Raw genomic sequence first — 57,671 nt, 5'->3', positions numbered from 1 at the left:
CGCGGGTGTCAGTGAAGATCAGCGTGTGGGCGGCACGCAGCTCACGCTGCGCCTGACGGTGCCGCTGTTCGCTGGGGGCGCCTCCCAGTCACAAGTGCGCCAAGCCGGGTATCAGCGCGATCTCGCACGCGACGACTACGAGACCGCGCGCCGCGCCCTGGTGCGCGAGACGCAGGCTCAATACCACGCGGTGGTGTCGGGCGTCTTCCTGCTCGACAGCAGCCGCGCTGCCGTGGCGGCCGCCGACCAGGCGTTGGCCTCCACCCGGGCTGGCCAAGGCCTGGGCACCCGTTCGATGACGGATCTGTTGCTCGCCATCCAGACGCAGGCCGCCGCGCAAAACGCCCACGACGAGGCGCGTCACGGCTACGTGCTGGCCCGGCTGTTGCTGCTGCAGGCCGCCGGAGCCTTGGGCGAGCCTGAACTCGCTGCTGTCAACCAATTGCTCGGAGACCACTGATGCTGGCCTACTACTTTGATCTCGCGCTGCGCAGCTTCAAATCGGCGCGTGCCTTGAGTTTGCTGATGATCGTGGCCCTGGGCCTGGGCATCGGCGCCTGCATGACCACGCTGACCGTCTACAAGGTGCTCTCCGGCGACCCGATACCGCACAAGAGCGATCGGCTCTTCAACGTGCAGATCGATGCAGGCAACATGATCGGCTACGAGCCAGGGCAGGAGCCGATGTTTCAGCTGACCCGCTTCGACGCCGAGGCCTTGCTGCGTGCTCGGCACGCCAAACGCCAGGTGATGATGAGCGGCGCCAACGTACCAGTGCAACCCGAATCGCCGACGATCAAGCCCTTCTTTTCCGTCGCGCGGTACGCCACAACCGACTTCTTCGCCATGTTCGACGTGCCGTTCCTGTACGGCAGCGGTTGGGATGCCGATGCCGATGCCAACCGGGCCCGCGTGGCGGTGATCACCGACGACATGAACAACAAGCTGTTCGGCGGCGAGAACAGCGTCGGCCGCGAGATCCGGATCCGCAGCGAGGCCTTCCGCATCGTTGGCGTGATGAAGCCCTGGAAGCCGGTGCCGCACTTCTACGACATGACCATGGGCATGACCGAGTACGAGCAGGTCTTGCTGCCCTTCTCGACCGCGATGGGGTTGAAGTTCGGCACGTCGGGCACCCTGGACTGCTGGGGCAACAACAACGGCCAGAGCCCGCGTGATCTGAACGCGCCGTGCGCGTGGGTGCAGTACTGGGTCGAGCTGGAGTCACCCGACCAGGCGCCGGCCTTCCGCGACTACCTGATCCAGTACTCCGAAGAGCAGCGTCGTGCCGGCCGCTTCGAGCGGCCGCCCAACGTGCGGCTGCGCAACGTGGTCGACTGGCTGAGCTTCCAGAAGGCGCTGCCTAGCGATGTGCGGCTGCAGGTGTGGTTGGCATTCGGCTTCTTGCTGGTGTGCCTCACGAACACCGTGGGGCTGCTGCTGGCGAAGTGTCTGCGCCGTTCGGGCGAGATTGGCGTGAGGCGGGCGCTGGGCGCGACGCGCCGCGACGTCTTCGCACAGTTCATCGTCGAGGCCGGCACCATCGGGCTGGCCGGTGGCGCACTGGGCCTGGTGCTGGCCGTGCTGGGCTTGTGGCTGGTGCAGCACAGCCCGGCGCAGTACGCCTCGCTCGTCAGCATGGACTGGCCGATGCTTTCGCTCACGCTCGTTCTGGCCCTGGCCTCCAGCCTGATCGCCGGTCTGCTGCCGGCCTGGCATGCAGCGCACGTGACGCCGGCGCGCCAACTGAAGACGCAATAACCGCGGAGCCCGCACCCATGGACATCCTGCCTATCCTCTCGACGCTGCGCCGTCACAAGACCGCCGCGACCCTGATCGTGCTGGAGATTGCACTGACCAGTGCGATTGTCTGCAATGCCTTGCACCTGATCAGCCAACGTGTCGACACGCTGAGCCATGACAGCGGCCTGCCCGAGGCCGAGCTGGTGGTGATCGAAGTCCGCGGCACCGGCGGCAACGCCGATGCGGATGAATTGACCACGCGTGACCTGAACGCCATACGCCAGCTGCCGGGCGTGAAGAGCGCCACGCTGGTCAACCAGGTGATCTACGGCCACAACAGCAACAACACCTCGGTGCGGCGGCCGGCCGACAAGAACAGCCCGCGCCATTCGACCTCGCTGTACATCGTGAGCGATCAAGCCCTGGACACGATGGGCCTCAAGCTTGTCGCCGGGCGTGACTTCAAGACCGAGGAGTACCTGTCGGGCACCGAGTTCGACAAGCAGTCCGACCCCACCATCGGCCAGGTGCTCATCAGCCGTGAGCTGGCGGAGAAGCTCTTTCCTGGTGAAGCGGCCGTGGGCCAGTCGCTGTACGGCTTCACCGAAACGCCGTCGACAGTGATCGGCGTGGTCGAGCGCTTGACGCATCCCTATCCCAACCGAGTCGGCGCTGAGAACCGGAACTACGCCATGGTGCTGCCGATCCGGGGCACGTTTCGCGGTGGCCAGTACCTCATCCGAGCGGAGCCTGCGCAGCGCGACGCGGTGATGAAGGCCGCCGTGGCCGCCATCGAGCGCAACGACCCGTCGCGCATCGTCAACAGCGCCAAGACACTCAGCGAGATGCGCGACACCCACTATGCGCAGGACCGGGCGATGGTCTGGCTGATGGGCGGCGTGATCGCGGCGCTGATGGTGGTCACCGCGTTCGGCATCGTGGGCCTGGCGAGTTTCTGGGTGCAGCAGCGCACCCGCATGATCGGCACGCGGCGCGCGCTGGGCGCAACGAAGGGGCAGATCCAGCGCTATTTCCAGCTCGAGAACTTCTTGCTGTCCACCGTGGGCATCGCCGTCGGCATGGCGGGTGCGTTCGGCCTCAGCGTGGTGCTGATGACGAGCTACGAGATGCCCCGCTTGCCCTGGTACTACCTGCCCATCGGCGCGCTCGCGCTGTGGTGCCTCGGCCAATTGGCCGTGCTCGCGCCGGCCCGGCGGGCGGCCGCGCTGCCCCCGGTGGCGGCGCTTCGAAGCTAGGGCGTGTTCACTCTACGCAGCCCCGTGCGAACGGGTTGTCCAGGGATGCAGGGCAAGGCGCCCTGGACGGCCCGTTCCCGAAGGGTTGCCACCGGAACCAGCCGCCCGCGGCGTTGCAAAGCCTCGCCGGGGCCGCACCCCGGCTTCGTTTTACGCCTTGCGCTCGACCGGTTCTGGTGGCAACGCTTCGGGGCTCCGTGGTGTGAACACGCCCTGGTGCAGTGTTCGACGCTATGCTGCGCGCCTGATGCACACCGTCCTCATCATTGACGACAACCCCGGTGTCGGCGAGGCGCTGAGCCTGCTGCTGTCGCTGCGCGATATTCGTGCCCTGCAGGCCACCACGCCGGCCGAGGGCTTGGCCTTGGTGGCGCGAGAGTCCATCGACCTGGTGATCCAGGACATGAACTTCAGCGCCGACACCACCTCGGGCGAAGAGGGGGTGGCGCTCTTTCGCGAGCTGCGCCGCCGCAACCCCGACCTGCCAGTGATCTTGCTGACGGCGTGGACGCGCCTGGAAAGCGCGGTCGAGCTGGTGAAGGCCGGCGCGGCCGACTACCTGGCCAAGCCGTGGGACGACGCCAAGTTGCTCGCCACGGTGCAGAACCTGCTTGAGCTGGGTGAGTCGAATCGCGAGCTGCAGCGCACGCGTCACGAGCGGCAAGGCCGGCGCCAGGCGCTGGCGCAGCGAATCGATCTCGATGGGCTGGTGTTCCAAAGCGAAGCGATGCTCTCGATGCTGGAGTTGGCCGCGCAGGTGGCCCGCACCGAGCTGCCGGTGCTGGTGACCGGCCCCAACGGTTGCGGCAAAGAGCATGTGGCGACGCTGCTGCATGCCAATTCAGCGCGTCGCTCGGGCGCTTTCGTGGCGCTGAACTGCGGCGCGTTGCCAGCCGAGTTGATCGAGGCCGAGCTGTTCGGCGCGGACAGCGGGGCCTACACCGGTGCGCACAAGGCGCGTGAAGGCCGCTTCGAGGCGGCCGATGGCGGCATGCTTTTTCTCGACGAGATCGGCAACCTGCCGCTGGCCGGCCAGGTCAAGCTGCTGCGCGTGCTGGAAACGGGCCGATTCGAGCGGTTGGGGTCGAGCAAAACGCGCGAGGCCAAGGTGCGCGTGGTGAGTGCCACCAACGCCGACCTGCGGGCCATGGTGGCGGCAGGTACGTTCCGCGAAGACCTGTACTACCGGCTCAACGTCTTTGAGCTGCGCGTGCCGGCGCTGATCCACCGGCGCGACGATGTGCTGCCCTTGGCGCTGCATTTCCTCGGGCCGCAGGCGGGCCGGTTGAGCGAGGGCGCGCGGGACGCGCTGCTGGCACACACCTGGCCAGGCAACGTGCGCGAGCTGAAAAACGTGATGGCGCGCGCCGCGCTGCTGGCCGGCGGTGGGCCCATCCTGCCCGCCCACCTGCAGATCGAGGCCCCTTCCAAGGCCGGCGGGACACGCGATCTGAACGAGCCGAGTCGCGAGGCGCTGCTGGCGGCGCTGGCCGACGCGAATGGCGTGGTGAGCCGTGCGGCGCAGGCGCTGGGCCTGTCACGCCAGGCGCTGTATCGCCGCATGGAGCGCTACGGACTGGCCACGGAAGCGGCGCCGGCGCCGCCAGTCGCCCATTGAAGCGCGTGGCCGCGCGCGGCAAGGCCCATGGGCTGTACCTGCGCCTGGTGCTGCTGCTGATCGGCGTGGTGCTGTGGGCCGTGCTGTTGCACACGGCGCTGGTCGTCTGGCCGCTGCCGCCGGTGCTGGCGGTGTTGCACCAGAGGCTCGGCTGGCAGCTTGAAGCGCCGGCACCGGCCAGCCTGGCCGCCTTGGGCTGGACGCTGTTGCTGCTGTTGCCCTTTGTGGCCGCGCTGGCGGCCTGGGCGATGGCACCACTGAATCGGCTGCTGCGTGCCTTGCAGGGCGCCGTGCTCAGCTACCGCGACGGCGACTTCAGCATGTCCATCCGCGCCCAGGGCGAGGGAGAGCTGGGTGAGCTGCTGCGCCTGCACAGCGAGCTGGGCCACGCGCTTCGCGAGCAACGCCAGCAGCTGGCGCAGCGTGAGCTGTTGCTGGACACGGTCGTGCAGAACACGCCGCTGGCCTTGCTGCTGTGCGACGCGGCCGATGTCGTGGTCTACGCCAACCTTCACGCGCGTCAGCTGCTGGCCAAGGGGCGAGGCTTGGTCGGCAGCTCGCTGCAGAGCTTGCTCGCCGACGCGCCGCCCGACCTGCGCCAAGCCGTATCGAGCCGTCAGGACCAGCTGTTCTCCATCGCCGACGCCAGCGGCCAGGAAGAGCACTTCCACCTGTCGCAACGGCCTTTGCTGATGCAGGGCATACCGCACCGTCTGCTGTTGCTGCGCCGCATGACGCGGGAGCTGGCCCGCGAAGAGGTGGCGAGCTGGAAGCGGGTGATCCGCGTCATCAGCCATGAGTTGAACAACTCGCTGGCCCCCATTTCGTCGCTCGCCCACACCGGGGCCGAACTGGCCCGGCGCGGGCAGGCCGAGAAGCTGCCGCAAGTCTTCGAGAGCATCGGTGGCCGCGCAGCCCATCTTCACGGCTTTCTCTCGGGCTACGCGCAGTTCGCCAAGCTGCCGCAGCCTCGTCTTGAGCCGGTCGAATGGGCCGGCTTCCTCGCGCGCCTGGCGGGCCACAGCCGCTTCCGACTTGAGGGCGACATGCCCACCGCGCCGGCCCGCTTCGATGCGGGCCAGGTGGAGCAGGCGCTCATCAACCTGCTGAAGAATGCCCACGAATCCGGCAGCGCCGAAGAGAGCGTCTGCCTGAGCATCCGGCAACACGAGAGCGAGCTGCGCTTCTTGGTCTGCGACCGAGGCCGCGGCATGAGCGCCACCGTGTTGGCCCAAGCGCTGCTGCCTTTCTATTCGACCAAGCGCAGCGGCACCGGCCTGGGCTTGGCGCTGGCCCGCGAGATCGCCGAGGCCCATGGGGGCCGCATCGCCCTGGCCAACCGCGAGGGTGGTGGGCTGGCGGTGACGCTGGTGTTGCCCTCCGTCTTGCCGTGACGCATCAATGGGGTGGCGTCGATCTTTAACCTGATGGCGGCTGATCGCACAGCCGCAGCGCTACGGCGCCGCCACCTCGGCGAGGAGCTCGTGAGCCACCGATCGTGCCGCACGCGCGAAGTGCTCCACCATGGGTGACTGACTCAGCGAGGTGGCACATGCCACGACAAAGCGGTGCGAGATTGGCACCTGCAGGGGCCGCAGCCTCACACCGCGGTGGATGAACTGGGCGGCCAGCAGCGCCGGCAGTACCGACACGCCCAGGCCCTGTGCGACGAAGCTGCAGGCCGACGTGGCAGAGTGCGTCTCGATGCGCACCTGGGCCGCCCGCGGTGCTTTGCGCAATTGCGCGTGAAGGTCGCTGCGCCAGGTGGTTTCTCGGCCGAGCAGCACGAGTGGCTCACGGCTGAGGGCATCGATGGTCACGCTCGCTTTGCGCGCGAGCGGGTGAGACGGTGGCAGCACGCAGACGGTGCCGCACTCCACCAGCGGCAGGGCGGCGACGGCGGGGTTCGTCAGAGGCTGCTTCAGCACCGCCACATCCACGCGCCGCTCTGCCACCATCGCCGTGATGGCGTCGTAACCGGCCAGCTCCAGCTCGTAGCGGAGGCGGGGATGCTCTTGCGCCAACATCGACACCACCCGTGGCAACAAGGCCTCGCCGAAGGAGAACGGCGCTGCCATGCGCAGCACGCCCGAATCCCTTCCACGCATGCGCCGCGCCACGTTGAGCACCCGCTCGAGCCCGGCAAAGGCGTAGGTCGCTTCATCGTACAGAGCGGCTGCGTCGGCCGTCGGCTTGAGCTTGCCAGCGCCACGGACGAAAAGCTCCAGCCCCAACTCACGCTCCATCTGGCTGATCTGGCGGCTGACCGCCGGCTGTGACAGACCCAGCAGCTTGGCGGCGGCGCTGGCCGAGCCGCAGTCCATCACCGCGCGAAAGACTTCGAGTTGCCGGAACTCCATGGTTCGGATGTGGTGGGTGTATGGGGCTATGCGTCAAGTGAAAGCGCTTGGTGTCGAAAGCTGGCCCACCCAACAATGCGCGCAGCTCAACGAACCTTGCCTTGACATGTTGCCACGTCACCTTCTTGCTGTATCGATGGGGCTGTTGATCGGAACTGTGCAAGCGGCCTATCCCGACAAGCCCGTGAAGGTCATCGTGCCGTTCTCGCCAGGAGCCGCCGCCGATGCGGTGATGCGCCCGCTGGCCGCCGCGTTGTCGGCGAAGTGGGGCCAGCAGGTGCTGGTCGAGAACCGGCCCGGCCTCACGGTGGGCCCACAGGCAGCAGCCGCCGCACCGGCCGATGGCTATACCTTGCTCTTCGGTGCTGCGTCGACGATGGTGACGACACCGCTCACCACGGCGAAGTTACCTTACGACGTGCAGCGCGACTTCGTGCCGGTTGTTCGCCTCGCGACCTTGCCCACCGTGCTGGTGGCCAACCCGGCGCTCGGCACCAAGACGCTGAAGGACCTGTTGAGTCTCGTCCGCGCCAAGCCAGGCACTGTTTACTACGCCTCCAGCGGCCGGGGCGCACCCAACCATCTGGCGATGGAGTATCTGCTGTCGCTCAACGGCGGCGACATGGTCAACGTGCCCTACAAGGGCGCGGCCCCAGCGGTGGTCGACTTGGTCGGCAACCAGGTGCAGGTGGCCTTCATGGCCGTGCCGAGCATCCTGCCGCATGTGCGCAGCGGGCGACTGCTCGCCCTCGCGGTGGGCAGCTCCAAGCGCGCAGCCGTGCTGCCACAAGTGCCCACCGTGGGTGAGACGCTGCCCGGGTTCGAGTACGTGGCGTGGTACGGCCTGTTCGCGCCCGCAGGGACGCCCGCAGCCGTGATCGACAAGGTGTATGCCGACGTGGTGCAAGCGATGGAAACCCCCAAGCTGCGTGAGGTGCTGCAGGCCGAAGGCAGCGAGCCGGCGACCGCCAACGGCGCCACCTTGGGGCGGATGATCGAGCAGGAGTCTCAGCAGTGGAAGGGCATCATCCAGCAGCGCAAGCTGTCGATCGACTGAGGCCGGTGGCACCGATGAGCCTGAAGTCCGACGCACCCTTCGATGTGATCGCTGGCGAGGCGCAAGCCGATTCGCCTTTGGTGTTCGATTCGCCGCACAGCTGGCCCCACTGGCCGGCGGACGTGCCCACGATCGCGCCAACTGAGGCCCTGCGAACCAGCTGCGACGCCTGGGTCGACGAGATCTGGGCTGCGGCGCTGCAGGGGCGGGCACCCTTGCTGACGGCGAGGTTCCATCGCTCTTACATCGATGCGAATCGTGCCCGCGACGACATCGACCCGGCTCTGCTGGCACAGCCGTGGCCCGTGTCCTTGCACCCGAGCGATCGCTCCCGGCGTGGATTCGGTCTGCTGCGCAGGCTGGCGCTGCCGGGGGTGCCGGTCTACCGCGAACCGTTGGCGGTAACCGACGTGGCGCGGCGCATCGAGCGTTTCTACGACCCGTACCACCACCAATTGGCGGCGCTGATCGACGCGGCGCGCCCACACCATGATGCGGTGCTGCACATCAATTGCCACTCGATGAAGTCGGTGGGCAATGCGATGAACGAAGACTGCGGACGACCGCGGCCCGACATCGTCCTCAGTGATCGCGACGGGCAGACCGCCGGTGCGCCAGTGTTGGGGTGGATGGCCTCGGCGCTGCGCGAAAGGGGCTATCGGGTGCAGTTCAACGACCCGTATCGCGGCGAAGAGATCCTTCGCCGGCATGGCTGCCCTCGCAGGGGGCGCTACAGCGTCCAGATCGAGTTGAGGCGCGATCTGTACATGGACGAGCGGTGCTTCGAGCGCCATTCCGGCTTCGATCGCCTGGTGGGCGATCTGAAGGCTTGCGTCGGCCTGTGGCTCGAGGAGTGGCCCGACGGGCCGCGTGTCGGCCCGGCGCTGGGCTGACTTCCCCCCGCCCCGACCGCTCCACCCATTCAACTGGTTTCGACGGCCGCGCCCGCAGCCCGCGCGTCGCAGCCCTGCGCACGCCTGTGCAACCCGGCTTGACGAAGCCTGACGAGGAGAAGACCCATGCAAACGCTCTCGATGCCCCACGCGCTGAAGACTCGGTTCTTGTGGCTGGCCATGGCCCAGGTGGCACCCGCCATGGCCGTGCATGCGCAGGATGTCCAGGTCTACGGACAGCTGCGCTTGTCGGCCAACCGAATCGAGTCCGCTTCGGATCGAATCCACGAGTTGCGCGACAACGCGTCACGCCTGGGTTTCCGGGGCAGTGAGGCTCTGGGGGGCGACCTGTCGGCGCTCTTCGGGCTGGAAATGGGGCTGGAGGCAGACACGGGAGGTGTCGCCGATCCGCTCTATCGGCACAGCTACGTGGGACTTCGCCATTCGGTCGGAACGCTGGCGATCGGGCGGCTTGATTCGGCCAACCCGACTGGGTCGCCGCTGTACTCCCAGGTCACGGCGATTGTGAGCTTTGCGCCAAACGATGCGGGCGCCACGGCCATCGGCACCTCGATCCTCAATGCTCGCAACCGTGTCTCCAATGCCATCGGTTTTCGCAGCGGCCCGTGGGCCCAACTCGAATGGATGGGCCGGGCCTACTTGCGCGGTGCGGGTACCGCCGACGACCCAGAACAATCGGCCCGCTCGATTGACCTGGGGCTGCTGTATCGAAGCGGCCCGCTGACCGCCGCCGCGGGATACGGCAAGGACGATCGGGCGGGTGGTTTGCGCCCGAACGAGTTCGACGACAAGTGGCAAATCGGGGTGCGCTACGCGCTTGGCGCCGTGGTGCCGTATGCGATGGGGGGTGTCGACCGATTCCACAGCGACGGCACGCGCCGGCGATCAGTGGATTACTGGCTGGGCGGCGCAGAGTTCATCCACGGCCCCCACTCCGTGGTGTTCAACCTGATGCAAAGAGACGTCCAGTCATCGCTGACCGGGATTCGCAGGCGGCAGCAACTGGCATACATCTATCGCCTGTCCCAACGGACACAGTGGCAAGTCTTCATCGACAACGACGGCGTTGATTCAAGCCGTGACAAGGTGCGTGTTCAGGCCCTGGGGACGGGCATGCGGCACGACTTCTGAACGCTGGGCCGTGTGGAAGGTGGGGGCGTCAGAATGTGCCCAACATGGCGGTGACCCGTTGACCGGAGCACACCGACACTTTCCAACTGGACCATGAAGACTCCTGTACGCACGTTGTCCCACCGTTCACTGCACCATTCACCCCACCATTCGCCCCACCGTTCGGCGCCCGACAGCTTCAGCATCCGGCGACGCGCGCTGCTTCTGGCTGCGCTGGCGCCTTGCGCTGCCAGCGCGGCGTCAGACAAGGAAGAGCTTCGTGGCCTCGTCGATCAGACGATCCGTCCGCTCATGTCGCAGCATGGCATACCCGGCATGGCGGTGGGGCTGGTGGTGGGCGGGCATGACCACGTCTTCACCTACGGCGTGGCGTCGCGAGAGAGTGACACGCCCGTCACCGAGGCCACGATCTTCGAGATCGGCTCGATCAGCAAGACCTTCACCGCGGCGCTGGCGGCCTGGGGGCAGGTGACGGGGCAGCTGTCGTTGGCGGCCCACCCGAGCCACTACCTGGCCGCCTTGAAAGGGCGGGCGATCGACCGGGCCACGCTGCTGCACCTGGCCACCTACACCGCCGGTGGTTTGCCGCTGCAGTTTCCGGACACCGTGGCCGGCGAGGCAGGCGTGCTTCGCTACTTCCAGACCTGGAAACCCGGCGCCCAGCCGGGGGCGGTGCGCCAGTACTCCAACCCCAGCCTGGGCTTGTTGGGGTTGGCGACGGCCACGGCGATGCGAGAACGGTTCGACCGCCTGATCGAGACCCGGCTGCTGCAACCGCTGGGCCTGCGCCATACCTATCTCTCGGTGCCAGCGGCCGAGTTGGCGCACTACGCTTGGGGCTACCGCGACGGGCGCCCCGTGCGTGTGAGCCCAGGCCCCTTGGATGCGGAGACTTACGGCATCAAATCGACCGCGCCAGACATGCTGCGATGGCTGCGCGCCCACATGGATCCGACCGGGCTCGACCGTTCGCTCGGTGACGCACTGCGCCTCACCCACATCGGCCGGTTCAAGGTGGGAAGCATGGTGCAAGGCCTCGGATGGGAGCAGTTTTCGTATCCAGTCTCACGCGAGGCGTTGCTGGCCGGCAATTCGGCGCAAGTGATCTTCGATCCTCAGCCCGTGACGCCGGTGCCAGGGGTGGCGGCCCCAGGCGACGGTGCAGCACGCCTCTTCGACAAGACCGGCTCCACCGGTGGCTTCGGTGCGTATGCCGTGTTCGTGCCGGCGCGGAAGCTGGGCCTGGTGATGCTGGCCAACAAGAGCTACCCGATCCCCGCGCGCATCGAGGCGGCCTACGCCATCCTCGATCTGGTGGCCCGTAACGCTTAGGGCGTGTTCACACTACGGAGCCCCGATGCGTTGCCACCAGAACCGGTGGAGCGCAAGGCGCGTCGCCCCAGTCGATTTGATCGAACAGCCGCCTCAGTTTCTGGGCCTTGGCCGGGTTGAGCTGTTCGGCCCAGGCCAGACGGCCTTGCAGGTGGGCGCGCCAGTCGGGGAGCTGTTCGCGGTTGGCCTGGTGCGGGCCGTCGCGCACGCACTGGTGCAGCACGGCCTTGAGGAGGTCGAACGCGGGGCGGGGCAGGTTGGTGTGCTGGTTCACGACGATGCCGCACACCTGCTGGCGGTCGGCCGTGCCGACACAACGTGATTTGCGCAGGTTCAGCGCAAAGCCTTCTTCGTGAGCGATGCGAGCCACCCACGCTTCGATGCGGGCACGGGACACACGCAGTGATTCGCTGCCGGAGAGCACGATGTCGTCGGCATAGCGGGTGTATCGGGCACCCAGGGCGTGCGCGAGGCCGTCGAGCCGCAGGTCGAGCCTGAAGGCGCACAGGTTGGCCAGTGCCGGCGAGGTGGGTGAACCTTGTGGCAGGTGGGGCTCGCGCAGCCTCTGCACCTGCGTCCATTCGAGGCCGCCTTCGCTGTGCAGGCGCTGCAACACGGGTTCGGGTGTGGCGGTGGTGCACAGCGCGGTCAGTTCCCGGGCCACCTGTTCGGGGTAGCCGATCGTGGCGAACAGCGCGTGCACGCGAGACGCACGCACCGAGCTGAAGAAATCCTGCAGGTCGAACTTCAACAGCACCGCCTGCCCGGTGTGTGCGCGTGCGTGGTCCACCACTGAACGCCCCGGGGTGTAGCCGCAGGCGGCCTCATGTGCGGGCAGGTGAGCGATCAGGCCATGCAACAGGCGCCGCTGCAGCGCCATCAGGTAGGGGTGAGGCACTTCGAGCAGGCGCCAACCGACCGTGCGTTTGGGCAGCATGTGGCAGCGGTAGTGCTGCTCGGCGAGCGCCAGGTGGCGCTGCCACGGGGCAGGGCGCGTCAGGCGCCACAGCGCGCCGGTGGACAGGCGAAGCGCGTCGGCCAGGGCGCCACTGTGCCGCCATTCGGGCCAAGGCACTTGGTGCAGGCCGCATGGTGCCGGCCGTTGAAGGTGAGGCCAGTGGAGGAAGTACCGGCGCACATACAGCCCGAGCCGTTGAGCCCAGGCGCGATCGAAGCCTTCGTCCGCGTCGATGATCTGGGCGAGCGATTCCGGCGTCGTTCGAAGCCAGCGGTCGACGCTGAAGCGGCTGCACCGCTGCACCAGCACCTCTGCCCACGGGGCAGGCCCGCCGAGGCAGCTTTCAATGCGCGCACGCAAGCCCGAAGCGCGCGCCGAGCCGCTGAGCATGGCCCGGGCGAGGGACAAGGAGGTGTGTTGGCGCAGGTCGGTCATCGGTGGTGCGGCACGCTGCCCAACCTGCAGGTGATGCTGGATCAGAGGTGGCGGAACGCCACGGCCGATCAAGCCCCGGAAGCGCGATGCCCACCAACCACCGTGGGGGAGCCCCACAGTGCGCGCCGGTCTTTCGAACGACGACGCCTTACGCTTGGGCAGCGGCCGCGCGGCGGATTATCCGGGCCTGCGCCGACCGGCCCGAATCGTCATGCGCGTCAGCCGTGTGGTGTGTGCCCGGCGATGCGGGGCGCCTCGGTGGATTTGGGCATCAAGGCCACACTGGCCAAGGCGCAGGTGGCCAGCGTCCAGACGATCACGGCACCCGACGGCAGATCGAGCAGGGCCGACAGGGCCAGGCCCAGTGCGTAGCCGGCGGCGCCGATGGCGTAGCCCACGATCACGCGCTGGCGGCTGGCGAGCGCGCGTGTCGCCAGCGCCGGAATGATCAGGCTGGAGAACACCAGGTACACGCCCACCAGTTGCACCGAGGCGGTCACCGCCACCGCGAAGGCGCCGTAAAAGCCAAAGCGGCCCAAACGTTTCACCCAGCCCAGCGCCATGGCGGCACAGAGCAGCGCGGACACCGCGGCCAGCCACACCAGTTGCTCTTGGTGCACCCACAGGATCTGGCCGACGAGCAGGTCCTTCAGGTGTTCGCCGCCGTGAGGGTTGCCCGCCAGCAGCAGGATCCCGGCGCAGGCCGCCAGGATGAACAGCACACCGATCAGCGCTTCCTGCTGTTGAGGCGCGCGTCGCTCCGTCCAGGTGAGCAGCAGCGCCCCCAGCAAGGCGGCGGTGACGGCAGCGGCCTGCACCGCCATGCCGCCATCCGGCAGGCCCATCGCATCGGCGGCGATCACGCCCAGGCCCGCGATCTGGGCGATGGCCAGGTCGATGAAGACGATGCCTCGATCCAGCACCTGCGTGCCCAGCGGCACGTGGGTGGTCAGCACCAGAAGCCCGGCGATCAGGCCGGGGCCCAGGATGGTCCAGTCCAGCGCACTCCAGCTCACTTGGCGCCTCCGGCGGCCAGCAGGCGGGCCACGGTGTCGTCGAATAGGCTGAAGAGATCCTTCGCGCCCTCGCTGCCGCCCACGGTGAAAGGCAGCGTGACCTTGGGCAGGCCGGCGTTCTTGCTCAGCCAGTCGGAAGGCTTGCCGTCCTGATACGCGGCATGGATCACCATCCGCGCGGGCGCGCCTTTCAGCGTGGCCAGCACGCCTTGCAGGTGCGCGGCGCTGGGCTCGACGCCGGGCTTGGGTTCGAGCACCGCCACTTCCTTCAGGCCAACCCAGTCGTAGAGGTAGGCGAAGGCCTTGTGCTGCGACACCACGCTCACGCCCTTGAGGGGGGCGATCTGCGTGTTCCAGCGTGTCAGTGCCTGTTGCCAACGTTGCGCGAAATCGGCCTGGCGCTTCGCATAGTCGGCCGCATGGGTGGGGTCGACCTGCTGCAAGCGGGCACCGAGCGCGGTGGCCACGGCGGCGATGTTGCGCGGGTCCGTCTGGATGTGCGGGTTGCCGGCGGCATGCACATCGCCTTGCGAGCGATCGACTTGCGCAGGCAGTTCCAGCTTGCGCACGTGGTCGGCGGCGGCGAAGTGGCCGGGCTGTCCGGGTTGCACTTTGGCATTGCCCGATTGCTGCAGCAGGATCGGCAGCCAGCCGATCTCCAGCTCGGCACCGGTGCAGACGACCAGATCGGCATTGCGGGCGCGGGCGATCAGACTGGGCTTGGCCTGGATCTGGTGCGGGTCCTGCATCGCGGTGGTGGCCACCGAGACCTCCACCAGCGGGCCGCCCAATTCTTGCGCCAAGGCGCCCCACTCGGGCTCGCAGGCGAACACGCGCAGGGCGGCGTGGGCGGGCAGGGCCGGCAGGCACAGGGCCACGCCGAGGCTGAACAGGGTCTTCCAACGTGAAAGGGTCATGCTTCTTCTCCGGCGGGGTCAGAAGCCGTGGGCGCCGTGCGCGCCTAGGCTCATCTGGTATTGCAACGAGATCTGGCGGTCGGTCACACCCGCGCGCGACTTGTCTTCGCCCCACTGCAGGCGAAAGCGCGAGAACTCGCTGGGGCTGAAGTCGAGCATCAGCGTGTTCTTTCGCGGGCGGTAGTCGCTGGCGGCGAACGCCGCGGCGTTGGCGCCATAGTCGGGCGTGCCGGCGTCGAGCTGCTCGGTGCGCAGGCCCACGCGCCAGCTCGGCATGAACTGGTAGACGCCCTGCAGGTACCAGCCCGACTGGGTGGCCCGGTAGGCGCCGGTGGTTTCGGCACCGCCCAGGTCGTACACCAGATCGCCCCGGCGCTGGCTGCTCAGGTACTCGCCTTGAAGTTTGAAGTTCGTGCGCGTGGCGTTGCCGTTGGGGGCCCACTTCCACACGGCATCGGCGATCCACACGCGGGTGTTGCCGGTGAAGGCGTTGGTGACGGCCTGGCTCTGGATGTCGGTGGCAGAGAGCTCCTGGTCCCAGGCCTTGGTCTTCAACACCGAGAGGCCGGCTCGCCAGCTGTGGCTCTCACCCACGTCGCCGCCGGTGTGCGCGCTCAGCGACCACATGCCCAGGCCGTTGCCCTCGTTGCCACCGGCGGGGAAGGCGCTGCCCCGGCCGATCTCGCCGGTGAACTCCAGGTACTGGTCGGTGGGTGCCAGCCAGCTCAGGCGCAGGCCATCGTTGCCATGCTGGTTGCCGAGCAGGGCCTGATAGGCCAGCGGGTTGTCGATGAAATCCCAGCTGTGGGCGTGCTGCGGGTTCAAGTAGCCAATGGCCGAGAAGAAGCGGCCAGCCCGCGCGGTGAAACCCCCGCCGAGGGCGGTGGTCTCGATGTAGGCCTCTTCGACCTCCACGCCTTCTTCGGGCGCGAGCGCCAGTGTCACGGCGCCGCGCAGCCAGGGGTCGATGCTGGCGGACAGGCCCAGTTCGGTCTCGCCCAGGCCCAGGCCGCGCTCGCCGGGCCCCAGCTCGGCGTCGGTGGGCAGCTGGAAGCCGGTGATGCCGTAGTCGGCAGGGTCTTGCGACAGCCGCGCGTACTGGCCCGACAAGATCAGGGAGATCGCCGGGTTGAAGGCGTTCGCGCCGCCGCCGCCGCCGCGCGTGGCCACCACGGGCTCGGGCGCTGGCGCTGGAGACGCGGGGGGCGCGGGGGACGGCGCCGAGGCCGCGACCGCTGCCGCGGCCTCGGCGGCTTTCAAGCGAGTCTCCAGCGCTTGCAACCGCGCCTCATAGGCGGCGCGCATCGCCTCGATTTCTTGGCGGATGGCGCGGATGTCACCGGCCGCCGGGTTCGCCTCGGGGGTGGAGGGCGCGGCCGGGGCTGCCGCGGGCGCGGCATGGCTGGCGGTGCCGATCGTCAGCTCGATTGTCAGGCCGAGGGCGAGCGCGGCAGCCATGTGGGTGGGGCAAGAGGGGCGAGAAGAGCGAGAAGAGCGAGAAGTGCGAGAAAGACGCGAGGGGACGCAGGCGGGCAGCCCGACGGGCGCCAGACGGTTCACAGGCATGGTGCTTCATTTCCAGGCAAGACGTTCGATGCCGCACGCGGCCGGTCGCAGTGCCAGGCACCGGCGGGCTCGCGGCGACGCGAGCAACGATCAGCAGGAAATGAACGAGGGCGGTGCGCGGCTTCGGTAGGCCAGCCAGACGGCGTCGCCGGGGGTGGCCACCGCGGCGGCCATGGGGGGCGCGTAACGCGCCGTGCCCAGCACCAGCCGGGGCGGCTGGCTGGGCAGAGGGCCGTCGCCGAGGGCGGCGGCATTCAGGCAGAGGGCACAGACCGAGGCATGGAGGGCCTTGGCGTCGGCTTCACCATCACCGGCCAGGGTGGCCGACAGGTGAGACACCGCATGCCAGCTCGCCACCGATTGGGCCATCGGGAACAGCAGCGCCAAGGCCAGCAGCCACCCGAGGTGGCGACGAAGGCGGCCGGCGGTGAGGTGCGACGGGGTGGCACGCATGGCGAAGGCGGGATCTTAGTCCGCCCGGTGAACGCGCGTTCACATGATTCTTCAACGAATGTCTGCGGGCGGGCGCTTCGTGAGAGGGCTGAGCCGGAGCGGATCGGTGACACCTGCTTGCACCCCGCGCCGCAGAAGCCCCCGCTGTCTTCAGGCATCATCCGAGCAACGCAACTTCGATGGGTGTCGCCACATGACCTCGATCCGCCGCTTTCTGGCCCCGTTGGCTGCTGTGAGCCTCGCTGCCGCCATGCTCCCGGCCCAGGCCGCCAGCTCGGCCGCCAGTTCGGCATCCGACAGCCTGTCGACTTCGGTCGGCAGCGTCTCTGATTCCTTCCAGGGTTCAAGCGACAGCTCGAACCGCCCCAACCGCACCGCCGAAGGCGACTACCAGGTCATTCAGGTGGCGGCCGCCCCGGCCCGTCCGGGCAAGCTGCAGGTCACGCTGCGCCCGGCCACCGGCACTGGCGAAGCGTTTGAGTTGTTCCTGCCGACCCAGGCCGCCGATGCCGGCGGTGTGACGGTGGGCCAGGTGGTGCATGCACGCCAGCGCGACTACGGCGTGGAGTTCGCCCGCGCCGACAACCAGCAGCCCTTCTTCCTCGTGCTGGAAGACGCCTGGTACCAAGAGTTGGCGTCGAACCCCGTCGCGCTTTGATTCTGGCGGGTACCGCGTGGCAGCGCATCGCTGCCCGTGTGATGACGGCGGCCTGCGTGGCCGCCGCGTTGTTTGGGGCCTCGGCCGAGGCGGCGTCGCTGCGCTATTGCGACCGCCAGGCCAAGCTCAGCATCGATCAACAGGACACGCTGTTCCGCTTCGCGGCGGTGGTGAAGACCGAGCTGGAGGCTTCCAGGCAGCCCCTCGCACTGGTGGCGCGATCGGGGCTGGATTTGAGCTGGTTCGGCCTGCGCTACTCGCACGCTGGCGTGAGCCTGCAGGGCAGCCCCAACGGGCCGTGGTCGGTACGTCAGCTGTACTACGCCTGTGATGAACAGCGCCCGCGCATCTTCGACCAGGGCGTCTCGGGCTTTCTGCTGGGCACCGACAACCCGCAAGAGGGCTACGTGTCACTCGTCTTTCTGCCCGAGGCCGATGGCCGGCGGCTGGAGCAGGCGGCGCTGAGCAAGCCGCAGGTGTTGCAATTGCTGGCGGCCGACTACAGCGCCAATGCGTATCCCTACAGCCTGCGCTACCAGAACTGCAACCAGTGGGTAATGGAGTTGCTGGCGGCCGCCTGGGGCGGCCTGACGCTGGCCGAACCGGCCGATGGCGCAGACTCTCCCCGCGCCATGGCCCAGCAGTGGCTGCGATCACAGGGCTACGAGCCCACCACCTTCGACCTGATTCGGCCGGCGATGTGGCTGGGCGCGTTCATCCCCTGGCTGCACAGCGATGATCACCCGGCGGACGACCTGGCCCGCTCGGTGTATCGCGTCTCGATGCCGGCGTCGATCGAGTCTTTCGTGCGGGCGCAAGTGCCCGGTGCCACACGGGTGGAGCTGTGTCACGCGGGTCGGCGCGTGGTCATCCACCGCGGCTGGGAGCCGATCGCCGAGGGCTGCCAGCCGGGCGAGGGTGACGAGGTCGTGATGCTGGATTGAGCAGGCACCGCCCTCGTCAGCCGCCGTGCTGACGCAGGAGCCGTTGGGTGTGGCGCAGCACTTCGTCGGCCGTGATCGGGCCGCCGTGACCCAGGTAGAAGCGCCGCGCGCCCTCGTCTGCAAGGCGCCCGAGCGTGCGTGCGACCAGCGCCGGCTCGTCTTCGAAAGGTGGGCTCTTGGCACGAGACGTCCAGGCAATGCCGCCGAGCAAGATGCCAGAGGCGACGAGGTCTCCCACCAGCGCGTGGCCGTCGTCCAGGCACACGCTGAGCGAGCCGGCCGTGTGGCCAGGCGTGGGGCGCACCTGACCATCGATGCCGAATCGCGCGAGGTCGAGAACCTCTTCGGCATGCAGCAGGATGTCGGGCTCCAACGCGTCGTACGGGCGCTGGATGAGCCCCGATCGCAGGAACAGCCGGCCGAAGAGCCCGGTGGGGCAAAAGCTCATCGGCCGGCGTTGCAGGTAGTGGTCGAGGTCGCCCCGATGAGCGCAGACCGGCGCCCTGCTCAGCTGCCGCAAACGGGCCGCGTTGCCGGCATGGTCGATGTGCGCGTGGGTGACGACGATGAGCCGGAGGTCGCCCCATCCGAGCCCCTCCCGCTGCAAGGCGCGGTGCACCGAGGCCTCGGTGTCCGGTAGGCCGGCATCCACCAGGATCGCGCCGGCTCTACTGACCACCAGGTGAGCATTGACCATGCCCATCGGCAGGATCGGGATGCGGCGGATGCGGACCGCGCCGTGGGGCACGACGAGCGCGGTCACGCCGCGAGCCCGGCGGGTGCTGCGGGCTGATCCGAAAGCCACGCGTCGATCTCGGCCAGTGGCAGGTGGGCGTCGGCCGTCGCCGCGTAGAAGGCCCGCGACACTTGGCCGTGGGCATCGATCAGGAAGTCGGCGGGCATCCGGTCGGTCTTGCCATCGACCCGCCCAGGCAGCATGCCTTGGCCCATCGCCTGGGCCGCGTGCCGGATGACCGAGGGGGCCACCGTGCCCAGCAGGCTTCGTTCGACCCCGTAGAGGCGATAGAGGCGGCCGGTAGCGTCTGGCACGAGGGCAAACGGCGGCGCCTGGCGGCCCACGTAGCGCGCTATGTTCTCAGGTGTCGACTCGAAGACCGCCCAGTGCACCAGGCCGCGGGCGGTGAACCGCTCATGGGCCGCGATCAAGTCTCGCACCCGCAAGTTGCACATGGGGCACGAGGCATAGCGGAAGAACGACAGCAACACGGGTCGCCCTCGGCAGGCGCTCAGGCGCAGGGGGCGCCCATCCAGGGCGTGGATCTCGAAGTCGGGCGCACTCTGGCCCGGCTCAAGGCGGTTGGGGGTGGGGTGTGATTTGGACATGCGTCCAAGTATTCAGGACGATCGTCCAAATCGCAAGATCACTGGTGCACTTCACTCCACTATTTGGACGATCGTCTTGATATCATCGAGCGATGAGCGAGTCATGGCCCGAGACATTGACTGTGCGGGAGCGCCTGGTCGAGGCGGCAGCGCAGCTCTTCGCGCGGCGCGGTTTCGCTTCCACCTCGATCGGCGAAGTGGCACAAGCCGCTGGCATCCTCAAGGGCAACGTCGCGTACTACTTCAAATCGAAGGACGACCTGCTCACGGCCGTGATCCACGCGCAGCGTGATCGCCTGATGGCCGAGTTGCAACCGCCTGCCGCCGAGGCCGGCGACGACGTGCGCAGTGCGGTGATGCGCCTGCTGCGGCAGGTGCGCGGATCAGCCGCCGATCTGGCGCTGCACGGCTGCCCGGTGGGCAGCCTGGCCGGTGAAATGGGCCGCACCCATGCCGCCCGCCATGCCGATGCGGCCGGGCTGTTGCTGGGCTTGGAGACCTTCTTGCACCAGCAGTTCGAACGGGTGATGCCCGCGGGCGATGCCCGTCGTTGCGCCGAGCACCTGCTGGCATTGCTGCAAGGCGCTGCGGTGCTGGCCCAAGCCCATCGGGACGCGGGTGTGGTCGAGCGCCAGGTGGACCAAGCCGAAGTGTGGCTGGACACCGTGCTGGCCCGGTTCCCGGCGTCGGCGAAGCGCTGATCGCTGGCCGGGGGGCGTCGCGAGGGCAAGGCAGGCCGCCAGCGAGCGGGCGCCAGGGAGCTGACGCCCTGGGGGTTTCAGCGCAGTCGTGGGCTCCCGGCCCAGGTGGGCCGGGAACGTCGGGGCTCAGTTCAAGATCAGCGGCGCAACCCCATTGGCATAGGGCCAGCCCTGGGCTTCATCGCTGCCGGTCTCCCAATCGAACCCGCCGCGGATTGTGGGGTTGGCGGTCTCCACGCGCGTCCAGGCGTCGATGGCCTGGGCCTGCGTCATGTAGTTCGGTAGCGAGGTGTTGATGCCGAACCCGACCACCACATGGGTCGGGCCCAGCAGGTTGACCCATTCCTGAACGTTGGTGGCCACGTAGTTCGGGTCTGCCAGACCCGGGCCGTCGTAGTACTGCGGGGCGCAGTAGTCGAGCACGCCGGCGTTGAGCATGTCCTTGCAGAAGGTCTTGTCCACGGCGTTCCACGGGGCAGGCGGCGCGCTGATCATGAAGCCCGGGTACAGCCGCTTCAACTCCTGGCTGATCCAGGCCATTTCACCGGTGTCCGGTGTCTGGCTGCCCTCGAAGGTGTTCCAGTCCAGACCGTCGAACCCACCCAGCTGGTTGTAGATCGACACGATGCTGTTGACGAAGGTCTGCGACTTCGTGCGGTTCGGGAAGCTCATGCCGTTGCCTGCACCACCCACCGACAGCATCACCTTGCGCTTTTGCACGGTGCGGGCATAGGCGATGTCTTCGTTCAGGTGCGTGGCGGCGCCGCGGCCGTCACCCGGCGGCGAGTAGGTGACCGCGCCGGTGGTGCCCGGGGGGCCGCCCACCGGTACCGCATGGAAGAGGTAGACGAGGTTGTAGTTCAGCGGCAGGTCGCGCAGGCGCGGGGGCGAGGGCGTCCAGTTGACGTAGTAGCCGCCGCTGATCTTCGCGTTGCCGCCGCCGCCGTCGCCGCAGGTGGTGGGGGCCCAGTACCAGGTGCTGATCGTCGGGTTGGTGCCGTCGGTGCCGTTGGCGGTGACGTTGATCACCTTGTAGTACTGCCCGTTGGGCTCGTAGCGCACCACATCGCCCAGGTGGTAGTTGATGCCTTCCTGCCAGCTGACCGCGTCGCACTTCTTCACCACCTTCAGCGACGTGGTGAGGTTGTCGAAACCGGCCGCCGCGAGGTTGGCGGTGTGCACCTTCAGCACCACGGATTGGCCGGCGTACTGCTTGCCGTCGAACAGCGTGGCCTCGTAGCCAGCGGCCACTCGCACGGAAGAAGTCTTGTCGTTCCAGGTGTCTTTCAGCTTGGGGGTGTCGGCGCTCTTGCAGTTGGGCGAGCCAGCGAAGTCGGGGTTCTTGTACAGACAGACCGGCCCGTTGGCGGCGGCCTGCGCAGGGCTGGCCGGCACCATGGCCAGCGTCAAGCCAGACAGCGCGTAACAGGCGGACAAAGCGGAAAGGGCGGACAGGGCACGGCGTGCCCCGGTGAAGGTGCGTGGGGTCATGGGGTCTCCTCGGTGATGGTCCCGTGCGTGTGGCCTCGAGCGGGCCTTGCAGGGCTCCCGGCTTGATTCTGAATGACCGCGCTTTCAGAACGCCATGGCCATGCGGGCTGTCGTGGTAACGAGCTGTGTGTCGAACGGCGACAATTCGCCGCATGAAGAACAAGGGTGCTGGTGGACTGGTCTATTCCACCGAGGGCGGGCGCATGTGCCCGACGTGTCGACAGCCGGTGGGGCAATGCAGTTGCCGGTCAGTGGCCGCGCCGCGCGGCGACGGCATCGTGCGGGTCAGCCGGGAGAAGCAAGGCCGGGGCGGCAAGACGGTCACGGTGGTGCGCGGCTTGTTGCTCGACGAAGCCGCCCTCGCGGCCTATGGCCGCCAACTGCGCAGCGCCTGCGGCACCGGCGGCACCGCGAAGGACGGCGTGGTGGAAGTCCAGGGCGATCACGTCGAGCGCGTGATGGCGCTGATCCAGGCCGATGGCCACACCGTGAAGCGGGCCGGCGGATGAAACGGCGAGGGCCGGGCTGAGAACCCTCAGCCTCGGCAGGGCTCTGCGTCAGGCCCCAGGCGTCGGCACGATCAGGATCTTGCCGCTGCGCTCACCTGCCGCGGCGGCAGCGATGGCCTCTTTGATCTGCGCGACGTCGTAAGCGGCCTGGATCGGCGTGTGCAACTGGCCCGCGGCGATGCGGCCGGCCAACTCGGTGAGCAGGGCACGTTGCGCGGCCGGCGGCGTCACACGGAACCACCGGGCGAGCCAGAAGCCCTTCAGCGTCACGTCGCGGAAGATCAGCTCACGCGGCGTCACGATGCAGGGTTCGCCGCTGAGTGCGCCGTAATTGACGATCGATGTGCTCTCGGCGAGCGTGGCCGCCATCCGCATGGTGGCCTGGCCGCCCACGGCATCGATGCCCAGCTTCAGCGCGGCGCCGCCGGTGGCGGCTTGCACCCGGGCGGCGAGATCGTCGCCATCCACCAGTACCACGTCGCCGCCCTGGGCGCGCACTGACTCGACAGCCGACTCGCGGCGCACGAGATTCACTGTCTTCAAGCCCCGCAACTTGGCCAGTTGCACCACATAGCTGCCGACGCCCGAGTTGGCGCCGTTCTGGATGATCCAGTCGCCCGCCTTCAGGTCGGCGAACTCGCTCAGCAGCAACGAGGCGGTGGGCGGGTTCACCGTCAGCATCGCCAGTTGCTTTGGATCGGCGTCGTTCGGCAACGGGATGAGGCGCGAAGCCGGCACCACCACGTGGGTGGCCCAGGTGCCCGAGCCCGCGGGCAGCAGCACCGTCTGCCCCACGGCGGGGCCGGTGGTCTCGGGGCCCAACTCCACCACACGTCCGACGCCCTCGCTGCCCCCCACCGCGGGCAGGGGCGGCAATTGGCCGTACTGGCCCGTGAGCATCAGCACATCGCTGGGGTTGATGGGCGCGGCCAGCACGGCCACCAGCGCCTGGCCGGCGGCCAGCGTGGGCCGCTCGAACGGCACCGCACTGATCACGTCTTGCGGCACCGGGCCGCGTTCGCTGTACTGGGCTTTGAGCAGGGTGGTCATGGCGATGTCTCCCAAGGCAAGGGGCGGTGGCTCGAACAGTGGGCCGCACAGCCCGCCAGGCGCGCATCGTAGTCGCCAAACTCTGCGGCGGATACGGATGGCTTCAACGGGGACGAATCCCCGGCACTCAACCTTCCCGGGGGCGCGGCGATCGAGGCCGGCGGTCATGTCCAGAAAGGGTTTTCATGCCACGGTTTGATGGCCATCGAAAAATAGTCTATAGGCCTTGATTTTTGTCAATTGAGCGAAACAAACCTTCTTAGTTGAACATGCTGCAAACGATTGGAATGGCTTGGTCATCATTTATGGTGAGTATTTTGGGCTGGAACCCCACAAATGGGGTTTGGCAGGTTTTGGCTGGTTCTGGTGATACCTTCCGTGTTTGTCCAAGACGAAATCAAAGCCTGTTCAAATTGGTCGGAAATCCTCTGAAATCAATCACTTGTGACAACTCGGTGCCCGGTCGATGGGTTTCGCGCCGTGGTGCGGCGCTGAGCCATGCCTTGCGAGTTGACAAAAATCAAAAGCGGGTTTCCTCGTGATAAATATTGAAACGTCAGGGTGTCATTTAAATAAACCTCAGGGTGGTCTGGTCGATATGTAGCCACGGATCAACGAGGCCATCATGAGACTGAACCAACCTGTCACCCAGCGCGAGTTTCTTTTCGAAGACGATGCCACCCTCATGTCGACGACCGACAAGTCGAGCCGCATCACCTACGCCAATGCTGCATTTGTGAATGCGTCCGGATTCAGCGCAGAGCAGCTGACCGGGCAGCCGCACAACATCGTTCGCCATCCGGACATGCCCCGCGAGGCCTTCGCGGACATGTGGGCCACGTTGCAGCGCGGCGAATCGTGGACGGGCCTGGTGAAGAACCGGCGCGCCAACGGCGATCACTATTGGGTGCGTGCCAACGCGACCCCGGTGACCAGAGCGGGACAGATCACCGGCTATCTCTCGGTGCGCACCAAGCCCACCCGCGAAGAGGTGGCCGGGGCCGAGGCGCTGTACGCGGGGTTTCGTGAGGGCACGATGGCCAAGCGCTATCGGTTGCACAAGGGGGTGCTGCTGCGCCGAGGCTGGGCCAGCCTGTTCACCTTGAACAAGGTGCTGCCGGTGCGCTGGCGCCTGGGCCTGCCATTGGGGCTGCTGTACCTCAGCTCGGTCACCGCTGCGGCGGCGCTGGGCACCCGGGGCCTCACGCTCGCCGAGCTGGCCGGAGGAATGGCTCTGCCCGCCGCGCTGTCCATGTGGTGGCTGCATCGCCAGATCGCCGTGCCGATCGAGCAGCTGCGCGCCCATGCGCAAAAGGTGGCCAACGGATCGCATGACACGGTCCAAACCGACCGCGTCGACGAACTGGGCATGACTCAACGCGCGGTCAATCAGCTCGGCTTGATGTTGCGCTGGGTGGTGTCGGACGTGGCCAGCCAGGTGGGCAGTTTGAAGATCGCCACCGACGAGATCGCCCAAGGCAACTTCGACTTGAGTGCGCGCACCGAGCAGGCGGCCTCGAGCCTGCAGGAAACCGCCTCGTCGATGGAACAGATGAGTGCCACTGTCAAGCACAGTGCGGATACCGCCGAGCAGGCGGCGGCACTGTCCACGCAGGCGGGCGAAGCGGCCGAGCAAGGGCGCGAGTCGGTCGAGCGGGTCAATCAAACGATGGAGGGCATCATCCAGTCGAGCCGGAAGATCTCCGAGATCATCGGCGTGATCGACGGCATCGCCTTCCAGACCAACATCCTGGCGTTGAATGCGGCGGTGGAAGCAGCGAGGGCGGGCGAGCAAGGCCGCGGGTTCGCGGTGGTGGCCGGCGAAGTGCGCTCGCTGGCGCAGCGCAGCGCCCATGCCGCCAAGGAGATCAAGGGGCTGATCACCGACAGCAGCACCCGGGTGGAAGACGGTGCACGGGAGGTGGCCACCGCGAGCGACGCCATGTCAGGCATCGGCGCTCAGATCGAACGCATGCGCCAGATGATCAACGAGATCAGCACGGGCTCGCGCGAGCAGGCCAATGGCATCGGCCAGGTGAACCAGGCGGTGAGCCTGTTGGACCAGACGACTCAGCAGAACGCTGCGCTGGTCGAACAATCGGCAGCCGCAGCGCAGAGCCTGAAGTACCAGGCGGCCCAGTTGGTGGGCGCGGTGTCGGCGTTCTGCGCTGTGTGAGGGGCGGGCCCCCGCCCGCCCCGCTTCGACGCGTCAGGGCGCCAAGCCCAGCGCTGTCACCTTGCCGGAGGTATTGATGTACACCTGCCCACCCGCCACCGACAGCAGAGCGTAGTCGGACGTCAGGATCACCGGGGTGCTGGACACCAGCTTGCCGGTCTTGGCGTTCAGCGCCAGCACCGCGTTCTGGGAGAGCCGGTTCTGCGCTGCCACGAAGACCAGGCCGTTGGCCCAAACCGGGTTCGAAACGGCAGTCTGCTTGTTCGGCAGGTCGCGGTTCCACAGCACGGCGCCGGTCTTGATGTCGAGCGCGGTCACCTTCGTGGCGCGGGCGATGAAGGCGGCGCCTGAAGCGGCGGCCAAGGTGTGGCCGATGTAGCCCGCGGTGGCGTACGACCACTTCAATTGGCCCTGCGCGACATCGAAGCCTCGAACGACGCCCTGGTTGTCGTGGACGACCACGGTGCTGCCCAGCACCATGGCCGGGTATTCAATGCTTTGATTGCTCACCAGCACCGACCAAAGCAGGCCGCCCGTCTGCGCGTCGTAGGCGCGCAGCGTGCCGCGAACGGGTGAGGCGTTGGGTTCGCGCGCCGTCACGAACACCCGGCCGCTCGCCACCGCGGGGGCATTGAGGTAGACACCCGGTTCGATGGCCATGCGCCAGGCCAGTGAGCCATCCGCGGTGTTCAGTGCCAGCACCTGGCCGATGCCCCCGCTGATGTACAGCCGGGTTCCATCGGTTGTTGGCGAGCTCAGGCCGTAGGCGTCGTCGGCACCGTAGACATCCGTTTGCCAGGCGAGGGTGCCGGTGGCGGTGTTCAACGCCGTGACCCGATTCAGCCGCGGCGGGCCGAGCTTGTAGCTGGTCAGGTAGGTGCGATCGCCGAACGACGCGGGCGTGGCGCAATCACCGGCGCCAGCGTAGAAGGTCCATTGCGAGTTGCCGGTATCGGGCGCGAGCGCGGCCGCGCCGACCAGATTCGAGCAGACGGGCAGGTGCGCGTTCGATTGGGTGATCTCGCTGGCGTAGAACTGGCCCACCTGCCGCTCCCACAGCACGCCGAGGCGCGCCACGGTGTCGCGCGACAGTGTCTTTTCTTGTGCGTTGGCGTAGCTGCGGGCGGCGTTCTGCCCTTCTTGGGCCCATTGGGCCTGCGCGGCCGACACGGCCAGCGCGACAAGGCTCAGGCCGACGGTGAGCGAACGGATGCTCGGGATGCGGGACGTCATGTGGATGCTCGGAAATGCTCAAGAAGAGGGTGCCGGTGCGGCACGGAGGCTGCGTTGCCGGGAGGCGACGCCGCTCAATTGTGCATGCCGGGCTGATCCACATAACCCCTACGTTGGTTGTAACAAGATACGTCACCCCGGCGTTCGGGCGCAGGGGTCAATCGTCGTCACCATCCTCATCACCGTCGCTGTTCTCGCCGCCAACGCCAGCCTCGGCCGCGCGGTGGCCGTGCTCAACGGCCTCGGCGCCGGCTGGCCCGGTCGACGGCGCCGGCCCGGTGCCCAGAGACCAGGCCACGAAGACCACGAACACGCTGATGACGGCCATCGCCAGCAGCCCGTGGTTGGCCTTGGCGATGTCTGGCCCCGCGCCGTCGACGCGGCCCGTCCACATCGGCCGGGCCAGGTTGCGCCGCCTTTGCAGCGAGAGCACCAAGATGAGGGCCAGATGGGCCAGCACCAGGGTGAGAGCAGCGTTGGCCAGCCATTCGTGCGCTTCTTCCATCGCGTCTTCCAGCCCGAGCCAGTCCACCTCCGCCAGGTAGCCCGACAGTGCCACCGGGGCGGCCAGCGCCAGCAACAGCAGCATTGCAGCGCCCATGGCCAGCGTGCCCAATGAGGGCCAGCTCACGCGGCCTTCGCGTGCCTGGCGCCACCAACCACCGAAGCCGGACACACGGCGCCACAGCATCGAAAGCCGCGCCTGCCTCGGGCCGATGAGCCCATAGATGACCCTGAACAACAACAGTCCGCCAAAGGCGTAGCCCAGCGTGATGTGCACATCTCGCCAGCGTTCCGATTCGGCCGTCAGCCACGCGCCGGCAAAGCTCAACGCGAAGAGCCAGTGGAATGCGCGTACCGGCGCGTCGATCATCCGCCGCCCTGCCGGGCGTGGGGTGGTGCCGGCCGGTGATGGTGGCAGCGTGGCGTCGTGGGTGGGGGCAGTGGGTGAGGTCATCGTCATCTCCAAGTCGTTGGCGGGTCAGTCGTCCCAGGCGGCACGTTGGCGAATGCTCAGCCCCGCGGGCATGCGAAGAGAGCGCTCACCGAACTGACCTTGGTCCGCGGTGCTGTGGCAGGCCTGGCAGTTCGAGGGCGTGCGCACGCTGGGGAGCCGCCAGGTCGACGGCTCGATGTGGCCGTGCTCGTGGCCGAACCACGTGGTGCGGCTGATGCGGTCTTCAGGCGGGGGCACGCCGCCAGTGGTGCGGCGGCCTTCGTTGGCGAGCCAGGTGCTGAGGGCCTGGACATCGGCGGGGTCGAGTGAAGCGTCGGTGCCGAAGTGGCGGTCCAGGCCCTTCATCAGGCGCGCCCAGGAATCGGTGGGCAGCATGCGGGGCGGGTAGGGCACGTGGCAGCTGCCGCACTCCTGCACATACAGCGGCTTCAGGGGCACGCGAGCCGCGTGCCCGTGTTCGTCGGCGCGGGCGTGGATGCTGAGCGCGGCCAGGGCGATGGCCACGAACGTCGCGGTGCGGCGCGAACTCAGGTGTGTGGACATGGGCAAGTCTCCTCAGCGGATCGTGATCAACCAGGCCAGCACATCGGCCTTCTCGGCGTCGGTGCACTCGCGCTGCACGACGTCGTTGCAATTGCGCTTGAACCACTTCTCGGTGCGCCGAGGGTCGGTGAAGGCCTTCGGGTTGAATGCCGGGGCCAGTGCGTTGATGGGCTTGCCTGTGACGGCGTGCCGCCCGGTGGCCGATGGCACCTGGCCATGGCATGACGAGCACGACCATTCGCCCCCGTGCCGGCGGGTGAAGAAGGCCTGCCCGCGGTCGGCCCGGCCGGCTGCGCCTGCCACGGCTTCATAGCTGCGCAGCATCGACGCCGGCCCCGGCAGATCCGTCGGGATGCCCAACTCGGCCAGCGCGAAGGAGGCGCTTGTGGTGGCAGCCAGCGCCAGTGCGGCCCAGCGCAGCCCGCGGGCCGCTGGTGTGGGCGGAAGGGTGTTGTCGGTGTTCATGTTGTCTTTCAGGCGTGGGCGCTTGGTGGTGCGGTCGGGGCCGTCTGCCGGCGTGGGGCGCGTTGGTGGTGGCCGGTGGGGTGGTCAGTGGGGTGGTCGATGGCCGCATCCTCGTGCGGTGCCCTTGAACCGAGCCTGAACCGCTCGTTCATCTGCGGTTCAGGTGGATCGCGCGACACTCGCGCCATGGCATCCTGGTCTTGGCCCCTCCGATGGCTTGGCGCCGCCTGGTGGATTGCCGCGGGGGCCGCGGTGATCGCGGCGGCCGTGCTGGCCTGGTCGCCTGTCTGGGCGGACGAGGGGCGGGACCACGACCACGATCGGGCGCGGGCCGCGCTGCAGGCGGGCGAGGTGCTGCCGCTCGGTCAGGTGATGGACCAGGTGCGGCGGCGCTACCCCGGCGAGCTGCTGGAAGTCGAGCTTGAGCGCGAACGTGGCCGCTGGATCTACGAGCTGAAGCTGCTGCAGCCGGGCGGGGTGCTGGTGCGCCTGTATGTGGATGCGAAGACCGCCGAGGTGCTGAAGAGCCGCGCGCGCGGAGCCGACCATGATTGACCGGCCCCCGATGGAGACGACCAGGATGCCCGCCCGATGAGAGTGCTGCTGGTGGAAGACGATCCGGTGCTGCGGAGCCAGTTGCAGACGCTGCTGGAGCAGGCTGGCTACGCGGTCGATCCGGCGGCCGATGGGCAAGAGGCGCTGCACCTGGGTGCCACCGAACCCTACGATGCCGTGGTGCTCGATCTCGGCTTGCCGCTGATGGACGGTCTCACCGTGCTGCAACGCTGGCGTGCGCAGGGCCGCACGACACCGGTGCTCATCCTGACCGCGCGCGACAGTTGGCACGAGAAGGTCGCGGGCATCGATGCGGGCGCCGATGACTACCTTGCCAAGCCGTTTCACAGCGAAGAGTTGCTGGCCCGGCTGCGCGCGCTGGTCCGGCGTTCTCATGGCTTGGCCTCCGCCCTGTTGCAATGCGGCGACCTGACGCTGGACACCCGAAGCGGCACGGTGACGCGCAGCGGTGTGCACATCGCGCTCACCGCCCATGAGTACCGGCTGCTCGCCTACCTGATGCACCGGGCCGGCCAAGTGGTCTCACGCACCGACCTCATCGAGCACCTGTATGCGCAGGACTTCGATCGCGACTCGAACACCGTCGAGGTGTTCGTCGGGCGGCTGCGGCGCAAGCTGGGGCCGGCGTCGATCGAGACCGTCCGTGGCCTCGGCTACCGGTTGGTGGTCCCAGCGTGACGGGCGCCCTGAAGACAGGGGCGAGAGGGCCGAGAGGGGCGAGGGGGGCCACATGCGACTGACCTTTCTGCGTTCGCTGAGGCATCGGCTGTTGGCCGCCACGGTGGTATCTGCCGGGCTCACGCTGGCGGCGGCGTGGCTCATCCTCTCGGGCCTGTTCCGAGACCATGCGCAGCAGCAACTCTTCGACCGGATGACGGCCGACCTCGACCAGGTGATGGCCCGGCTGGAGCCCGATGCCGCCGGCGCGCCCACGCTCGACCCCGCGCGGCTGTCCGACCCGCGCTGGACGCGCCCGCGCTCAGGCGCCTACTGGCAGGTGGATGGCGCCGGGCCGGAAGGCACGCCGGGCCTGCTGCGCTCGCGATCGCTGTGGGATGAACAACTGCTGGCCCCGCGCGACATGCCGGGGCGCCGCGAAACCCATGTCCACGAGGTGACGGGCCCCGGGGGCGAACCGGTGCTGCTGATCGAGCGCACCTTGCAGATGGATGGCGCCGCGCGGCCTTGGCGGGTGATGGTGGCCGCAGAACGCCGGCCGCTGGCCGAGGCTGCAAAGCACTTCGATGCGGTGCTGGGGTGGTCACTGCTGGCGCTGATGGCCTTGTTGACTTTGGCCGCGCTGCTGCAGGTGTCGGTGGGTTTGGCCCCGTTGCGTCACTTGCGGGCGGCCCTGGCCGCTTTGCGCGAAGGGCGCACCCAGCGATTGGAGGGCGTCTACCCCGACGAACTGCAACCGCTGGTCGACGACCTCAATGGCGTGCTCGATCGGCACGCGCAGGTGCTTGAACGTGCCAGGGCTCAGGCCGGCAACCTGGCCCACGCGCTGAAGACCCCCTTGACCGCCCTGGCGCAGGCCGCCCGCCAGGCGCCCGCCTCGACCGCCGGGTTGTCTGAGCTGCCGGCGCTGGTGACCGACCAGGTGCAGGTGGCGCGCCGCCACGTCGATTGGCATCTTGCGCGGGCGCGGGCGGCGGCGGCGCATGGGGTGGTGGGCCTGCGCACGCCGCTGCGGCCCCTGATCGATGGCTTGTGCCGGGTGTTGCACAAGCTGAATGCCGATCGTGCACTCACCCTTCATGTCACGGCGGACGCGGGCCTGGCGTTCGCCGGTGAATCGCAAGACTTGCAGGAAATGCTCGGCAACCTGCTCGACAACGCCTGCAAGGCCGCTCGCGCCACGGTGCAGATCGGTGCCGTGCGCGATGGCCCTGTGTTGCGGATCGACATTGACGACGACGGCCCCGGCATTCCGCTGGCGCAGATTCCCGAGGCTCTGCGACGGGGCGGCCGGCTCGACGAATCGACCCCCGGCAGCGGCCTGGGGCTGGCCATCGTGCAGGAGCTGGCGATGCTCTATGGCGGCACCCTGGCGCTCGATCCGAGCCCGCTCGGCGGCTTGCGCGCGACGCTGACATTGCCGGCTGGCTGACTCTGCCTGCGCCGCCTGACGCCGCCGGCGCGACGGGCCCGGCCACCGCGTGCCCGCCGGCTGTTACCGACCCTTGCGTGCTCGCATGGAACCGTGCGGGCCGCCACCGCCACCCATCGACATGGCCAGCTCCATGAGCGCGACGCTGTGGTTTCGCGACGCGCGTCGTTCTTGGATGTGGTGATGCAGGCGCCAGCGCCGGGCTCTTCGCAGCCTGCGACCTGGCTTCGTGGCATTGCTGCCTGAGCGGCGGGCTGCCCACACGCTGTACCCCTCGAACCCTTGCCTGTTCAGATCGGAAGCGCCATGCCCCCCATCAGCCCCCGCGTGTCAACGCACGTCCCCGATTTGACGCGCACGCTGTCGACCGGATCGAGCCACAGCAGCGACTCGGTTCGCTCGACCACCGGCCACGCCCCCCGCAGCCCTGCACACTCGCACGCCTCGTCGACGGGCGGCGTGCCGACTGCGCTGCCGCGCGGGCCCGCGGTGGTGTTGCGGCCCCGCCCGACGGTGATTTCCGCGGGTGGGGCGGATCATGTGCCTGCGGCCTCGGTGAATACCGCTGACGCGCTGAGGGCCGCTCAGGCGGCCGAGGCTCGACTGCCTGAGCTGAAGGACCGACAGGCGATCGACGGCAAGGCGGCGATGCAAATCGATCAGGTGCATCTCAAATTGAAGCAAACCTGGGATCGCCTGAGCAAAACCGCTGACGAGGGAATCAAGGCGAGGCGCGAGACGCTGACCGCCGCCAACGACAAGCTCAACGAGGCCCAGGAAGCCCTTGCCAACCTGCAGGCGCAGCACGCTTCTGCCACCCGCTTGCTGAGCGAAACGCGCCGCCAGCAGCAAGACATACGCCGTGATCTGGGTGATGTCGAGAAGGCCATCGCCAAGCTGGAATCACGCGCGAGCTTGGGCGGGGCGTCGCCCGACCCTTCACCCTCTTCATCTGCTTCGCAGCTGGACCTCTTGAAGCAGGCGCGCACGGACTTGTTGGATGCGCAGCGGGAACTCGAAGAGAAGCTACAGGAGCAGCAGGGGGCCATCCCTGATTTGGATCATCAGGTGGCCGACGCGGGCAAGCTGGTCCAGACGGCGCAAGCCAAGCACAGCGCGGCCGATGACGCGCTGAAGCAACTGGAGGCCGCAAAGACCCAAGCCAAAGACGTGTTCGATGCTCAGGAGCCCTCGATCGCGACACATGCGGATGCCGCCAAGTCGGTGGTCAGTGCGCTGGATGGCGTGCGCGAGGCCTGCAAGTCTGGCAGCGACAACGCACTCAATGCGGCCCACCGCACGACTTTGGAGCAGGCGTTGGCAGAGCAGCGCGGCCAGATTGACACGGTCCAAGACGTGCGCCGCGATCAGCAGGCTCGCTTGGACCCGGGCGGTGATCTCCACCAAGATCTGACAGAGGCTGAGGCGAGGCTGGCTCAGCACCGTGCCGAGCTGGCGGGCGCTGAGCGCGACGTCGGAAACCTGAACCGAGGCATTGAGGAGTCGCAGCAGCGGATCGACGGTCTGAAGGTGCGCACGGGCGTGCGCCGCCTGCTGCACCGCGGTGAGCGCCTCCACGGGGATGAGCGTCGCCAGGTCGTGACGGACTTGCGCGCGGCACGCCAGACTCGCAGCGAGCAACGCGAACAGCTCAGGCACGCCCAGCGCGCGGCGGCGAATGCGCGGCAACAAATCGGCGAGGCTGAACCTTTGGTGGCCCAGGCCCAAGCAGCGATCGACAGGCAGCGCAACGTCGTCGCTCAGACCGATGTCGAGCTGGACAAGATGCGCACTCGGCATGGGGAACTCAGCCAGGAACTGGCCGGGCTGCAGGAGTGGGAAGCTGATCGGGGTGCAGCGGGCAGTCCCGAAGCGCTTCGCGCCGCCGAGACTCAGGTGGATCAGGCGCGCGACGAGCTCACCTCGACGAGAGCTACTGCCGTGTTGGCTGAAACCAGGATCCACACAGCGATGGACAGCCTGGTGCAGGCGTTGAAGCCGTCCACGCCTGCCTCTACCTCTGCGCCTACGTCCACGACCACCGCGCCACGCGAGCGGCTCACCTTGCGGCAGCTGATGGACGCGGAACGGGGGACCACCGAAGCGCGAACCGGCGACACACCGCCCACCGGAACTCCGCCGGCCCGCCATCTGGGCCAGCGCATGATGGACGGAGTGCGTGGGACGGCGCAGGGCCTGTCCAATCGCACCAGCCCTTTGCGGGTGGATGTGACGATCGGGCCGATCAGCCATTCGACGGCCAGCACGGGTCCGACCACCTTCAACGGTGGCCATGCGCCGGGCCGGACGGTGACTGCGGCCGAGTTGGGGCGGCGCGGGCAGCGTGCGATCGACCACAAGGGCAGCCAAGCGGCGCAAACGGCCGCCACGCAGTTGACCGGCAAGCCCGAAACCCTGCGCTTCGGGCGCCAGAACGCGCCGGCAACGACCCCGGATGCCTTGCAATCCGCGGCGGCGTTCACCAAGGAGGTCTCAGGCTTGTTCAAGCCGAGCGAGGCGGACGGCGTGGCCGGCCTGGGGCCCACCGTGCTGGCCAACCGGCTGCTCGATCACCCCAACCCCGATCCGGTCAAGCGCCCGGATGGACACCACCTGCGCCATGAACAGGCCTTGTTGGTCGCCTCGGCGCTCAGCTCGGTGACCACCGATGCGGCCCAGGCAGCCAAGGTCTACAACGCGCTGTGGAACGGCGGGCCGGATCTGCCTGGGGTGCAGCGCCGTGCGGCGGATGAGCCTTCTCCACTGGCTTCTCTGACCTCCGGGCCCGGCCTGCCCGCTGATCCCGATCACGAGAACACGATGAAGCTGGCCCACCAGGCGCGGCGTGTGCTGGCCTCGTCGCCGAATGGCATGGAAGCCTTGATGAACCTGCAAGGCATGTCGCTGCCTGCCGAGGGGGCGCCTGATCGTGCTCAGGCCCAGCGTGCGATCGAGCACTACAAGTTGACGTTGCGGGCCGAGACGGCGCTGCAAGGCAAGCTCGACATTCAAGGCGACCAGAGCACGGAGCGCGTGCTGGAAGCGGTGAACGCGGCACCCGCCTTGACCCGGGACCCTGCGATGCTTGGCGCCGGCAAGACGCGGCGAGGCGGCCTGGGTGAGGTACATGAAGACAGCAGCACGCTGGCCATCCAGGCCTTCAAGTACGCCCAGGCCAACATGAGCCGGCGCGACGGCGAGCCCGAATTGCACCCGGAGTTCAAACCCGCCTATGTGGCGCTGCGCAACGGCTTCACTGAAAGCGGCCAGAAGTCCGACTTCAACGCCATGGCCAAGCGCTTGCACAAGTTCGTTCACCACATCGATGTGGCCATCGAAGAGAAGCCGAACGCGGCCACGATGGCTGGCCGGTTCGCGAGGCAGGTGATGCGCGTGGGAGGCCAGGAGATGTCGCCCTTCAGCACGCTGCTGGAGACCGGCCGCATGGGTGTGGAGCTGGGGCAGGTGCCGGCCGAGTACAAAAAGCAGCTCGGCAAGGCGGTGAGCGAAAGCCGCACGCTGATGGACACGCACCTTCGCGCCCACGCTGCCGACATGACGCCGGCCGATCGCGCCAAGGGCCTGACCCACCTGGCCGCGATGGAGCAGTGGGAAGCGAAGCTGAAAGACCAGACCGATCCCTATGCCTCGATCGAGGTTTCACCCGAGGCCGTGAAGGCGAGGGTGGCCGAACTGGCGCAAGAGATCTTCGCGCCACCTCGCGCCGCGTCACCCGCGGGCTCCACCGCCGGTTCGGGCACAGGGGCGATACCCGCCGCGCCATCGCGGTCGGGTTCGGTGGCGTCTTCCACCGCACCGTTCAATCTTGCCGCCCATCTGGACACGAACACGCTGAACCGCGAGTGCGACACGCATCTGAAGCAGCCGCTCACGCCCAAGACACTGGACACCTGGATGGGCAAGAGCAAGGCCGCGGGCCCGGTGCCGAAGAACGACGAGCAACTCAGCAAGCTGCGCGAGTCCTACGCGATGCTGCAGGGCAAGGGCCAGTTCGTCAGTGATCTGGCCGATCGACAGAAAGAGTTCGACCGCGCCACCACGCCGCACGAGCGTCGCGAGGTACTGCGCAAGCTGCTGATCGGTGTGGTCGCCAGTGGCGACGTGGCCGACTACACGGCGGGCCGAAAGACGGCCATCGCCGGCCGCGTGGGCTTCTCGGCCGGGGGCGTCGCCGTGGGCGACAAGACCGTGGGCTTCACGCCGGTGGTAGAGGCGTCGGTGGACCGCACCAAGGCTACGGTCCTGCGGGCAGGTGTGGCCTCAAGTTCTGGAGTGATCTACCTGGGCGAAGAGAAGAAGTGGGGTGGCAGCCTGGGCGTCGGCGTTCGTGCCGGCTTGACCCACGGGGTGGGCGACTTCAGTGTGGGCGCCGTGGCCCGGCTGGGCGGCACGCATTCATCGTCGACCGGCCTGATGATCCGCACCCACAAGAAGGGGGAGGAACACAAGAACTTCAGCGACGCCGACAAGGCGCGGATGCAGTCGGACGAGGACAGCTGGAAGCGCATGTCCGAGCAGGTGGTGAACACCATCTTCGACCTGGCTGACGCAGCGGATCGCCCGGAGAACCCCAACCAGATGTGGAAGGAAGTCGTGGCCAAACTGGGCGATCACCACGACATCTCTTTCGGCTACAACCGCGGCAGCGCCACCTCGGCGTCGTGGTCGCTGCAGGCCGATGGTCTGGCCACGGCGCGCATCGGACCTGAGGACAAGAAACTGCCCAAGGGCCAGCACGAGCCAGCCGGCTTCAAAGAGAGCATTTCCGCGGGTGGCCAGATCACCGCAGGCATCAAGCGCACCTTCTTCAACAAGAGCCAGGCCACCGAGACTGGCGGCGCCATGAGGGTCTTCCAAGGCACCAGCGCCAAGCGCACGACAGGCTCGGCCGGAGGCGACATCGGTGTGTCTCATCCGGTGTTCCGCACGGGTGACGGCGGCACCGTGATGCTGTTGTCCCGCAGCAAGGTGGGGATCGAGTCGGAGATGATCTTCGGTGGCTCCAGTGGCCTGGTGCGTCTCACCACCGAGAATGGCCGCATCAACCCTGACACATCGTTCAAGCACCGCGAGTTTTCCGTCGAAGGCGATTTCTTCAAGCTGATGAACGCCCAGCGGGCCGAGTGGGCCCCTCACCTGGGCGAACGGGGACCGGACGGCCTGATGCACGGGGGCGAGAAGGCGCTGGACAAGTTCATGGCCGACCTGGCCAACCTGCCCAAGGGCAAGAACCGCGTCTTCATCGAGCGCAAGAGCATGCGGCCCGAGGCTGCCGAGACGGTGAACGCCTACCTGAGCCGGCTCGATGTATTGCAGAACGGCATGCAGCAGCATGTGGCCAATGGCACTCAGCCGCCGGCTGCCATGAAGACCGAGATCCAGGCGCTGCGGCAGAGCATCGCCAACGAGGTGAACAAGGAAGACAACTGGCAGCCCTTCCGCTTGTTCGTGAACGAGACGAACTCGGTGGCCACCGAATCCGGCACCGCGGTGGAAGGGCGCTACAACGCGCCCCCGCGCACCGACGACGCCACCACGCAACCGGACAACGCGGACGAGGCCTTCCGCAACGGCGGTGGCAAGTTCGTCATCGGCGCCCCGGTGCGGGTGGCCCGGGGCGGGCGCGACCTGCTCACCATCGACGCCGCGCCGAAAGAGGCTTGATCTGGTGCACCAGCCCCGACGGGCTGGTGCCGCCTCAGTCGTCGCCGTGGCTGTGCGACTCGGTGTCGATGGGCATGCCGGTGCCTGCGGCGCCCTCGAAGAAGAAGGGCTTGCGGGCCTTGGCGCGTGGCCACACCTCGTTCATGGACGGCACCTCGTAGAGGCGGCCGTTCTGCATCACCAGGCTGATCTGGTCGCTTTGGCGGATGTCGGCCAGCACATCACCGCGGATCACCACCAGGTCGGCCAACTTGCCGGGCTCGATCGAGCCCAGGTCGCGGTCCAGGCCCAGGTAGTGCGCCGGGTTCAGCGTGGCGGTGCGGATGGCCTCGAGCGAACTCATGCCACCAAGACCGAACATCCACATTTCCCAGTGCGCACCCAGGCCCTCGCGCTGGCCGTGGGCCCCGATGTTGACCTTCACGCCCAGGCGTTGCAGCTCGGCGGCGGTGCGCGCCACGCGCACCACGTTGTAGTCTTCCTCCGGCGCCATCGGGCGGCGCACGGCCCGCGATTCGAGCACCGTGCGGGGCACGAATTTCGCGAGCAGCGGATGCTTCCAGACGTCGGTGTGCGCATACCAGTAGTGCTCGCCATCCAGCCCGCCATAGGCCACGTTCAGGGTGGGCGTGTAGCCGACGGCCGTCTGGGGCCACAGCTGCTTCACGTCGTCATAGACCTCGGCGATCGGCAGCGCGTGCTCGATGCCCGTGTGGCCGTCGACCACCATGCTCATGTTGAGCTGGAACATCGATCCGCCTTCGGGCACCACCATCATCTGCGTCTGGCGGGCGGCCTCGAGCACCTGCTGGCGTTGCTCGCGCCGCGGTTGCTGGTAGCTCTTCACGCTGATGGCGCCCTCGGCTTTCTGACGCTTCAGGTGGGTCAGCGCGTCGTCGAGGCTGTTGACCACCGCCGTCACGCCCGCCTTGGCACCGTAGAGGATGCTGCCGGTGGAGTAGATGCGGGGCCCGACGATGAGGCCTGCGCGCTGCAGCTCGGCGCTGGTGAAGACCTCGCTGTTGCGGTTGGACGGGTCGTGCACCGTCGTCAGCCCGAAGGCCAGCGAAGCGTAGTTGATCCAGCTTTGCTGGGGGATGATGTCCGAATCCCCCATCGGGCCGTGCCAGTGCACATCGATGAGGCCCGGAATGATCGTCTGGCCGCGCGCATCGATCTGCCGCGCTTCGGGCGGCACCCGCACCTGCGAGGCCGGGCCCACGTCCTTGATGCGGTCGCCTTCAACCACCACCACGCCGTTGTCGATGACCTCTTCGGGGTTGCTGCCCTTCATCGTCACGATGCGGGCGCCGACCAGCGCCACCGTGCCTTGAGGCCGGTCGGTCTTCTGGGCAAACCCGATCTTCAGGCCTGATTCGCTCGGGCGGTAGGCCTTGTCGCTGCCCGGCGCAAAGGCATCGGCGAGCGCAGTGGTGAACAGCTCGTCGCCGATCGAGAAGTGCAGTTTCTGGCTGTCGCCGCTCCAGTGCATGGCCAGGCCGGCGTTCACATCGAGCTGGCGCACGGGCAGCGCGTCCATCTTGGAACCCACGGCGACCGACTTTCCGGTGCGCGGCAAGGGCGTCACGTAGGCATGGAAACGCTCGGTGAAGCCCAGCCACTGGCCGTTGGGCGAGACGGCGAAATCAGAGACGAACTCGCCGTGCGCGATCTCGGTTTCCTGGCGATCGTTCAGGTCGATCCGCACCAGGCTGCGCTTCAGGTCGACCTCGTTCGAGACGCTGAACCGCGACAGGTACAGCTCGTCGTTGCGATCGGCGAACTGCGGGCCGTCGCCTTCCTTGGCCAACCGCACGGGCGCCACGCGACCGTCGCTTCGCACCAAGTAGACGCCCGTCTCGATGGCGTGCCATGGCGAGGTGAGCATGCCGGGACGGGCCTTGGTGTAGACGACCGTCTTGCCATCGGGCGAGAAGCGCGGCTCCAGGTATTTGCCGGGTGTGGGCGTCAGCACCGTCTCGCGGTTGGTGTCGAGCTGCAGCTTGCGCACCGAGCCCTGCTGCTCGTCGTTCCAGGTCACGAACACCAGCTCCTTGCCATCGCGCGAGAAGCTGGGGAAGAACTCGAAACGATCGTTCTGGGTGGTGATCCGATACGGTTTGCCTTGCGGCAGGTTGCGCAGGTAGAGGTGGCCGAGCGCCGAATAGACCACGCGCTGGCCATCGGGCGATACCTGCACCGAGCCGAGCTGGTGCACGGGGAACTCGTCCGGCGCCACCGCCTGCGGGACCCGCAGAGCGGTGCGAAGCTCGCGCGTGTCCTTCACATGGAAGGGGATGTCCACCGCCGTGTTGTGGAACGGGTCGATGCGCCACAGCTTGCCGCGGGCCCACGCAACGATCGAGCGTGAATCCGGCGTCCAGGCGAAGGCGGGGTACACGCCATAGACCGACCAGGCCTCTTGCAGGTCTCGTTCGAGGCCGGGCCAGGCGGCACGCTCGACACCGGTGCTGAGGTCTTTCAGGAACAGCGTGCTCTGGTTGCGCACCCGCCGAACGAAGGCGAGGTGCTTGCCGTCGGGCGACGGCGTGGGCCGGATGGCGCCGCCCGGGCCTTGCACGAAGGGCTCGACGGAGCCATCGGACAAGTCCTGCCGGTAGATCTTGAAGATCTCCTTGTTCGAGTCCTTGTTGTATTCGAAGGTGCGGCCTGGCGTGGCGTCGTGGGAGTAGTAGAGGTAGCGGCCGTCGGGCGACAGGGCCGGCTCGCCCAGGTCTTTCTGCCAGTTCGGCTTCTCGTTCAGCGCCACCCCCTTGCCGCCGCTGACGTGATAGAGCCAGATCTCGCCCGAGCCCGCCGAGCGCGTGCCGGTGTAGTGCTTGCGCGCGGCGATGAACTGGCCGTTCGGGTGCCAGACGGGGTTGTTCAGCAGCCGGTAGTCTTCGGTGCTCACCGCTCGGGCCTGGCTGCCGTCGACATTCATCACCCAGACGTTGTCGCCCCCACCGGCGTCGCTGATGTAGGCGATCTGCCGACCATCGGGCGAGAAGCGCGCCTGGTGGTCCCAGGCGATCGAATGGGTGAGCGGCCGGGCCTCGCCGCCCTGGATGGGCAGCAGGTACAGGTCGCCGAGCAGATCGAAGACCAGCGTCTTGCCGTCGGGGCTCACGTCCACGCTCATCCAGGTGCCGGTGCGCACGTCGATGTCGGCGGTGCGGGCTTCGCCAGGCGGCTGGTTGACGTTCCAGGTGGGCTTCTTCGATGCGTCGGACGCCGCCGCGGCATCGGCTGCGGCGGCTGCACCCGGGGCCGGCGCGAACAGCAGGGCAATCGACAGCGCACCGATCGGTCGCGCCAGACGGGCAGGGTGGCAAGAGCGGGCAAGAAGCATCGCGATGTCGCACAGGCCGGAAAAGTGAAGCCGCGAGCATAGGGGCGATGGGGGCCCGGGGCGCACCGTTTCGTCGGATCGGGCCTAGGGTTTCACCTAGCCAACGCCTTGTCGCGGCAGAGACACTGAAGGGCTTTCGAATCTTCCTAGAATCGAACGATCGTTCTATTTCCTGCCTTCCGATTTCTCTCGAAGGGACACCTCACATGAGCGCGAGCTATGAGCTTCACGGCCCGGTGGCCGTCATCACGCTGAACAATCCGCCGGTCAACGGCCTGGGCCATGCCAGCCGGCTGGCGGTGGCCGAAGGGCTGGAGCGCGCGCAGGCCGATGCGAACGTCAAGGCCATCGTGATCACCGGCGCCGGCAAGGCGTTTTCCGGAGGCGCCGACATCAAGGAATTCGGCACGCCAAAGGCGCTGGCCGAGCCCAATCTGCTGTCGTTGATCCGCCTGGTGGAGCTGTGCAGCAAGCCGGTGGTCGCTGCCGTCCACAGCGTCTGCATGGGGGGCGGCCTGGAGCTCTCGCTCGGCTGCCACTACCGGGTGGCTGCGCCGGGGGCCAATGTGGCCTTGCCCGAAGTCAAGATCGGCCTGCTGCCGGGCGCCGGCGGCACCCAGCGTCTGCCGCGCGTGCTCGGGGTGGAGACGGCGCTGAACATGATCGTCAGCGGTGATCCGGTGAAGAGCGAGGTGCTGGCCTCGCTGCCCGGCCAGAAGCTGTTCGACAAGCTGATCACGGATGGCGATTTGCTGCAGGGCGCGATCACCTTCGCGACCGAGATCGCCGACAAGCGCCCGTTGCCGCTGGTGCGCGACATGAAGGTGACCCACCCGAACGCAGACGGCTACTTCCAGTTCGCCCGCAACACCGTGGGCGCGATGGCGAAGAACTTCCCGGCACCGCTGAAGTGCGTCGATGCGGTGGAGGCTGCCGTCAAGAAGAAGTTCGACGACGGGATGACCTACGAGCGCGAGCAGTTCGTGGCGCTGATGATGACGCCCGAGTGCAAGGCCCTGCGCCATGCCTTCTTCGCCGAGCGTGCGGCGAGCAAGATCGCCGACGTGCCCGAGGACACGCCGCTGCGCGAGATCAAGAAGGTGGCGATCATCGGTGCGGGCACCATGGGCGGTGGCATCGCGATGAACTTCCTGTCCACCGGCACCCCCGTCACCTTGCTGGAGATGAAGCCCGAGGCGCTGGAGCGTGGCGTGGCCACCATCCGTAAGAACTACGAGGCGCAGGTCAAGAAAGGCAAGCTCAAGCCCGAGAAGTACGAAGCCACGATCGCGCTGCTGTCCACCACCTTGAGCTACGACGCCATTGGCGACGCCGATCTGGTGATCGAAGCGGTGTTCGAGGACATGGAGGTTAAGAAGGCCGTCTTCCAGCAACTCGACAAGGTGATGAAGCCCGGCGCGATCCTCGCCACCAACACCTCGACGCTGGATGTGAACCAGATCGCTGCGTTCACCCAGCGCCCGCAGGACGTCATCGGCACCCACTTCTTCAGCCCGGCCAACGTGATGAAGCTGCTCGAGGTGGTGCGCGGCGAAAAGACCGCGAAGGACGTGCTGGCCACCGTGATGGCGGTGGGCAAGAAGATCAAGAAGACCTGCGTCGTCTCGGGCGTGTGCGACGGATTCATCGGCAACCGCATGATCGAGCAGTACAGCCGCCAGGCGGGTTTCCTGCTGGAAGAAGGCTGCACGCCCGCCCAGGTGGACAAGGCGGTCGAGAAGTTCGGCTTTGCGATGGGCCCGTTCCGCATGGGTGACCTGGCCGGTAACGACGTGGGCTGGTACATCCGCAAGCGCCGCTATGTCGAGAAGCCGGACCTGCGCTACTCGAAGACCGCCGACCTGCTGTGCGAGATGGGCCGTTTCGGGCAGAAGACCGGTGCGGGCTGGTACGACTACAAGGAAGGCAAGCGCGACGCGATTCCTTCGCCCGTGGTCGAGAAGATGATCGCCGATCACCGCCAGGCCATGGGCATCACCCCACGCCAGATCAGCGACGACGAGATCGTTCATCGCCTGGTGTTCGCGCTGGTGAACGAAGCCGCGCGTCTGCTGGAAGAAGGCATCGCCCAGCGCGCGTCCGATGTCGACATGGTGTACCTCACCGGTTATGGCTTCCCGCTGCACCGGGGCGGCCCGATGTGCTACGCCGACACGTATGGCCTGTACAACGTGGCGCAGGCAATGAAGCGCTTTGCCCAGAACCCGAACGACGATGCGGCGTTCTGGCAGCCGGCCCCCCTGCTGGCTAAGCTGGTGGAAGAGGGCAAGAGCTTCAACTGACCGCCCATGCTCAAGCGCCTGTGGTTCACACTGCTGGCCGCGGTGGCCTTGCTGGCCGCCGCGGTGGTGGTGAACACCTATCGCCAAGGTTCGCGCCAGCTCGATGTGCCGCCGGCCCCGCCGCTGGCGTTCGACGAAGCTGCGGCAGCCCAGCGGCTGGCCGAGGCGATCCGCGCACGCACCGTCTCCAGCTTCGACGATGCGCATCAGAACGCCGATCAGTTCGAGCAGTTGCACGCGATGCTGCAGGCGCGCTACCCGCAGGCCCACCGGGTGCTGCAGCGCGAAGTGGTGGGTGGCTTGAGCCTGCTCTACACCTGGCCGGGCTCCGATGCGAAGCTGCCGCCCGTCTTGCTGCTGGCCCACCAGGATGTGGTGCCCATCGCCCCGGGGACCGAGGGCGACTGGGCCGAGCCGCCGTTCGCAGGCACGGTGAAAGACGGCTTCATCTGGGGCCGTGGCGCTTGGGACGACAAGGGCAACCTGATCGCGCAGATGGAGGCGATCGAGCTGCTGGCGGCCAGCGGCTTCCAGCCACGCCGCACCATCCACCTCGCGTTCGGCGCCGATGAAGAAGTAGGTGGCGAGCGCGGTGCGCAGAAGATCGCCGCCGTGCTCAAGTCTCGTGGCGAGCGACTGGACTTTGTCATCGACGAAGGTCTTTTGGTCACCGAGGGCATCGTGCCGGGCCTCAACCAGCCGGCGGCGCTGATCGGTATCGCCGAAAAGGGGTACCTGTCGGTGGTGCTCAAGGTGCCGGCCACGCCCGGCCACTCGTCGATGCCTCCGCCGCCCGGCGACAGTGCCATTGCGATGATGAGCGCGGCGCTGAAGGGGTTGGACGACCACCAACTGCCTGGCGGCATTCGCGGCGTGGCGCGCGAGATGTTCGAGACGCTGGCGCCCGATATGAGCGGCTTCGGCCGTGTGGCCCTGTCCAACCTGTGGCTGTTCGGGCCGGTGGTGCAGCGGCAGCTCGAAGCCAAGGCCAGCACCAACGCGATGCTGCGCACGACGACGGCGTTGACGATGGTGCATGCGGGCAACAAGGACAACGTGTTGCCCGGCCGTGCCGAGGCCACCATCAACTTCCGCCTGCTGCCGGGCGACAGCGCCTCGGCGGTGATGGGGCATGTGCACGATGTCGCCGGCGCCGCCATGCCGGGCGCCCGCTACGAATTGGCCGCGCTGCCGGGCGCGAGCGAGCCGTCGCGCGTATCGCCCACGCAGTCGGCCAGCTACCAGTTGGTCAACAAGACGGTGAGAGAGGTCTTCCCGGGCACCCTGGTCGCCCCGGGCTTGATGGTGGCGGCCACCGACTCCCGGCACTTCGAATCCATCAGCGACCACATCTACCGCTTTTCGCCGGTGCGGGCGAAGCCAGAAGACCTGGCCCGCTTCCACGGCACGAATGAACGCCTCTCGAACGCCAATCTGGCCGAGATGATCCGCTTCTACCACCGCCTGGTCAGCCAGGCGGCTGGTGCTTGACTACAACGACTTTCCTACAGGAGCCCGCCATGAGCCGAGCCGTCATCGTTTCCACCGCACGCACCCCGCTGGCCAAGAGCTGGAAAGGCGCCTTCAACATGACGCACGGCGCCACGCTGGGTGGCCATGCGGTGAAGGCGGCCGTCGAGCGCGCCGGCATCGAGGCGGCCGCGGTAGAAGACGTGATCATGGGCTGCGCCAACCCGGAGGGCGCCACCGGTGCCAACATCGCTCGCCAGATCGCACTGCGCGCAGGCCTGCCGATCACCGTGGGTGGCTTGACGGTCAACCGCTTCTGCTCCAGCGGCCTGCAGACGATCGCCCTGGCCGCCCAGCGCATCATCGCTGGCGAGGGCGATGTCTACGTCGCCGGTGGCGTGGAGAGCATCTCGTGCGTCCAGCAGGAGATGAACACCCACATGCTGCAAGACAGTTGGCTGAAGGAGCACAAGCCCGAGATCTACTGGAGCATGCTGCAGACCGCCGAGAACGTGGCCAAGCGCTACGGCATCTCCAAAGAGCGGCAGGATCAGTACGGCGCCGCCAGCCAGCAGAAGGCTTGCGCGGCACAAGCCGCCGGCAAGTTCAACGACGAGATCGTGTCGATCACCGTCACCGCCGGCGTGGCCGACAAGGTGATGGGCCTGCGCACCCGTGAGGTCACCGTCAGCGCCGACGAAGGGCTGCGTGAAGGCACCACCTACGAATCCATCAAGGACATCCGCACCGCGATGCCAGGAGGCGTGATCACCGCGGGCAACGCGAGCCAGTTCAGCGACGGTGCGGGCGCCTGCGCCGTGGTGAGCGAGGCCTACGCCGAGCGCAAGGGGTTGAAGCCTCTGGGCCGCTTCCTCGGCTTTGCCGTGGCGGGTTGCGAGCCGGATGAGATGGGCATCGGCCCCGTGTTCGCGGTGCCGAAGGTGCTGCAGCGCCTGGGCCTGAAGATCGATGACATCGACCTGTGGGAGCTGAACGAAGCCTTCGCGGTTCAGGTGCTCTACTGCGCCGACCGCTTGGGCATCCCGATGGACCTGCTGAACGTGAACGGCGGCGCGATCGCCGTGGGCCACCCGTATGGCGTGTCGGGCCAGCGCTTGACGGGCCATGCGCTCATCGAAGGCAAGCGCCGAGGTGCCAAGAAGGTGTGCGTGACGATGTGCATCGGCGGCGGCATGGGCGCGGCTGGCATCTTCGAGGTGCTGTGATGCCCGGGCCCGCGCGGCGCTGGGCCCGGGCCGGACTCCGCGGAGGTCTGGCGGCGGTGGCGGCCGGCGCGTGCCTGCTGAGTCACGCTGCCACGGAGGCGACCCGGGCGGTGGTCAAAGCCATCGAGGCGAAAGACTGCGCCACCGCCGTGAAAGAGCTGAATGCCGCGATGGCGAGCTCATCGCCCGATGCCTGGTTGCTGGGGGGCGCGATGTTCGAGCAGGGCCTGTGCCTGAAGCCCAACGTCGAACGAGCGGCTCGCCTGTACCTGCGGGCGGCAGAGGCTGGCCGCACGGGGGCCCGATCGCGCCTGGCGGGGCTGTACGCGCTGCCGGCGGCGGGCCCGGACAAGGGCGCCGCCTTGTGGTGGGCCCAGCAGGCGGCATTGCCGATGCCTGCAGCGTGCGCTGTCCCAGCCGATGCGCGGGACGACGCCGATCGCTTCGCCCAGGCGCTGGGGGCCTGGCCCGCGGCCCGGCTGGACGGCTGTGTCTACGTCGCGGGTGTGCTGTCGGCGCTGGACGCCGAGTTCGCGATCCATCCCGATGAGGCTGTCAAGGATGGCGTGAGCGTCGACTTCCAGCCCGCCGAAGGCCGCGCGGTGGTGGGCTTCGCGCGGCTGCACCAGCAGGGCAACGAACAGCGGCCTCAACTGGGCGGTGGCTTGCGCTTGCAGGGCTACGCCTACGACCCTTCGCCCGACCAACTCCGGGCGTTGCAGACCGAAGCCGGCAAGGCCGAGCTGGCCGAACAGGCCGATGTCGTGGCCCAGCAGGCCTTGGCCCGGTTCCCTAAGCCAGGCGGGATCGACGCCGGCTGGCGAATCCGCTTGCGTGTGGATGGGCCCCGGCTGCAGTGAGCTGGTGGCCCTTCTGATCTCTGGAGGCCTGCGATGACGAGCGATACCTTTGATCCGGACGTGTTCTTGCAGCTCGGCCGCGATGTGCTGCAGCGCCAGCCTTTCAGCGTGCTGCTCGGCGCCGAGCTGACGCACCTGATGCCGGGCGACGTGGAGCTGCAACTGCCCCTGCGGGACGATCTGAAACAGCAAGACGGCTTTGCGCACGGCGGCGTGGTGAGCTACCTCGCCGACAACGCGCTGACGTTTGCGGGCGGCACCGCGATGCGCGTGCCGGTGGTCACCTCGGAATTCAAGATCAACTACCTCAAGCCAGCCATGGGGGAGCGCCTGGTGGTCCGTGCCAAGGCCGTGGGCGTGGGGCGCAGCCAGACGGTCTGCCGATGCGACGTCTTCTCGGTGCTGGGGCACGAAGAGACGCTGTGTGCGGTGGCGCAGGGCACGATCAGCAAGCGCGGTGATGCGCCCCCTGCGTGAGGCGGCGATGAAGACCGATCTGGCGACTTTGCGCAGCTTTTTCGCGGCTTCTCCCTTCATGGTGGATCTGGGCGTCGAACCCACGGCCGTCGGCGAAGGGCGGGTGTGGACGGTGCTGCCGCTGGCCCATCGCCACCTGCAGCACACCGGCCAGGCCCATGCCGGGGTGATGGCCTCATTGGCCGATCATTCGATGGGCGCGGCAGCACAGACCGTGGCGCCCGACGGCCACTGGGTGTTGACCGCCGAATTGAAGACCAGCCTGCTGCGGCCCGGCCGGGGTGAGCGGCTGGAGTGCGAAGCCCACGTGCTGAAACCGGGGCGGATGCTGAGCTTCACCGAAGCCGAGGTCTACGCCGTGAGTGGCGACCAACGCACCCTGGTGATGAAGGCCTCCGGCACGATGGCCGTGGTCCCGATGAACCGATAAATCGATTACCTCAGCGCCGACATGCTTCGACCCACGATCGACTTCCTGCTGTACGACTGGCTGCAGGCAGACACGCTGCCACAGCGTGCCCGCTTCGCCGACCATTCCCGCGAGACCTTCGGCTCGGTGCTGGATGCCGCCGAGCGATTGGCACGCGAGAAGTTTGCCCCGTTCAACCGACTGGTCGACACCGAGGAGCCGCGCTTCGATGGCGAGAAGGTGATCCTGCCGCAGGCGACCCATGAGGCCTGGAAGGCCTTCGGCGAGTCCGGCATGCTCAGCGCTGCGCAGGACTACGACATCGGCGGCATGCAGCTGCCCTACCTGGTGGAGACGGCCGCGAATGCGTTCTTCGCCAAGGCCTCGGTCGGCATCGGCGGCAGTTTGCTGACGGTGGGCAATGCGAATCTGCTGATGGCGCATGGCAATGAAGCGCAGCGGCGGGTCTTCGCGCTGAACGAGTTCAGTGGCCGCTGGTCGGGCACCATGTGCCTGTCCGAACCGCAGGCGGGCTCCAGCCTGTCCGATGTGGCGACACGTGCCGTGCCGGACGGCGACAACTTCGAGTCCGATGCGCTGGGCCCGCGCTACCGCCTTCACGGCAACAAGATGTGGATCTCAGCAGGCGAGCACGAGCTGACCGAGAACATCATCCACCTGGTCCTGGCGAAGATTCCCGGCCCGGATGGCAAGCTGGTGCCGGGCACCAAGGGCATCTCGCTGTTCGTGGTGCCGAAGAAGCTGGTGGATGCAGAAGGCCGGCTGACCGGTGAGCGCAACGATGTGGCGTTGGCGGGCCTGAACCACAAGTGCGGCTGGCGTGGCACCACCAACACCTTGCTCAATTTCGGCGAAGGCCGCTTCAAGCCGGCGGGCCGCGCTGGCGCGGTGGGCTACCTGGTGGGACGGCCCGGCGAAGGCCTGCGCTGCATGTTCCATATGATGAACGAGGCGCGCATCGGTGTGGGCCTGGGGGCCGCCATGCTGGGCTATGCGGGCTATGAAGCCTCGCTGGACTATGCGCGGCAGCGTCCACAGGGCCGCCCGATCACCGGCGCCCCGAGCGCGCCGACCTCCGCCCCGGCGAGCGGCACGCCCGCCTTCGGCAAGGACGCTGCGGCGCCCCAAGTGCCGATCATTGAGCACGCCGATGTGAAGCGCATGCTGCTGGCCCAGAAGGCGTACAGCGAAGGCGCGCTGGCGTTGTGCCTGTACGGCGCGCGCCTGGTGGACGAGCAGCACACCGGGGCCCCCGAGGCGGGCGCCGAAGCGGCGCTGCTGCTGGAAGTGCTCACGCCCATCATCAAGAGCTTTCCGAGCCAATGGTGCCTGGAGGCGAACAGCCTGGCCATCCAGGTGCACGGAGGCTACGGCTACACGCGCGACTTTCCCGTCGAGCAGTACTGGCGCGACAACCGCTTGAACATGATCCACGAGGGCACGCACGGCATCCAGGCGCTTGACCTGCTGGGGCGCAAGGTGGTGATGCAAGGCGGTGCGGGGCTGAAGCTGCTGGCCTCGCGCATCAATGCCACGATCGAGCGCGCCGGCCATGTCCAGGGTTTGGCCGAGTTCGCCACCCAACTGGGCGGCGCGGTGCAGCGCCTGGGCGCCGCCACCAAGGCGGCCTGGGCCACTGGCGAGCCTGCCGAGGCCCTGGCCAACGCGACACCTTATCTGCAGGCCTTCGGCCATGTGGTGGTCGCGTGGATCTGGCTCGATGTGGTGCTGGCTGCACAAGCCGCCGAAGCGCCGCGGCGCGACGGCAGCCTGGCGGCTTGCCGCTACTTCTTCGCCTATGAGCTGCCCTTGGTCGATGCCTGGCTGAAGGTGGTGAGCAGCCGAGAGGCCGTCTGCCGCGAGATGCTCGACGAATGGTTCTGAAATGAATCGCCCGCGCCCCCTTCCGGTACGGCGCCCACCCGCTCCAGACTTACCGCAACCATGAGGTCCCATTCATGAGCACCCCTGTTCAACAACTGTTCAACCTCGAGGGCCGCACCGCGTTGGTGACGGGGGGCTCGCGTGGCCTGGGCCTGCAGATCGCCGAGTCGCTGGGTGAAGCCGGCGCGAAGATCCTGCTCAGCTCGCGCAAGGCGGCCGATCTGGAAGAAGCCGCCGCTCACCTGCAAGACAAAGGCATCGATGCGCGATGGGTGGCCGCCGATGCCAGCCAGCCCGAGGATGCGCGCCGCGTGGTGGATGACGCCATGAGCCGCCTGGGCCACATCGACATCCTGGTGAACAACGCGGGCGCCACCTGGGGCGCGCCGGCGGAAGATCACCCGCTGGAGGCCTGGGACAAGGTGATGAACCTGAACATCCGCAGCCTGTTCGTCTTCAGCCAGTTGGTCGGGCGCGCCAGCATGATCCCGCGCCAGTCGGGCCGCATCATCAATGTGGCTTCCATCGCCGGGCTGGGCGGCAACCCGCCGGAAATGCAGACCATCGCCTACAACACCAGCAAGGCAGCAGTGATCAACTTCACCCGCACATTGGCGGGGGAGTGGGGCCGCCACGGCATCACCGTCAACGCCATCGCGCCGGGGTTCTTCCCCAGCAAGATGACCAAGGGCCTGCTGGAGAAGCTGGGCGCCGAGAAGATGGCGGCCCACGCGCCGCTGAGGCGCCTGGGCGACGACGACGATCTGAAGGGCGTGGCGCTGCTGTTTGCCTCGGCCGCCGGCAAACACATCACCGGGCAGACGCTGGCCGTGGATGGCGGTGTGTCGGCCCTCACAGGAGGTTGATGACTTGTCCAGCCGATCGAAGATCCCGTTTCCGGTCAAGGTGCCGTTCGTCGAGCGCCTGGGGCTGGAGCTGCATGCGTGCGCCGATGGCGCCAGCGAAGTGCGTGTGGACCTCGCCGAGTCGCACATGAACTCGTGGGAGGTGGCTCACGGCGGCGTGCTGATGACCATGCTGGATGTGGCGATGGCGATGGCCGCCCGCAGCCAGAATCTCGATGGCCCGGGCGTGGCCACGATCGAGATGAAGACCAGTTTCATGCGCCCCGGCGAAGGCGAGCTGCGGGCGCTGGGCAAGCTGCTGCACCGCACCGCCACGATGGCCTTTTGCGAAGCCACGGTGCTGGACGCTGATGGTGCCATCTGCGCCCATGCGACCGGCACCTTCAAGTACGTGCGTGCCTTGCCGGCGCGCGACCGAACCCTCAAGCCGCTGCAACGCAGCGACTCGAACCTCGACCCCCATTCCTGAAAGGATCCACCCATGACCACGATCAACCGCCAGGTGCTGCTGGCCTCCCGCCCCGAAGGCGAACCGACCGTCGAGAACTTCCGCCTGGTCGAGACGCCGGTGCCGGCGCTCACCGAGGGCCAAGTGCTGGTACGCAACCACTTCCTCAGCCTCGACCCGTACATGCGCGGCCGCATGAATGAAGGCAAGAGCTACGCTGCGCCGCAACCGCTGGATGAGGTGATGATCGGCGGCACGGTGGGTGAAGTGATCGAGTCGAGGAACGACCACTTCAAGGTCGGCGACAAGGTCGTCGGCATGGGGGGCTGGCAGGAGTACGTCGTCGTCAATGCCACCCAGCGTGGCGTGCTTCAGAAGGTGGACACCACCCATGTGCCTTTGTCGGCCTACCTGGGCGCGGTCGGCATGCCGGGTGTGACCGCGTGGTACGGCCTGGTGAAGATCATCAACCCCAAGGCGGGCGAGACCGTGGTGGTCAGCGCCGCCAGCGGTGCCGTGGGCGGCGCCGTCGGCCAATTGGCCAAAGTGCGGGGGTGCCGCGTGGTGGGCATCGCGGGCGGGCCGCAGAAGTGCGCTCAGGTGGTCGAAGAGCTGGGCTTCGATGCCTGCATCGACTACAAGGCGCACGCCGATGTGAAGAGCCTGTCGAAGGCGCTGAAGGACGCGGCGCCCAACGGCGTGGACGGCTACTTCGAGAACGTGGGCGGCATGATCCTGGACGCCGTGATGCTGCGCGCCAACGCCTTCAGCCGCATCGCCCTGTGCGGCATGATCGCCGGCTACAACGGCGAGCCGATCCCGATGAGCTACCCGCAGTTGCTGCTGACCAACCGCATGAAGCTCGAAGGCTTCATCGTCAGCGAGCACATGGAAGTCTGGCCCGAGGCCCTGAAGGAGCTCGGCACCTTGGTCGCCACGGGACAGTTCAAGTACCGCGAGACTCTGGCGCAAGGCATTGCGAGTGCCCCGGAGGCCTTCCTCGGCCTGCTCAAGGGCAAGAACTTCGGCAAGCAATTGGTGAAGTTGGTGTGAGCGCGATGCAGATCCATTGGGACTGGTTCCGCTTCGACGGCTTCAGCACCCAGACGCTGTACGAGGTGCTGCATCTGCGCCAGCGTGTCTTCGTCGTCGAGCAGAACTGCCCCTATCTGGACTGCGATGGTCTGGACCAGCAGAGCTGGCATCTGCTGGGCCGTGCCGCCGACGGCCCCCACCAGGGCGAGCTGCTGCTGTACCTGCGTGTGGTCGACCCGGGCCTGAAGTACGCCGAACCCTCGATCGGCCGCGTGATCAGCGACGAGCGGCTGCGCGGCAGCGGTATGGGCCGTGTGTTGATGGCCGAAGCCGTCAGGCGCTGCGATGAGGCTTACCCGGGACAGCCGAACCGCATCAGCGCCCAGGCCCATCTGGCCAAGTTCTACGGCGGGTTCGGCTTCGAGCCCGTGGGTGAGCCCTACCTCGAAGACAACATCCCGCACCAGGAGATGCTTCGGCGGCCGTGATCGCCCGGCCGCCGGGCATCGGAACCGGCCCTCGCTGGAGGTTTGAATGACCCCATCCCAAGAGCTTGTCCAGGGGCACGTTTCCGGGCTCACCCACGAGGTGACCAACCAGAGCGCCCCGCTGGTCGGCGCGAACCTCTATCGGGGCCACCGGGCGCTGCGCGACGCTTTGGCCTTCCACGGGGTGGCGGCGGACGACGCCGCGCTCGATGTCCTGGGCGCCGAGGTGGGCTCGGCAGAGATGCAAAGCCACGCCCGCCTGGCCCACGTGCACCCGCCCGTGTTGCACACGCACGACCGCCAGGGCCGCCGCATCGACGAGGTGGAGTTTCATCCCAGCTACCACCGCCTGATGGAGCGGGTGATCGGCCACGGCCTCCACGGCGCGCCGTGGGCCGGTGGCCCGGGGGCACACGTGCGAAGAGCCGCGGGGTTCATGCTCTTCACCGAGCTGGAGCCTTCGGTGATGTGCCCGGTGTCGATGAGCTATGCGGCGACGCCGGCACTGAAGGCCCATCCAGTGCTGCACGCGTTGTGGTCGCCCAGGCTCACCGCGGCGACCTATGACCCGAGCGCACGGCCGGTGGCCGACAAGCGCGGCGTCACGCTGGGCATGGGCATGACGGAAAAGCAGGGCGGGTCGGACGTGCGCGCCAACACCACCCGGGCGTTGCCCGATGGCGCGGATGCGTGGGGCGAGCGCTACCTCATCACGGGCCACAAGTGGTTCTTCTCGGCCCCGATGTCTGATGCCCACCTGGTGCTGGCCCAAACCGGCGGTGGGCTCAGTTGTTTCCTGGTGCCGCGGTGGCTGCCGGATGGGACACGCAACCGCGTCGAGGTGCAGCGCCTGAAGGACAAGCTGGGCAACCACGCCAACGCGAGCTCCGAGGTGGAGTTTCGCGAGGCATTCGGCTGGCGCGTGGGCGACGAGGGCCGGGGCGTGACGCAAATCCTCGCGATGGGTGCACTGACGCGGCTGGACTGCGCACTGGGCACCGCCGGCCTGATGCGCCAGGCTTTGTCGATCGCCATTCATCACACGTCTCAGCGCTCGGCGTTCGGCCGGCCATTGATCGACCAGCCGTTGATGAAGAACGTGCTGGCGGACCTGGCGCTTGAAAGCGAAGCCGCGACGGCGCTGGCGCTGCGCGTGGCCCGCACCGTCGACCGCACCGAGCACAGGCAAGACGCGACCGGCCATGAAGCAATCATGCGACGCGTTCTCACTCCGGTCGCGAAATTCTGGGTCTGCAAGCGTGGCAGCCACTTCGCTCAGGAGGCCATGGAGTGCCTGGGTGGCAATGGCTATGTCGAAGAGCAGGGCGAAGGAGTGATGGCGCGCATCTACCGCGAGATGCCGCTGAACTCGATCTGGGAAGGGGCCGGCAACATCATGGCGATCGACCTGCTGCGATCGCTGCGCGCGGGCCCCGTGGCCGATGCGCTCGCCGCAGAACTCGCCCCGGCGCTGGGCGCCCATCCTCATTTCGACCGCCTCGCTCAAGGCCTGCCTGCACGACTGGACGGCCTGACCGACGAGATCGAGGCCCGGGTGCTGGCACGCGATGTCGCGCTCGCTGTGCAGGCGGCGCTGCTGCGGCAGCACGCCCCGGAATTCGTCTTCGAGGCTTTCTGCGCGTCGCGGCTGAACGGCGGCGATTCACTCGGTGCCTTCGGCAGCCTGCCACGCTCCTGCGCGTTCGATGCACTGATCGACCGCGCGAATCCCATCTCATCATCATCTTGAACAAGGGGAACCCCATGGGCTACTTCACCGGCCGCACCGCGGTCATCACCGGTGCCGCGTCAGGCTTCGGGCTCGAGGCCTCGCGCATCGCGGCGCGCGAAGGCATGAACGTGGTGATGGCGGATGTCATGGCCGAGCCGCTCGAGAAGGCGGCTGCCGACGTGGCGGCCTCCGGTGCCGCGGTCCTGCCGGTGCAGGTCGACGTGTCCCGCGCCGACCGGTTGCAGGCGCTGGCGGACGCGACCCTTCAGCGCTTCGGTGTGCCGCATTTCGTCTTCAACAACGCCGGCATCTCGGTTGGCGGGCTGATCTGGGAGCACACCCAGAAAGACTGGGAATGGACGATCGGCGTCAACCTGATGGGCGTGGCCCACGGCGTGCGCATCTTCACGCCGTTGATGCTCGAAGCCGCCAAGAAGGATGCAGGCTACCGCGGGCACATCGTCAACACCGCCTCGATGGCCGGCCTCGTGAACATGCCCAACCAGGGGGCCTACAACGTCACCAAGCATGCGGTGGTGTCGCTGAGTGAAACGCTCTACCAGGACCTGGCGCTGGTGACCGATCAGGTACACGCCCATGTGCTGTGCCCGTACTTCGTGCCCACCGGCATCGCGCACAGCGAGCGCGCGCGCCCCGGCGAGATGAGCGACGACGGCCCCATGACGGTGAGCCAGCGCGTGGCCAAGGCGCTGGGCGAGAAGGCCGTGGCCAGCGGCAAGGTGAGCGCCGCCGAGGTCGCACAGTTCGTGTTCGACGCGATGCAGGCCAACCGCTTTTACATCTTCAGCCACCCCAACGAACGCGCCCTCGCACCGGTGGCGGCGCGAAACGAAGACATTCTGCAAATGCGCAACCCCAGCAACCCCTTTGCGCATCGGCCGGAGTTGGGTGAGCAGTTGCGGGTGGCGTTGAACGCGGGTTGATCCCCCCGCAGGCGTCGAAAACGGCGTCCGCCGTTCATCGTGGCTATGGCGGCCAGCGTCTAGGCCGTCCCCACCAGGAGAACGCCTGCATGACTCTCACGACGGTTCAACTACCGGCCTGCGTGATCGTCGGCCTGCAGATTCGCACGGCACCCATGTGGCCGGATATCCCCGCGCTGTGGCCGAAGTTCGTGGCGCGCATCGACGAGATCGCGCGCCCCGCCGAGCCCTTCGTCAGCTACGGAGTGACGGAGCAGCAAGCGGGCCGGCTGGAGTACCTGGGGCGGCCCTGTCGGTTACCTCGGCCGCCTCGCTGCCACCAGGCATGGTGTGCCTGGCCATCCCGACCGCTACCTACGCGATGTCGCGCTGTCCGCTGGTGCAGACCGGCACAGGTTGCGCAAAGATCTATGAGAACTTGCGGCCTGAGTCTGAATACCGTCAGGCGCCGGGGCCGCTCTTCGAACGACATGACGAGGCATTCGACCCCACGGATCTTCAGTCGACGGTCGAGATCCACATCCCATCATGTCGAGATGAAATACGCGACGATCCGCCAGTACGCCCTGGCCCTGCCCAACGTGACCGAGGAGCCGCACCGCGCGCACGGCTTATTCCGCATTCGCGACAAGATCTTCGTCACGGTTCCGCCTGAGCAGGACCGGCCTCACGTGTTTGTTGGCGAAAGGGCGCGCGACCAGGCGATCGCGATGTACCCCGACTTCGTCGACGCTGGTGTGGTGCAAGAAGGCGTCGGGCGTTCGCTTGTTGCAGGCGCCAGCCGGATCCGGCATTCGTGAAGCGCCCGGTGCGCCTGGCGGGGGTGCGAAACGCGCCGAAGACCTTGTTTAGCCGCCACTCGGAGCTTGAGCGGACGGCCCGAACCGGCCTGCCCCACTTCAGCTTGTGGGGATTGACGTCGATTGATATTTTAGCGCAGCTGATTCTGAGAATTAGGTGGCTGCTGATCTTGGTTTCCCAGCGTTAGTTGCAAATGAGTTGTAAATTCCTGTAAGCGATTCTGGAATCGCTGTTTTGATCCTCTAGCATTGCCTCCGAGCCAAAGCTACAAGATGTTTTCAGTGGCGCAAGGGGAGGGGCACGGGCACGTTTTGCGCGCCGTGTGGTTATTGCTTTCCCTGGGCTTTAGGATATTCATTTGCTGGGGGAGAGATGTCACAACTGCGCTGCGGATCTAGCGTTGCGGGCCTATGGGGTCGACTGTATTCGGCCGCTGTAAGGGACGGGTTTTTGCGGCGCATGAGTCTGGCCCTGCTGCTTTGCAGCGCGGCGGCTTACGCCGGTGTCAGCAACGTCTACGACGAGTTGGGCCGTCTGGTTCAAGTCGTGGCGCCTGATGGCGACAGCGTGCAGTACAAATACGACGCCGTCGGCAATATCACTGAGGTCAAGCGATACCCGGCAAATGTGCTGGCTTTGACCGAATTCACCCCGAATGCCGGTCCCAGCGGCACGGCCGTGACCATTTATGGCTCCGGTTTCAGCACCGTTGCGGCCGAAAATACCGTCAAGTTCAATGGTAAGGCCGCCACGGTTCAGTCTGCCACGGCCAACAAGCTGGTGGTCAAGGTGCCGGCGGGCGCGACAACGGGTCGCATCACCGTCAGCAATTCTAAGGGGCAGGTGACCAGCGCGACCGACTTCGTGACCGGCGCTGACAGGCCCATTCCGGTTATCACCTCGATCACGCCGAATATTGGTAAACCAGCCGATGTCGTGACCATTGCGGGTAATAACTTCCAGATTGGTGTCGTGGATAACGCCGTTTCCTTTGGAAATGGCCCTGCCCAAATCGTCTCGGACGCCGACAGCCCGTCGCCCACCCTTCTCAAGAGTAAGGTCCCGCCAGGAGCGCCGTCCGGCCCGATCACTGTGGCGACGCGATTCGGCAAATCGGGTAAATCGGCTGATTTCTTTGCCGTTCCGGGTGTGCACCTGGTTTCCGATATTGAATACAAGTCGCGTGCCGTCTTGGATAGCGTCGCCGTTCCGCTGGCGATCTCCACGCAGGGAAAAAAGGCCCTAGTTATTTTTGATGCGAATCCAGGACAATATCTCAGCCTGGTGACCTCTGGTGGTACTTTTGCGTCCTCCGCGACGATAGAGGTCTATCGTCCTGACGGGGTTCTTGCGGAGTCATCTAGTTCTGTCAGCGCGAGCGGCGTGGTGGATTTCACCAAGCCCCTCACGGCCTACGGCACCTACACGCTCGTTTTCATTCCGAAGCCGACCGAGACCGGTGCGATCAACCTGAGCCTCGTCGCGAACGTCCAGGGCGCGCTGACCATCGATGACCCGTCGCCGACGTTGGCCACGCTGAAGGCAGGCCAGAACGCGCGCTACACCTTCAACGGCGTGACGGGCAAGAACCTGCAACTGCTGCTGACCAACAACACGCTGGACGACGGCAACACGGGCACCAACAACTACACCTACGTGTACGTGTACAAGCCCGACGGCAGCATCCTGACGTCGGCCTACCAGTACACCAGCGATCGCGCCGGCTTCTTGTTGAGCCTGCCTGCGCTGCCGGGTGATGGAGCGTATTCCGTGCTCGTGCGTCCGGATGGGTTTGACGAAGGCCAGATCAAGCTGCACCTGAGGACGGCCAACAGCGGCACGGCGCTGGCGACCGACGCCACGGTCACGACGGTGAACGTGGCAGACCAGGAGCTGGGTTACTACAGCTTCACCGGAGTGGCGGGCAGGGGCTATGGCCTGGCGGTGAAGGACCTGGTGTTCACGCCGGGGGTGAATAGCCCGAGCCTGTATGCCTACCTGTACAAGCCGGACGGCACGTACGTCACGAGCTGCAACTTCTCGAGCGCGGGTGACTGCGACTTTGCTGCCAGCAATTTCACGGTGGATGGCAAGTACGGTCTGGTGTTTGTGCCGCGCTACCAGAACTCGGTGAGCTTCAAGGTGCAGCTGGGCAA

Annotated in this window: 49 protein-coding genes (1 of these 49 running past the window's edge); 34 read left to right on the top strand and 15 right to left on the bottom strand. The window is 67.3% G+C overall.

The features are described 5' to 3' along the window. From AACH06_RS23455 to AACH06_RS23435, 5 genes are all read left to right on the top strand, one after another. Positions 1-460, top strand: the 3' portion of a protein-coding gene (locus AACH06_RS23455) for a TolC family outer membrane protein (RefSeq protein ID WP_341428214.1). 821 nt of this gene lie to the left of the window's left edge; 460 of the gene's 1,281 nt are visible here — the last part of the coding sequence; the start codon falls outside the window, past its left edge; its stop codon occupies positions 458-460. Continuing rightward, on the top strand, positions 460-1,761 hold the full coding sequence (locus AACH06_RS23450) for an ABC transporter permease (RefSeq protein WP_341428213.1): 1,302 nt from the start codon (positions 460-462) through the stop codon (positions 1,759-1,761). The genes AACH06_RS23455 and AACH06_RS23450 overlap by 1 nt, the downstream gene beginning before the upstream one ends. Positions 1,762-1,778: 17 nt before the next feature. Continuing rightward, the gene (locus tag AACH06_RS23445) at positions 1,779-2,999 is read left to right on the top strand and encodes an ABC transporter permease (RefSeq protein ID WP_341428212.1); all 1,221 of its coding nucleotides are present in this window, start codon (positions 1,779-1,781) and stop codon (positions 2,997-2,999) included. A gap of 247 nt (positions 3,000-3,246) precedes the next feature. After that, on the top strand, positions 3,247-4,617 hold the full coding sequence (locus AACH06_RS23440; RefSeq protein ID WP_341428211.1) for a sigma-54-dependent transcriptional regulator: 1,371 nt from the start codon (positions 3,247-3,249) through the stop codon (positions 4,615-4,617). Positions 4,618-4,622: 5 nt separating this feature from the next. Next, the gene (locus tag AACH06_RS23435; RefSeq protein ID WP_341428259.1) at positions 4,623-6,011 is read left to right on the top strand and encodes a sensor histidine kinase; all 1,389 of its coding nucleotides are present in this window, start codon (positions 4,623-4,625) and stop codon (positions 6,009-6,011) included. Positions 6,012-6,071: 60 nt separating this feature from the next. On the opposite strand, the gene AACH06_RS23430 is transcribed toward AACH06_RS23435, so the two are convergent. Next, the gene (locus AACH06_RS23430) at positions 6,072-6,977 is read right to left on the bottom strand and encodes a LysR family transcriptional regulator (RefSeq protein ID WP_341428210.1); all 906 of its coding nucleotides are present in this window, start codon (positions 6,975-6,977) and stop codon (positions 6,072-6,074) included. A gap of 145 nt (positions 6,978-7,122) precedes the next feature. On the opposite strand from AACH06_RS23430, the gene AACH06_RS23425 reads away from it, so the two are divergent. From AACH06_RS23425 to ampC, 4 genes are all read left to right on the top strand, one after another. Continuing rightward, positions 7,123-8,034 carry a Bug family tripartite tricarboxylate transporter substrate binding protein gene (locus AACH06_RS23425; RefSeq protein ID WP_341428209.1) on the top strand — a complete coding sequence of 304 codons (912 nt, stop codon included), beginning with the start codon at positions 7,123-7,125 and terminating at the stop codon, positions 8,032-8,034. A 14-nt stretch (positions 8,035-8,048) separates the two neighbouring features. After that, on the top strand, positions 8,049-8,927 hold the full coding sequence (locus tag AACH06_RS23420) for an N-formylglutamate amidohydrolase (protein ID WP_341428208.1): 879 nt from the start codon (positions 8,049-8,051) through the stop codon (positions 8,925-8,927). 126 nt (positions 8,928-9,053) lie between these two features. After that, positions 9,054-10,079, top strand: a complete 1,026-nt coding sequence (locus AACH06_RS23415) for a porin (RefSeq protein WP_341428207.1) — start codon at positions 9,054-9,056, stop codon at positions 10,077-10,079. Positions 10,080-10,172: 93 nt separating this feature from the next. Continuing rightward, the gene (gene ampC, locus AACH06_RS23410) at positions 10,173-11,411 is read left to right on the top strand and encodes a class C beta-lactamase (RefSeq protein ID WP_341428206.1); all 1,239 of its coding nucleotides are present in this window, start codon (positions 10,173-10,175) and stop codon (positions 11,409-11,411) included. Between the two features lie 7 nt (positions 11,412-11,418). Here the strand turns inward: ampC and AACH06_RS23405 are convergent, their stop codons facing one another. From AACH06_RS23405 to AACH06_RS23385, 5 genes are all read right to left on the bottom strand, one after another. After that, positions 11,419-12,804, bottom strand: a complete 1,386-nt coding sequence (locus tag AACH06_RS23405) for a reverse transcriptase family protein (protein ID WP_341428205.1) — start codon at positions 12,802-12,804, stop codon at positions 11,419-11,421. Positions 12,805-13,022: 218 nt separating this feature from the next. Continuing rightward, entirely contained in the window at positions 13,023-13,820 is a 798-nt protein-coding gene (locus AACH06_RS23400) for a metal ABC transporter permease (RefSeq protein WP_341428204.1), read from the bottom strand. Next, complete coding sequence (locus tag AACH06_RS23395) at positions 13,817-14,737, bottom strand: metal ABC transporter substrate-binding protein (RefSeq protein WP_341428203.1); 921 nt, start codon at positions 14,735-14,737, stop codon at positions 13,817-13,819. Before AACH06_RS23395 ends, AACH06_RS23400 begins: the two co-directional genes overlap by 4 nt. 18 nt (positions 14,738-14,755) lie before the next feature. After that, positions 14,756-16,195 carry a hypothetical protein gene (locus AACH06_RS23390; protein WP_341428202.1) on the bottom strand — a complete coding sequence of 480 codons (1,440 nt, stop codon included), beginning with the start codon at positions 16,193-16,195 and terminating at the stop codon, positions 14,756-14,758. Positions 16,196-16,393: 198 nt separating this feature from the next. Beyond that, positions 16,394-16,756 (bottom strand): hypothetical protein, encoded by a 363-nt coding sequence (locus AACH06_RS23385; protein WP_341428201.1) that lies wholly within the window; start codon positions 16,754-16,756, stop codon positions 16,394-16,396. Between the two features lie 193 nt (positions 16,757-16,949). Here AACH06_RS23385 and AACH06_RS23380 point away from each other — a divergent pair, with 193 nt between their 5' ends. Both AACH06_RS23380 and AACH06_RS23375 read left to right on the top strand, forming a co-directional pair. Then, positions 16,950-17,414 carry a hypothetical protein gene (locus AACH06_RS23380; RefSeq protein WP_341428200.1) on the top strand — a complete coding sequence of 155 codons (465 nt, stop codon included), beginning with the start codon at positions 16,950-16,952 and terminating at the stop codon, positions 17,412-17,414. 41 nt (positions 17,415-17,455) lie between these two features. Beyond that, complete coding sequence (locus AACH06_RS23375) at positions 17,456-18,358, top strand: DUF2145 domain-containing protein (RefSeq protein ID WP_341428199.1); 903 nt, start codon at positions 17,456-17,458, stop codon at positions 18,356-18,358. A gap of 16 nt (positions 18,359-18,374) precedes the next feature. Here the strand turns inward: AACH06_RS23375 and AACH06_RS23370 are convergent, their stop codons facing one another. Both AACH06_RS23370 and AACH06_RS23365 read right to left on the bottom strand, forming a co-directional pair. Continuing rightward, positions 18,375-19,163, bottom strand: a complete 789-nt coding sequence (locus AACH06_RS23370; RefSeq protein ID WP_341428198.1) for an MBL fold metallo-hydrolase — start codon at positions 19,161-19,163, stop codon at positions 18,375-18,377. Beyond that, complete coding sequence (locus tag AACH06_RS23365) at positions 19,118-19,702, bottom strand: peroxiredoxin-like family protein (RefSeq protein ID WP_341428197.1); 585 nt, start codon at positions 19,700-19,702, stop codon at positions 19,118-19,120. The genes AACH06_RS23370 and AACH06_RS23365 overlap by 46 nt, the downstream gene beginning before the upstream one ends. 92 nt (positions 19,703-19,794) lie before the next feature. Here AACH06_RS23365 and AACH06_RS23360 point away from each other — a divergent pair, with 92 nt between their 5' ends. Then, the gene (locus AACH06_RS23360) at positions 19,795-20,403 is read left to right on the top strand and encodes a TetR/AcrR family transcriptional regulator (protein ID WP_341428196.1); all 609 of its coding nucleotides are present in this window, start codon (positions 19,795-19,797) and stop codon (positions 20,401-20,403) included. A gap of 126 nt (positions 20,404-20,529) precedes the next feature. Here AACH06_RS23360 and AACH06_RS23355 read toward each other — a convergent pair whose 3' ends face one another. Further along, positions 20,530-21,894 (bottom strand): peptidase inhibitor family I36 protein, encoded by a 1,365-nt coding sequence (locus AACH06_RS23355; RefSeq protein ID WP_341428195.1) that lies wholly within the window; start codon positions 21,892-21,894, stop codon positions 20,530-20,532. A 152-nt stretch (positions 21,895-22,046) separates the two neighbouring features. Between AACH06_RS23355 and AACH06_RS23350 the strand changes: the two genes are divergently transcribed. Further along, complete coding sequence (locus AACH06_RS23350) at positions 22,047-22,403, top strand: translation initiation factor Sui1 (protein ID WP_341428194.1); 357 nt, start codon at positions 22,047-22,049, stop codon at positions 22,401-22,403. 48 nt (positions 22,404-22,451) lie between these two features. On the opposite strand, the gene AACH06_RS23345 is transcribed toward AACH06_RS23350, so the two are convergent. Then, positions 22,452-23,453 (bottom strand): zinc-dependent alcohol dehydrogenase family protein, encoded by a 1,002-nt coding sequence (locus AACH06_RS23345; protein WP_341428193.1) that lies wholly within the window; start codon positions 23,451-23,453, stop codon positions 22,452-22,454. 263 nt (positions 23,454-23,716) lie between these two features. On the opposite strand from AACH06_RS23345, the gene AACH06_RS23340 reads away from it, so the two are divergent. Beyond that, positions 23,717-23,995, top strand: a complete 279-nt coding sequence (locus tag AACH06_RS23340) for a hypothetical protein (RefSeq protein ID WP_341428192.1) — start codon at positions 23,717-23,719, stop codon at positions 23,993-23,995. Between the two features lie 83 nt (positions 23,996-24,078). Then, positions 24,079-25,629, top strand: coding sequence for a methyl-accepting chemotaxis protein (locus AACH06_RS23335; protein ID WP_341428191.1), 1,551 nt, complete (start codon positions 24,079-24,081; stop codon positions 25,627-25,629). A 33-nt stretch (positions 25,630-25,662) separates the two neighbouring features. On the opposite strand, the gene AACH06_RS23330 is transcribed toward AACH06_RS23335, so the two are convergent. The 4 genes from AACH06_RS23330 to AACH06_RS23315 form a co-directional block, all read right to left on the bottom strand. Continuing rightward, entirely contained in the window at positions 25,663-26,862 is a 1,200-nt protein-coding gene (locus AACH06_RS23330; RefSeq protein WP_341428190.1) for a PQQ-binding-like beta-propeller repeat protein, read from the bottom strand. Between the two features lie 157 nt (positions 26,863-27,019). Then, positions 27,020-27,820: a cytochrome b/b6 domain-containing protein gene (locus AACH06_RS23325; RefSeq protein ID WP_341428189.1), complete on the bottom strand. Its 801-nt coding sequence runs from the start codon at positions 27,818-27,820 to the stop codon at positions 27,020-27,022. Positions 27,821-27,844: 24 nt separating this feature from the next. Beyond that, complete coding sequence (locus tag AACH06_RS23320; RefSeq protein WP_341428188.1) at positions 27,845-28,363, bottom strand: diheme cytochrome c; 519 nt, start codon at positions 28,361-28,363, stop codon at positions 27,845-27,847. Positions 28,364-28,375: 12 nt separating this feature from the next. Then, positions 28,376-28,828 (bottom strand): DUF1924 domain-containing protein, encoded by a 453-nt coding sequence (locus AACH06_RS23315; protein ID WP_423222076.1) that lies wholly within the window; start codon positions 28,826-28,828, stop codon positions 28,376-28,378. Positions 28,829-29,014: 186 nt separating this feature from the next. On the opposite strand from AACH06_RS23315, the gene AACH06_RS23310 reads away from it, so the two are divergent. From AACH06_RS23310 to AACH06_RS23295, 4 genes are all read left to right on the top strand, one after another. Then, entirely contained in the window at positions 29,015-29,383 is a 369-nt protein-coding gene (locus AACH06_RS23310) for a PepSY domain-containing protein (protein WP_341428187.1), read from the top strand. Between the two features lie 36 nt (positions 29,384-29,419). After that, positions 29,420-30,082 (top strand): response regulator transcription factor, encoded by a 663-nt coding sequence (locus AACH06_RS23305; RefSeq protein WP_341428186.1) that lies wholly within the window; start codon positions 29,420-29,422, stop codon positions 30,080-30,082. Positions 30,083-30,134: 52 nt separating this feature from the next. Next, the gene (locus tag AACH06_RS23300; RefSeq protein WP_341428185.1) at positions 30,135-31,514 is read left to right on the top strand and encodes a sensor histidine kinase; all 1,380 of its coding nucleotides are present in this window, start codon (positions 30,135-30,137) and stop codon (positions 31,512-31,514) included. Between the two features lie 306 nt (positions 31,515-31,820). Continuing rightward, entirely contained in the window at positions 31,821-37,199 is a 5,379-nt protein-coding gene (locus AACH06_RS23295; protein WP_341428184.1) for a coiled-coil domain-containing protein, read from the top strand. Between the two features lie 34 nt (positions 37,200-37,233). Here AACH06_RS23295 and AACH06_RS23290 read toward each other — a convergent pair whose 3' ends face one another. Next, positions 37,234-40,551 (bottom strand): amidohydrolase family protein, encoded by a 3,318-nt coding sequence (locus AACH06_RS23290; RefSeq protein WP_341428183.1) that lies wholly within the window; start codon positions 40,549-40,551, stop codon positions 37,234-37,236. Between the two features lie 206 nt (positions 40,552-40,757). Between AACH06_RS23290 and AACH06_RS23285 the strand changes: the two genes are divergently transcribed. The 15 genes from AACH06_RS23285 to AACH06_RS23215 all read left to right on the top strand — a co-directional run. Then, positions 40,758-42,854, top strand: a complete 2,097-nt coding sequence (locus AACH06_RS23285) for a 3-hydroxyacyl-CoA dehydrogenase NAD-binding domain-containing protein (protein ID WP_341428182.1) — start codon at positions 40,758-40,760, stop codon at positions 42,852-42,854. A gap of 6 nt (positions 42,855-42,860) precedes the next feature. Further along, a complete protein-coding gene (locus tag AACH06_RS23280) occupies positions 42,861-44,345 on the top strand; it encodes a M20 family peptidase (RefSeq protein WP_341428181.1) in 1,485 nt (494 codons plus the stop codon). Between the two features lie 29 nt (positions 44,346-44,374). Then, complete coding sequence (locus AACH06_RS23275) at positions 44,375-45,550, top strand: acetyl-CoA C-acyltransferase (RefSeq protein ID WP_341428180.1); 1,176 nt, start codon at positions 44,375-44,377, stop codon at positions 45,548-45,550. Then, positions 45,550-46,410 (top strand): SEL1-like repeat protein, encoded by an 861-nt coding sequence (locus AACH06_RS23270; protein WP_341428179.1) that lies wholly within the window; start codon positions 45,550-45,552, stop codon positions 46,408-46,410. The genes AACH06_RS23275 and AACH06_RS23270 overlap by 1 nt, the downstream gene beginning before the upstream one ends. Before the next feature lie 33 nt (positions 46,411-46,443). Beyond that, positions 46,444-46,887: a PaaI family thioesterase gene (locus AACH06_RS23265; RefSeq protein ID WP_341428178.1), complete on the top strand. Its 444-nt coding sequence runs from the start codon at positions 46,444-46,446 to the stop codon at positions 46,885-46,887. After that, positions 46,871-47,317, top strand: coding sequence for a PaaI family thioesterase (locus AACH06_RS23260; protein ID WP_341428177.1), 447 nt, complete (start codon positions 46,871-46,873; stop codon positions 47,315-47,317). The genes AACH06_RS23265 and AACH06_RS23260 overlap by 17 nt, the downstream gene beginning before the upstream one ends. A gap of 21 nt (positions 47,318-47,338) precedes the next feature. Next, positions 47,339-49,201 carry an acyl-CoA dehydrogenase gene (locus AACH06_RS23255; protein WP_341428176.1) on the top strand — a complete coding sequence of 621 codons (1,863 nt, stop codon included), beginning with the start codon at positions 47,339-47,341 and terminating at the stop codon, positions 49,199-49,201. 74 nt (positions 49,202-49,275) lie between these two features. After that, entirely contained in the window at positions 49,276-50,067 is a 792-nt protein-coding gene (locus tag AACH06_RS23250; protein ID WP_341428175.1) for an SDR family oxidoreductase, read from the top strand. After that, positions 50,036-50,536 (top strand): PaaI family thioesterase, encoded by a 501-nt coding sequence (locus tag AACH06_RS23245; protein WP_423222075.1) that lies wholly within the window; start codon positions 50,036-50,038, stop codon positions 50,534-50,536. Before AACH06_RS23250 ends, AACH06_RS23245 begins: the two co-directional genes overlap by 32 nt. Before the next feature lie 12 nt (positions 50,537-50,548). Further along, positions 50,549-51,568, top strand: coding sequence for an NADP-dependent oxidoreductase (locus AACH06_RS23240; RefSeq protein WP_341428173.1), 1,020 nt, complete (start codon positions 50,549-50,551; stop codon positions 51,566-51,568). A gap of 5 nt (positions 51,569-51,573) precedes the next feature. After that, a complete protein-coding gene (locus AACH06_RS23235) occupies positions 51,574-52,038 on the top strand; it encodes a GNAT family N-acetyltransferase (RefSeq protein ID WP_341428172.1) in 465 nt (154 codons plus the stop codon). A 46-nt stretch (positions 52,039-52,084) separates the two neighbouring features. After that, positions 52,085-53,788, top strand: a complete 1,704-nt coding sequence (locus AACH06_RS23230) for an isovaleryl-CoA dehydrogenase (RefSeq protein ID WP_341428171.1) — start codon at positions 52,085-52,087, stop codon at positions 53,786-53,788. Positions 53,789-53,802: 14 nt separating this feature from the next. Then, positions 53,803-54,714, top strand: coding sequence for an SDR family oxidoreductase (locus AACH06_RS23225; protein ID WP_341428170.1), 912 nt, complete (start codon positions 53,803-53,805; stop codon positions 54,712-54,714). Positions 54,715-55,250: 536 nt separating this feature from the next. Further along, positions 55,251-55,514: an MmcQ/YjbR family DNA-binding protein gene (locus AACH06_RS23220; protein WP_341428169.1), complete on the top strand. Its 264-nt coding sequence runs from the start codon at positions 55,251-55,253 to the stop codon at positions 55,512-55,514. Between the two features lie 460 nt (positions 55,515-55,974). Further along, positions 55,975-57,671, top strand: a 1,697-nt coding sequence (locus AACH06_RS23215; RefSeq protein ID WP_341428168.1) for an IPT/TIG domain-containing protein, incomplete at its 3' end; no start/stop codon positions are given.

Origin of the sequence: Ideonella lacteola (assembly GCF_038066555.1) — a bacterium.
Lineage (GTDB): Bacteria > Pseudomonadota > Gammaproteobacteria > Burkholderiales > Burkholderiaceae_C > Ideonella > Ideonella lacteola.
Note: the sequence above shows the minus strand (reverse complement) of the source record. Positions and strands in the feature narration are given on the sequence as shown.

Coding starts and splice junctions, on each gene's coding strand:
- AACH06_RS23235 (WP_341428172.1), top strand. CDS start 51,574: ATGCAGATCCATTGGGACTGGTTCCGCTTCGACGGCTTCAGCACCCAG.
- AACH06_RS23385 (WP_341428201.1), bottom strand. CDS start 16,756: ATGCGTGCCACCCCGTCGCACCTCACCGCCGGCCGCCTTCGTCGCCAC.
- AACH06_RS23345 (WP_341428193.1), bottom strand. CDS start 23,453: ATGACCACCCTGCTCAAAGCCCAGTACAGCGAACGCGGCCCGGTGCCG.
- AACH06_RS23335 (WP_341428191.1), top strand. CDS start 24,079: ATGAGACTGAACCAACCTGTCACCCAGCGCGAGTTTCTTTTCGAAGAC.
- AACH06_RS23225 (WP_341428170.1), top strand. CDS start 53,803: ATGGGCTACTTCACCGGCCGCACCGCGGTCATCACCGGTGCCGCGTCA.
- AACH06_RS23430 (WP_341428210.1), bottom strand. CDS start 6,977: ATGGAGTTCCGGCAACTCGAAGTCTTTCGCGCGGTGATGGACTGCGGC.
- AACH06_RS23355 (WP_341428195.1), bottom strand. CDS start 21,894: ATGACCCCACGCACCTTCACCGGGGCACGCCGTGCCCTGTCCGCCCTT.
- AACH06_RS23305 (WP_341428186.1), top strand. CDS start 29,420: ATGAGAGTGCTGCTGGTGGAAGACGATCCGGTGCTGCGGAGCCAGTTG.
- AACH06_RS23220 (WP_341428169.1), top strand. CDS start 55,251: ATGAAATACGCGACGATCCGCCAGTACGCCCTGGCCCTGCCCAACGTG.
- AACH06_RS23260 (WP_341428177.1), top strand. CDS start 46,871: ATGCGCCCCCTGCGTGAGGCGGCGATGAAGACCGATCTGGCGACTTTG.
- AACH06_RS23380 (WP_341428200.1), top strand. CDS start 16,950: ATGACCTCGATCCGCCGCTTTCTGGCCCCGTTGGCTGCTGTGAGCCTC.
- AACH06_RS23250 (WP_341428175.1), top strand. CDS start 49,276: ATGAGCACCCCTGTTCAACAACTGTTCAACCTCGAGGGCCGCACCGCG.
- AACH06_RS23330 (WP_341428190.1), bottom strand. CDS start 26,862: ATGACGTCCCGCATCCCGAGCATCCGTTCGCTCACCGTCGGCCTGAGC.
- AACH06_RS23440 (WP_341428211.1), top strand. CDS start 3,247: ATGCACACCGTCCTCATCATTGACGACAACCCCGGTGTCGGCGAGGCG.
- AACH06_RS23285 (WP_341428182.1), top strand. CDS start 40,758: ATGAGCGCGAGCTATGAGCTTCACGGCCCGGTGGCCGTCATCACGCTG.
- AACH06_RS23255 (WP_341428176.1), top strand. CDS start 47,339: ATGCTTCGACCCACGATCGACTTCCTGCTGTACGACTGGCTGCAGGCA.
- AACH06_RS23405 (WP_341428205.1), bottom strand. CDS start 12,804: ATGACCGACCTGCGCCAACACACCTCCTTGTCCCTCGCCCGGGCCATG.
- AACH06_RS23280 (WP_341428181.1), top strand. CDS start 42,861: ATGCTCAAGCGCCTGTGGTTCACACTGCTGGCCGCGGTGGCCTTGCTG.
- AACH06_RS23415 (WP_341428207.1), top strand. CDS start 9,054: ATGCAAACGCTCTCGATGCCCCACGCGCTGAAGACTCGGTTCTTGTGG.
- AACH06_RS23240 (WP_341428173.1), top strand. CDS start 50,549: ATGACCACGATCAACCGCCAGGTGCTGCTGGCCTCCCGCCCCGAAGGC.
- AACH06_RS23325 (WP_341428189.1), bottom strand. CDS start 27,820: ATGACCTCACCCACTGCCCCCACCCACGACGCCACGCTGCCACCATCA.
- ampC (WP_341428206.1), top strand. CDS start 10,173: ATGAAGACTCCTGTACGCACGTTGTCCCACCGTTCACTGCACCATTCA.
- AACH06_RS23375 (WP_341428199.1), top strand. CDS start 17,456: ATGACGGCGGCCTGCGTGGCCGCCGCGTTGTTTGGGGCCTCGGCCGAG.
- AACH06_RS23295 (WP_341428184.1), top strand. CDS start 31,821: ATGCCCCCCATCAGCCCCCGCGTGTCAACGCACGTCCCCGATTTGACG.
- AACH06_RS23315 (WP_423222076.1), bottom strand. CDS start 28,828: ATGAACACCGACAACACCCTTCCGCCCACACCAGCGGCCCGCGGGCTG.
- AACH06_RS23395 (WP_341428203.1), bottom strand. CDS start 14,737: ATGACCCTTTCACGTTGGAAGACCCTGTTCAGCCTCGGCGTGGCCCTG.
- AACH06_RS23310 (WP_341428187.1), top strand. CDS start 29,015: ATGGCATCCTGGTCTTGGCCCCTCCGATGGCTTGGCGCCGCCTGGTGG.
- AACH06_RS23320 (WP_341428188.1), bottom strand. CDS start 28,363: ATGTCCACACACCTGAGTTCGCGCCGCACCGCGACGTTCGTGGCCATC.
- AACH06_RS23290 (WP_341428183.1), bottom strand. CDS start 40,551: ATGCTTCTTGCCCGCTCTTGCCACCCTGCCCGTCTGGCGCGACCGATC.
- AACH06_RS23245 (WP_423222075.1), top strand. CDS start 50,036: ATGGCGGTGTGTCGGCCCTCACAGGAGGTTGATGACTTGTCCAGCCGA.
- AACH06_RS23450 (WP_341428213.1), top strand. CDS start 460: ATGCTGGCCTACTACTTTGATCTCGCGCTGCGCAGCTTCAAATCGGCG.
- AACH06_RS23230 (WP_341428171.1), top strand. CDS start 52,085: ATGACCCCATCCCAAGAGCTTGTCCAGGGGCACGTTTCCGGGCTCACC.
- AACH06_RS23270 (WP_341428179.1), top strand. CDS start 45,550: ATGCCCGGGCCCGCGCGGCGCTGGGCCCGGGCCGGACTCCGCGGAGGT.
- AACH06_RS23445 (WP_341428212.1), top strand. CDS start 1,779: ATGGACATCCTGCCTATCCTCTCGACGCTGCGCCGTCACAAGACCGCC.
- AACH06_RS23420 (WP_341428208.1), top strand. CDS start 8,049: ATGAGCCTGAAGTCCGACGCACCCTTCGATGTGATCGCTGGCGAGGCG.
- AACH06_RS23390 (WP_341428202.1), bottom strand. CDS start 16,195: ATGGCTGCCGCGCTCGCCCTCGGCCTGACAATCGAGCTGACGATCGGC.
- AACH06_RS23300 (WP_341428185.1), top strand. CDS start 30,135: ATGCGACTGACCTTTCTGCGTTCGCTGAGGCATCGGCTGTTGGCCGCC.
- AACH06_RS23365 (WP_341428197.1), bottom strand. CDS start 19,702: ATGTCCAAATCACACCCCACCCCCAACCGCCTTGAGCCGGGCCAGAGT.
- AACH06_RS23350 (WP_341428194.1), top strand. CDS start 22,047: ATGAAGAACAAGGGTGCTGGTGGACTGGTCTATTCCACCGAGGGCGGG.
- AACH06_RS23265 (WP_341428178.1), top strand. CDS start 46,444: ATGACGAGCGATACCTTTGATCCGGACGTGTTCTTGCAGCTCGGCCGC.
- AACH06_RS23275 (WP_341428180.1), top strand. CDS start 44,375: ATGAGCCGAGCCGTCATCGTTTCCACCGCACGCACCCCGCTGGCCAAG.
- AACH06_RS23360 (WP_341428196.1), top strand. CDS start 19,795: ATGAGCGAGTCATGGCCCGAGACATTGACTGTGCGGGAGCGCCTGGTC.